Raw genomic sequence first — 57,671 nt, 5'->3', positions numbered from 1 at the left:
CTTCATTGCCTCAGACTCTAATAACTGTGAGGGGCGTGCATATAGTTCCCCACAAGTTAATACTGAGAGATTCTCGATCTCTGTAAGTTTTACTACTTCTATTAAAGATAGAGATTGAGACCTGGCAATTGCATCAGTAATTCCCTGCTGGCAAGCTAAGTTGAACAGCTTGTGTTGCATGGGGCGATGTAAGTCTGCATCTATGATTAATGTCCGCCGAGATAACATCGCTGAGACGGCAGCGAGGTGCGAAACTACTACTGATTTCCCCTCACCGGACTTGGTGCTACTAACCACAATGCTCCGTAACTTCTGAGAACTGCCAAACTCTAATGTCTTCAGCAGCATCCTGTAAGGTTCAACTAAAGCAATATCATCTAAGAAATTTTCTGCTGGCTCCAGGATCAGTGTCTTCGCGCTCAGGGAAGGTAATGCACCCAACAAGGGCAACTTCAGTAATTCCTCAGCTTCTGAAGGATCATGCAGAGTGTTATCCATCATTTCTAGTAGCAGTGCTACGCCAATGGCTGCGATCGCAGCTAAGATAGCCGCTAGTAATAGCACGATTGGAAGTTTGGGAGATGAGGGAGAAGTTGCTGGTTTAGCCTCTTCAATAATTCGGATATTACCAACTAGTTGAGCTTCAGCAATTCTTGCTTCTTCCAGTTTGGTTTGTAGTAACTTTAGGGATGCTGCGGCTTCTTCCCGTTGGCGAGTCAGTACAGTTAGTGGTTGCTGGAGGATTGGGAGTTCGGCAAGACGATTTTGCAGATTAGTTCTCAAAGACTGAATAACTTTGAGTTTATTTTGGATTGCCAAGCGTTGAATTTCATTAGTAATTAGTTCAGAGGAGAGATTCTGGCTGAGAGAATCGGAGGCAATATTGCTGGGGGAGATAGCTGGATTTCCGGGTGAGAGGCGAGCCAGTTCTTGAGTGTACAAAGCACGTATATCTCGCTGCTGCTCAAGCAAATTTATGACAGTCGGATGGTTCTCAGTAAAGCGCAAACGAACATCAATAAGCTGCGTCCCTAAATCTGCCAACTTCGTACGTAAATTTTGGAGTTGTTGGTCTTGACCACCGCGGACAGAGAGATAAGCCTTGTTGAGGGTTGTAGAGTTAGTGATTTGTCGCAAGGATGCATCACGCGATCGCGTTTCTTGGAGTTGAGCTAATAAAGTCCGTTCTTGGTCTTCTAAATTCGCTAAACTATCAACTAAACTTTTGCTTTGGTCGGTAAAAGAGATTAATCCAGTAGCTTGTCTATATCTGTTTTCGGCAATTTCTGCCTGTTGCAGCCGCAAGCGAGCTGTTGGAACCTCTTTAGCTAAGAAATCCGCCACGTTTGCAGCTTCTTTGCGGATTTGTTGGACACTTTCCTCAACCATTGTCTCGGAGACCGCATTAAGAAGCTTGGCTGCGAGAATTGGGTCTTGAGCTTCATAGGTTAAGACCAAGATATTCGTAGCTGGGGCAATTTTCACTCGCAACTTTTTAGCAAATTCCTCCGCTGTAAGTTTGCTGGGAGAATGGGGAAAAACCTTCGCAAGCGATCGCTCTAAAATAGGTTGCGATTTGACTAATTCTGCTTGATCAGCCACTGGGCTGGGGCCACCAGGTATCCCCACAGGTACTTTCGTCAGGTCGCGTCCCAAGTCGGAAACGCTCACTCTTTTGTCATCTAGCATCAATTGTGCTGATGATTGATACAAACGTGGGGTAAAGGCTAGATAAATAACTGCCCCGCCGATCACAGCAGTAAATGTTGCCAACGCTGGCAAACTTCGCCGCTTTAAGACCACTGGTAAGGATGAAATGCTTTTCTCCATTACATATACCTTTGTTTCTTTAGGTGGTTAATAGAGTTATTTGACAGTGGTCAGGTTTTTAACAAATCTCAAACTACATTTCTTTTTTGGTGACAAACCCAGGAACTCTGCTGAAAGTAGGCTCAGACACACTTACTGGCTCAGGCGAATTCAAAACTGTCGTATATAGTTTTAGAGTTTCAGAAGTAATTTGCTCCCAACTATAGTGAAGCTGCACGTATTTTTGTGCATTTTCAGCCATTGCTGCTATTTCAGTTGGGTGATTAATCGCCCAGTCTAGAGAACGAATACAGGAGTCTACATTTCCAGCTTCAAAAAGCATTCCCCGCCTACTATTAATCAATTGTTGGTGGGGTGAGATATCGCTAGCCAGCACCGGTATACCTTCCCGCATCGCCTCTAACATTGCCAGAGGTAGCCCCTCGACATCAGAAGGAAGGACAAACAAGCCTGCTCCTCGTACAATCTCCCACAGACGATTTCCTTGGAGTTCCCCTGCAAATACAATATTTGGATGACTAGCAACTGTTTCTAATAGCTTGCTGCTGAATGCTCTAGTATCACTGACACCTCCGGCTAAGACCAGTTTCCACCCTGCTGGTTTCAGCGCACAGAAGGCTTCTAAAAGCAAATCAGGACGCTTTTCTGGTACAAGTCTGCCTACAAATAGAATGTAGCGCCCCTGTGTTAAACCAAGGGAACTAGCGTACGCAAAGTTAGGGTCAGACCCTGCGTAGCTAGCGGGAGCGTTGGGAATGTAGACTGTATCGCGATTATAGGTTTGGAGAAAGTAAGATTTTAGGTCTTTTGATACTACAATTAGCCCGTGGGCGCAGCGTACTGCCGTCTTCTCCCCCATGTGAATCAGCCGACTAGAAAAATTGCCCCACTTAGCGCGTTGCCAGTCTAATCCCTGACAGGTGACTACAACCTTTGCAGAGGTAGTAATTCTTGGTAAAAAAGTAAATAAAGATGGGCCAAGAGCGTGAAAATGAACTATATCATATTGCTGCCCACAAGCAGCGATCGCTCCTAGTGCTGAGGCAATAAAAGCATCTAGTCCGCGCCAATTTCTACTAGGTAAAGAAACAACTCGTACACCCCAAAAGTCATAATGGTCAAACCAAGAAGAGTTTGTATAAGAAGACCGGGCATATAAATCAACACGATGACCCAGCGCGACCATACGAGGATATACTTCTGCACAATAATGCTCAATTCCTCCTTGTTTAGGAGGCAAACCTTTCGCACCAATCACGGCTATTTTCATGGCAATCAGTTATTTATGAAGATGGTTTATCAAGTCAAGGCGCTTCATGCAAGATTAGGGATTGGGTATAAGTTATTCTCTTAGTACTTCCCCATCTCCCTAGTCCCCAGTCCCCAATACCCAATCCCTAGTCCCCAAACTTCCAACGACTTAGCATTTTGCTGTAGATATCTCTGATAACAGTACAAGCAGCATAGGGGTATGCAGTTCCTATGCAAGACGCACTTGGATAATCTTCAGGATGCAATATGATTTGGCGCAAAGCATTTGCTATTGACTCTGGTGTACGTTGTTCACATACAATTCCACTATCAGCAGCTAATAGCTTTGGAGTTTCACCGCATTTAGTCGTTACTATCGGCGTTCCACTAGCTAGCGCTTCCAGAACTACTAAAGGTAGACCTTCATATGCACTGGATAGAACAAAGACATCGCATATTCGATGTAACTTTGCCAGTTCTTCTATTGCAACTGCTCCTAACATCGTCACTTGACTCGACAATCCTAACCGACCAATTTCCACGCGTATTTCTGTTGCTAACTCCCCATCACCTGCTATCAGTAAATGAGTGTGCGGTTGATTCAAAGCAGCAAACCCACGTACTAATAATATTGGATCTTTTTGTGGATGCAAGCGTCCAGCAAATAGAATAAAACGTGTTTCCTCATCCAGACCTAATTTAATAGCCAGTTCCTGCCGTTGAGCTTGCCGTTGTGCTTGACTTAAAGGGTAAAAAATTTCGTTGTCAAACGAATTTTTGATGTATGCAACCCTGTCTTGCACGTTGGGGTAACGTTGTTTGTAAAATTCTGCGGCATCGGTATTGCATGAAAGAATTTGGCTAAACTGGCGAACTAATAAACTTTCTAAGGCGAAATATGCTCCTGGAAATCTTCGCCACAGAATCGCTTTTTGATCACCAGCGGCTTGCATCTGCGTGTGAATGTCATTATGGATAAATAGAGTTTTCTCACCCTGCCAATTCCAGGCTGCTAAGCTTGGTTCCAGCCGATGAAAGTGCATAAAATCTGAAGCTAAGTAACGTCCTAAAAGAGCAGCCGTATATTTAAATGTGGTAGGTATTAAACTTCTAAAATTATCATTTTTCAAGGAAAATAAAGGTAGAAAACTAATCTCTCTACCTGCAACTTCTGCTGCTTGCCACTTCAACTTATGCTGAAACTTATCATCTCCAGTTCCTACAAGCCGCACCTCAATTTCTTCAGGTGCGTACTTAATAAATGTCTTGATTAGTGTCTGAATTCCTCCAATAGTAGTGTTCCAAGGATTGAATTGGTAAAAAATCGTTAGAACAGGTTTACGCATTAAGACAACCCTACACAACTTGCGTGCAAAAACTCAAATGTATTTCCACCGTCAACAACGTGAGTTTGACGAGCCAAATAGCTCTCAAACTTTTGCAAAATGCTTTTCTTTCGCCTTGGTCTCCAATAGAAGAAAGGCTTGTAGTCAGACATCGCACATTTTTCGACAAAAGGCTAATTTATTGAGAAAATTCTCAGTAAAGTATCTTATGGCACTACATATGCGAGATAAATTTAGGAATTATTTTTAGAGAAGCCTTTCGGCTTTGATTCGTCAAACTTACGTTCAACAAAGACAGAGGTAATCATTGTTTTAGCTACATCAGAATTTAATTACCTCTTCAATTTGTTGTATTTCTAAAGATAGATATCATCTATAAAATTAAATACTGCGTGTACTAAATTTAACTATTTAATAATAAATACATAACTAGCCTGCTACTAAACTAAAAAGCTTAAGCGCTTGCAAATAAAGAGTTTTATGTCTTAAGTAAACCAAAAGTTGGATGTAATGAAAATCCTAAAATGAAACTTTTTTTACTACGTACCAGGAAAAATCTATTGGTAAGTATTGTATTTTACATAAAAGTAAATAGGCAAAAATAAATTAAAGTTTATAATTTGCCCTTTAACGCTTAAGTGCAAACTATAAACAACAAAATATTTTCAGCTTAATTATATTTACTGACTTAAACATAGGATTCTCATTAAATTAATCAGTATGTAACAGTATTTGATTGTAGGATTATATAGCAGTCCTAAATCATTTGTGAAAATTTGAGGTTGTTGCGACCCCCCTGTAGTCCCCCTTTGGTAAGGGGGGACGGCGTTAGCCGGGGGGTGAATTTTTTTACAACTCATTTAGGATTGCTATATTTATAAAATTAATACCAATTCAATTTAATGATTGCAACACATCCTTGGGTGAAGACGCGATTCATCGCGTCTCTACAGATGGTTTATTTGTCACATTCTTTTTTAAGATTAGTATAACTTCTGCTAAACAGTGAATAATAAAAATTATCTTGGAATTTATAAACTTTAATGCACAAGTTATACTTTTAGTATTGACTTTATTATTACTAATACTGATTTAATTAATGATTGCAACAAATTCCCCGGTATAGAAGTTGCGATGCAACGTCTATAATGTTGCATTCTTTTTTCAAAATTGTATAATTTATCAAATAGAAGTCGGCGAAAAGTATAACTTTGGTAACTGATAATTATGATTAAGTTATTACCAATTAGCAAAGTTATATTTTTAATTACGCCTATCTATTTTATAGTTTAGTGCTGCTTAGATTTTGCTTCCAAGTTCTCTAAACGGCTTCTCAATTCCTGGTTTTGTTGTTTGAGTTGGTCAAATTCCTCACGCAATTGACGTAGTGTTTTTTCTGAGCCAATGTTCTTTTGTACTCTAGAAATTTCTTCTTCAGCATAGCGACGTACACGCCCATCTGCTGTTTGATCAGCTAGCGATCGCAAAATTCCTGCGGCTTTGGGAGTTTCCATTTGCCCTAGTGATGCTGCTACCGCCACTTGGTTTAAAAAGAAGGTTTCTTTCGCTAGTTCTGTTAATCTTTCTAGAATCCGTTCCAAATTGAGCGCACTTTGACCGACAGAAATGTTTCCTAAAGCGCGAATTGCAGCTAGACGTAGAGGTTGTGGTACACCGAGTTTGGTATATTCCAGGAGTAGATTTAAAGCTGCTTCCGAAGTTTTTAGTTCAGCTAAACCAGCAACTGCACCACTCCGCACTACTTCATTCCAACCCGCCTTTTCTTCCAAGACGGATTTCAGCAGCTTTAACACTTTGTCTTCCTTGGATTTCTCTTCCAAGTTCGCAGATGCGATCGCCCCAATTACACGGGTTGCTGCTGCTTCCACATAGTAGCTGGGATCGCCTTTCTGTACGACACCTCTGATAGCTTTATAGCTTTCATTGGTTTTAATTTGAGCAAGTGCTTCTACTACAGCCCTTCTTACGTAGGAATTTTTATCTTTCAATCCAGGAATTAACCCATCAAAAGCTTGGTCTAAATTGATTTGGGCTAATTGTTTTGCCACTTCCACACGCACACCCCAAAATGGGTCTTTCTTTAGTGACATAGACAATACTTGCGTTGCTTCTAATCCACCTTTTTTCGCCAGAGCTTCGGCTGCATAGATACGTGAAATAGGATTGGGATCAAATTCTAGCTGTGCTTTTAACTCCGGTAATGGATACTCCAAAGAAACTGTTTTAAGAGAGTTATTCCCTACATCAAAACTGATAAATTTGGGCTTATTTTCGAGTGGGAAATAGAAACTTTGTTCGCGTTCATTCACTCGTACTGTGAAAGTTTTAAGTTTCGTTGGTTCTTCATTTTGCGTATAGCCAAAACCAATGGGTATTTTCAGATCAAATAAATCTTTACTGCCATTGTTAGTTTCTGCTGCTTGGGTTTGGGTTACTGTTACTTTCGCTAAATTAGCATCCCCATCCCAAGAGTAAGCAACTTTAAAATCGGGATGACCACCGCGATAAACGTACTGGTCGAAAAGGAACAATAGATTACGTCCGGTAGCTTTTTCAATTGCCCTGAGTAAGTCTACTGTCTCTACAGTTTTGTGGGCATTATCCTGCACAAATGTTTGGATTGCCTGCCAAAACAGTTCATCTCCCAATTGGGCCCGAATCATGTGATAAACACAAGAGCCTTTTTCGTAGATATGGCGATCGTAAAGTTCAATAGCTTCACGGTAAACGTGTGTCACCATCGGACGGCGGTAGCGACTGCTATCTTCTGCCAAATAACGACGAGCTTCTAGCAAACGATAGTAATCTGCTTCTTGTGAACTATATTCATGTTCTGTCCACATCACCTCAGAGTAAGAAGCCATTCCTTCCTTAATCCAAGCATGAGACCAATGTTTAATGATCACTAAATCACCAAACCACTGGTGCGCTAGTTCGTGAACCACTAAACTTTCGGTATTGCGGTTATCCAAAGCAGCGCGTTCATCCAGCAAACATCTATCTGTTAATAAAGTGGCAGAGGTATTCTCCATTCCCCCAAAGATGAAGTCATCGACACACACTTGGGCGTATTTCGGGAAAGCATAGGGGTAACCATACTTTTCACTCAAAAATTCGATCATGCGGGGAGTTTTGCCCATGCTGCGCTTGGCATCTTCCTCTCGTCCCTTCTCTACGTAGTAGGTGACAGGTTTGCCTTTCCACTCATCCTGAATTTCGGCAAAGTCACCAACTGCCAGAGCCATTAAGTAGCTAGGATGAACTTGCTGCTGCGACCAATGGTAGATTTTGTCATTACCCTCTTCTGTAGTGTCAATCAGTTCACCATTAGAAATGGCAATTAGGGCTTTGGGGACGCGGACACGAATTTCGGAAGTAGATAGTTGTCCTGGATAGTCAAAGCAGGGAAACCAGAAGCGAGAGTCTTCGTCTTCTCCTTGAGTCCAGACTTGGGTGGGCTTGTTTGGGTAGTGTTTGTCTGGTTGAATAAAGTAAATACCGCGCTGTGGTTTTGTTACCGAGTAGGCGATCGCAATTAATAGGCGTTTACCAATTTCGGTTGCTTCAGAAAGCTGGATGGCAAGCTTTTCTCCATCGTAATCAAAATTTTGCGGTACCTCGTCTATTTGCACAGACTTGATATTCAGGTTGACAGCATCCAAAGTCAAACGGTCAATGCCATTACGAATTGGCAAAAGGCGAATGCTACAACTACCTGCATAGCTTTGGTTAGGAATATCCAAGCTAATATCTAGAAAAATATGTTCTACCTGCCCAGGGCGATCGGGATTGTAGTGTGGTCTTGCCCCTGGTAATTCAAAAGATTTGTGTCCGTTATTCTCTGTATCAAAATAAGACTGCGACATTGATCCTTACTGACCTTGTAATCCTGAAAAGTCTGGCTGGATGTTGTTAAAAACTATAGCGGTATCTGGTGTATTTCCCAAATCAACAGGGCGTATAGGGGCGAGTACTGTCCTTTAAGGATGGGGGATTTTAATCAATCTCTCCCAAAGTTCCCAGCAGTAGCTTCCTCTGCTCGGACTTCTCTCCATTTCCCTCATGCATCATCTTGATTTTATGTCAACTGATACTTTGCACTCTTTTGTCATCGAGTCAAGAGTCTCTTGCACCTCGATAGAATTTTATTAAGTACAAATACTCCTAAATATTTATTGATATAACTTAGGATAGCTTGCTGCTGCTAAGTGGGCTATTTTTTTGAGATGAACAACACTCATTTGCGGATTCGCTCCTCATCCCGTTGAAGTATTTTTTAAAGTAATTACACACCGCTAGTTTGTAGGATTACTAATTTTATCAGTAAATACCGATCAATTAGTAGAAATTATTAATAAATCCGAAAACTCTACAATGACGCTTGTATAAATGTCGGTGAGAATTTAAGAAAAAGAGGATAACAACAAATGCCCGAACGTAAATCTAAGCTTTTAATTCCTGCTGTAGGTGCTGCTGTAGTTGTCGCAGGAAGTGTAGCGGCTTATATGTATTTGAAAGGCCCGTCAGGGGATAGCTCAGGCGCTTTGGGAAGTGCTAAGTTAGTGCCTTCCACAGCTTTGATTGCAACTTATATTACCACTGATCCGCAAGCTTGGGCAAAGTTACAGCAGTTTGGCACTCCAGAAGCACAAAAGTTAGTAGCAAAAGGCTTAGAGGATTTTAATAAGGATTTGTTCAAAGAAAGTAACATTTCTTATGAGAAAGACCTTAAACCTTGGGTTGGTGGTGTAATGATTGCTGTACTGCCACCAAATCAAACCAAACCAGCGCAGCAGAAACTGCCTTCAGGTACATCTTCTATACAGCAAGAACCCAACATCTTAATGATCGTGGGAATTAAAGATAAACTTGCTGCCTTGGATTTTGCTAAAAAATTGAAAGAACAAAAAGGAGTCAAAACTCAGGAATCTGACTACAAAGGTCAAAAAATCATAGAAACTACAGAAAAAGGTAAACCGACATATAGTGTAGTTTTAAATAATACTCATGTGGTATTCTCTCCCGAAAAGCAAGCTGTAGAAAAAACTATTGATACGTATAAAGGGCAGCCCTCTTTTGCGAGTAAAGAAGGCGCAAGTAGCATTCTTGCTAAAAGTGTAAATATCAAAAACGCCTTAGCTCAGATTTATGTACCTAATTATGGAGAATTGGTACAGCAACTAGTAGCCGCTAATCCGCAGGCGACGCAGTTACCCCCGCAAACCTTGGCGCAACTAAAACAGGTGAAATCGATGGTGGCGGGTATTGGTGTTGATGATGCAGGAGTGCGCCTAAAAGCGATCGCCAATTTAGATCCGCAACTGAACAAATTCCAATATCAAACAAGTCCTGGAAAAATAGTAGGGCAGTTTCCGCTCGATACATTGGCTCTAGTGAGCGGTAATGATATTAACCGCGGCTGGCAAACAATAGTAGAACAGTCAAAAGATTATCCGGATTTTAAGCAAGCACTTGAACAGGTACGCGGACAGCTCAAATCAGTCAATATTGACTTAGATAAAGAAGTTTTTGGGTGGATGAATGGTGAATTTGGTTTTGCGGCGATTCCATCTAATCAAGGCGTGTTAGCGAGTGTTGGTGTTGGCGGAGCTTTAGTATTTGACACCAGCGATCGCAAAACTGCGGAAGCCACCTTCACAAAATTGGATACCCTCGCCAAAGCCCAACAAATTAATATCGCCAACAGAAATATCGGCGGTAAAGACGTAACTGAATGGCAAATTCCCCAACAAGGAGCTTTATTGGCACATGGTTGGCTGGATCAAGATACCTTATTTGTAGCTGTTGGTGGCCCCATTGGTGACGCGATCGCAGATCGCAAGACTCCATCTCTTGACAATAGCGACAACTTCAAAGCTGTTACTGCCTCTTTGCAAAAGCCCAACGGAGGCTACTTCTATCTGGATATGGACAAAACTGTGTCCCTAGTAAATCGCTTTGCCGGAGTTAGTCAACCCATTCCACCTGAAGCCAACGCCATTCTAAGTTCCATTCGTGGTCTTGGTCTGACTGCTACTAGCCCCGATAAATCCAGCAGTGAATTGGAAATGTTGTTAGCTCTTAAACCAAAAACTGGAAAGTAGGACATTAGGAGTACTGTTAGCGGAAGCGGGGCGTTTAGCCCGTGCTGAGTCAAGAGTAAGTTATTTTCTCCCTGCTCCTCCGGTTACTGAGCGGCTTGCCTTGAGCGTATCGCTAAAGCGAAAGCTTCGCTAACGCCTTGGTCTCGTAGAGAAGCCGAAAGGAGTCGTAAAGCCTGCGGCATAGCTGCGCTTAGGGCGCAGCCTCTCATAGAGAAGTATGCTCCCTCACTCCCTACTCCCTTTTACAAAACTTGATTATTTCGAGATTCCAAGGTATTTGTCAGGTTATCCAATGCACCAATTAGCCTTTCCTGGACTACAAGGCTAGGATCTGATGGGGAGTCATCGGTGGCTTCTTGTCTTTTGAATCTTTGTAAGGCTCGAATTGCCATAAATAAAATCAAGGCAATGATTAAAAAGTCAACTATTGAGCCGAGAAAGTGGCCAATAGCAATTCCTGGGCCAACGGTGATTGTTTTCCAGTCTTTACCAGTCAACCCAACGAGAGGGTTAATCAATGGCATGATCACATCCTCAACAAAGGAGGTGATAATCCTGCCAAAAGCAGTACCAATGATCACAGCGATCGCCAAGTCAACTACATTGCCTTTAAGGGCAAATTCCTGAAAATCTCTTAGAAAGCCGCTTGCTCTTCTTTTTACTCTGATCATACTGGACTATAGAGAAGTTAGTTGTAGTCTTCTTTTAAATGACACTCAAATTTTTGCCATCTCTGTTTAGATAGATGCTGCTTTTAAAGGGATTGAGTACTGGGTACTAGAGATTGGGATTCAGAACTGAGAAGTAGGCAAAATAAATGATGCTTCATGTCCTATGCCCATGCCCTATACCCAATTTAATTTCCTTGTAGACTAGCCTCCAGCAAGTATGTCATAAGTAGAAAAGGCTATTAAATGCAAACTGATTTATGACCGCTGCTGTAAAAACTGCCCCTGACTTAGCTGTCCGTTTGGTAAATGGCTTATTGGCAATCAAGCCTTTAGCTAACATAGCCAAGCATCAAGCTAGACAAATGATGATTAAACGCGCCGAAAAAATTGGTGTGCCTTGGACACAAGCAGTCGAGACACTACAAGCGCGTGATTGGAAAGCTGATTTAGCTCAAGTACAAAATCTTCAGCTTTCCTACCCTGATTACTATCTCACCTCATTCCATGCCTACGAAACTGGAAATCTTAACTGGCAAGCTGCTTTTGAGGTAGAATCTGCCGCTCGTGCTGTCCACGCTAAGATTTGGCAGGGTGCTGAGGTGCAAGGCGATCCAATGCTGCGCCAAAGCTACCACAACATCCTGAAAAGCCAAATCGGCAACGAGCCGCAAGATATCTTAGATGTAGGGTGTAGCGTTGGTTTGAGTACCTTTGCCTTGCAAGAAATTTATCCCGAAGCTAAAATCACAGGCTTAGACTTATCTCCTTATTTCTTAGCCGTTGCTAACTACCGCGCCCAACAACGTCAAGCTAAAATTAACTGGGTTCATGCCCAAGCGGAATCGACTGGACTACCAAATGCCTCATTTGATTTAGTTTCCATTTTTCTGATGTGCCACGAATTACCTCAGTCAGCAACAAGACAGATTTTTGCTGAAATGCGGCGTCTACTACGTCCGGGTGGCAATTTAGCAATCATGGACATGAATCCCCAATCTGAAATATACAAAAAAATGCCAGCCTACATTTTGACACTACTCAAAAGTACTGAACCATATTTTGATGAATATTTCAGCTTGGACATTAAGCAAGCTATTGTTGAGGCAGGTTTCCAAACTCCCACTATCACCAGCAACAGTCCCCGTCACCGCACTGTTATTGCTCAGGTGAGTGGCTGATTTTTCTATACTGCTGTGGGCAGTAATACCCCCGCTATTGGTGTTAACCTACTACTATTATCGGGTTCCTACTGCCCCACCTCTGTTAGCGTTGCTATTTTTGTTTATCGTTGGGGCAATATCCGGTTTCGTTGCCCTTAGCCTAGAATTGGCTTTTGAAAATGTAGCTAACTCTTTTTTAGGCTGGCAAAATACTAAGTACTCGCTCCCTAGTATGGCTTTGCGGCAGCTTTTGGAAGTAGGGCCAATTGAAGAAAGTTGCAAGTTGGCAGCAGTTATCGTACCAACCTGCTATCTGCAACGCAAGTATCAATTACTTCCCTCTACCGTTTTCCTCTTTACCATAGCTGTAGCCCTTGGATTTACTGCCCAAGAGAATTGGATTTATCTGTTTCACGGTACAGCATCAATTATTGACCGCACTATCGGCACGCCAGTCCATGCAATGTTTTCTGCACCCTGGGGTTATGCCCTGGGAATATATATTTCTTCTTCTATTCGGTTACATCGAGACAGGAAATTTATTTTTAGGGCTTGGCTAAATTCTGTAATCTGTCATGCCCTAGTTAATATTTTATCTAGTGCTTGGCGTTACCTGCCACCACTGCGTTTTCTCAGTTATGGTTTATTTCCATTCTTGTTGTGGATGTTTTGGCGACTTGAGCAGTTATTGCGAAAAGTGCAAGGCAAATCCCCTATTCTCTTAGTCTCAGGCTATACACGCCAACATCGATATTTGCAGAGGGGCTTAGTGTTTTTTGCCCTCGTGCTGGGTGGAAATGCTATTTTTGGGCTGTTTCTTTTAGCCAGAATTCTTAGCCCTTTGAGACTGTCACAAATTTTTTATCCTGATGTTTTATCGTTTACACTCAGCCGTTTTTCACTAAATCTCATTTTTGGAGTTTTAGCTTGGCTAATTTATCGTTATTTGCGACGTTCTGCACATCGTCGGTATTTTTAAAATATGATTTAGGAAAACGCTAGGAGGTTTCTATGCAAACAACTCCAGTACGTTAGACAACTGATGATTTAGAACTATTTGCAGGTGATTCTCGTTCCGATACACTTCGTGAACGCAGAAATCGCTGTGAGATTATTGATGGAGAATTATTTGTAACCAGAGCACCTCATTGGGATCATCAGTTAGCCTGCATTAACATTGGTACAGTTCTTAAGATTTGGTCAGATGAAACTGGTCTCGGTAAGGTGGCGATTGCTTCAGGAATTATTTTCTCAGATGCGCTATTTTAAAGCTTGCAGTTACTTTATTTAGTCAAGATGAATTGACAAGTCCTTTGCTACCTGGATTTAACTGCTTAGTAAGTAAATTTTTTTAATTTTAGATTGGGGACTAGGAAACTAGAAAAAAATTTCTAACTCCTGTAGAGACGCGATTAATCGCGTCTCTACTCTCTTCAATTAAACTTTTGCCAAAATAGGCTCACTTCCTGAAGTATTGACTGAGTTTGATTCTGACTCTGTACAGTAGATTTCGCAGGAATTATTCGGGCTTTCAATGAGTTTAACTTTGTGAAGCTTGGCTCCTAATTCTTGGATAGGCGATCGCAGTAAATTACTGATATAAAGTGCGATATTCTCAGCAGTAGGCACAACTTGAACAAAGTAAGGAATATCTTTGTTTAAAAAGGTGTGATCAAATGGCTCGACGACATAATCTTCTATCACCTGATTCAAAGCACCTAAATCAACAATCATGCCAGTACGGGCATCAATTTCCCCTTTGACGGTGACTTCTAAATGGTAGTTGTGTCCATGTCCGTGGGGACGAGCGCACTTACCATAAACAAGCGTGTTTTCTTCGTTACTGAGGTCAGGGTGAGCCAGCCGATGAGCGGCACTAAAATGTGTACTGACAGTAAGATAAGCTTCCATTCCGTTTCCTGTATAATCTGCCCAAAGTTCAGGATGTTCAAATAACTGCACACGGACTAACGGCAAGTGAGGTGATAACCGCTGCCAAATAACCCGTGTAATATTCTCAGTAGTGGGCAGAGTTTGTTGAAATTCTGCCCAGACATCGTTGAGATAGGAAAAGTCTAATTGGCTGGTAACTTCCCGTTTGATTACGTGTTTCACATCGGACAAGTTCAGCACCATCCCATACTTATCCAATTCTCCAGCTAGGGAAATGAATAAGACATAGTTATGCCCATGTCCGGGAAATTTAGAGCAAGCACCAAATTTATCAATATTCTCGGCTTCACTCAATTCTGGCAACCAATAGAGATGACTTGCCGAAAACTGAGCGCGGCGATTAACAATACATTGCATGAGTACACTATGAGCAGAATTTAAAATTTCTTAATCTTTGACTGCTTCTAGGATAAACTAATTTCTTTGTCATTTGTCTCCGAAGTTCTGAGCTAAGGAAGCTTAGCTCAGACTTCTCTCTTTATCATTTGTCCTTTGTGAATAACCAAATTACTAATGACTATTCACAGATACTTGTGCCTCGCAGTGTAATCTTCTAGCTATGCGGAATAGTTCTTGACCCGTATGTAAATAACGCTCATCGTAGTTCAAGGGGAAATAAGCTAGCTCTTCTAGTCCATCTCCTACTTGATCAAGGCTGTAGTAGAGGTGAGCTGCTGTTCTTGCTAAACTAGGAGGATTTGGCAGAGAGCGAAAAGTAATTTGTGCCTGCTTAAACTCCTCCCGACAAGTTTCTAAGTATTCCTGAAATTCTTCTAACAGCTCGTCATCAAAGGGATCGGCTGCTAATTCTTCCATTTGTTCCTCTAAGGAATAGAGAATGTTACAAAGCAAGCGATTAACTGGTTGATAAACTTGCCGCAGCCATTCCTCGACTTGCTCGTCAGCATCCCGTCCTGTTGGTCTTGTTGCCTTGTAGCGCTTTTGAGCCGATGCTGTCTGTTGGCGATCGCTATTTAGTTTTTGAGAGTTATCTCGCAATTTTTGGTCATAATTATGGCGATTTTGTGTATCACCTAAGACCTCGTACGCAGCATTGATGCGGATAATCCGCTCGTTATCCGCTGTTTCCTGATTGCTGTCAGGATGAAATAATTTAACCAAGCGGCGATAAGCCTGCTTAATCTCCGCTTGGCTAGCATGACGGCTAACTTTAAGAGTTTCGTAGTGATTAGAATCGACCATTCGTCTAATTTATCGTTTAGCTGACGCCAGCTGCTACCCTTGCCTCTAGGTCTTGGAACAGCGGCGTACTCAAATATCTTTCTCCAAAACTGGGCTGAATCATTACAATTAAGCGGTCTTTGTTTTCTGGACGTTGGCCTACACGAATTGCAGCACATAAAGCTGCTCCGCTGGAAATACCAGATAGTAGCCCTTCTTCTTTTGCCAACCGCCGACCATAAGCGATCGCCTCTTCATCGGTTACAGTGATTACTTCATCAATCAATTTTATCTGTAGCACTTGGGGAATAAATCCAGCGCCAATTCCTTGGATTTTATGTGGCCCTGGTCGTCCCCCAGATAAAACTGGGCTATTGGCTGGTTCAACTGCGATCGCCTTAAAGCTTGGCTTACGAGCTTTAATAACTTCTGCTACACCAGTGATCGTACCACCTGTGCCGACTCCTGCTACAACTATATCTACCTGTCCATCGGTATCCTGCCAAATTTCTTCGGCTGTAGTCTCTCTATGCACTTTCGCATTCGCAGGATTACGGAACTGTTGCAACATATAAGCGTCTGGCGTGCTGTCAACTATCTCCTGCGCTCGCCGAATTGCCCCACTCATGCCTTCCGCCCCTGGTGTTAATTCCAGTTCAGCGCCATAAGCCCGCAACATTGCCCGTCGCTCCCCACTCATTGTCTCCGGCATTGTTAAGATTAACCGATAACCTTTGGCTGCTGCCGCCATCGCCAGAGCGATTCCCGTATTTCCAGAGGTGGGTTCTACCAATATTGTCTTGTGCGGAGCTATTAGCCCTTCCTCCTCCGCAGTATTAATCATACTTATGCCAATCCGGTCTTTAACTGATGCGGATGGGTTCATGCTTTCCAGTTTCACCAGAATCTGGGCAACACACCCTTCTGCTTCCGGAATACGGTTTAACTGCACCAGAGGCGTACTTCCGATAAGTTCTGTAATGTTACGAGCAATTTTCATAATTAATCCTCAGTTATTAGTCAACAGTCAAGAGTCAATAGTCAAAACTAATTTCTTTAGGTTTTTGAGCTTGACTAAATGTAGTACATAATATCTAAGCGACGTCGAGAATCTCGTTTTTCACAAAGATCCTGAAGTGTGTATTTTTGCAACACTTTGTTAGCAGCCTGGGATGCTTCTTGCCAAATTTCTTCTACAACAGAACTGTCTACTGTTTTGGGATTAATGTTTTCCTTACAAGTTTCTACATCTAAACCTTCCAAACACCCTAAAATCTCAAAAAGCGTGATTTTTCGGGGTTCTCGTGTCAAAAAATAGCCGCCTTTTGATCCGCGTTGACTTTTAACTATACCCCCACGCCTTAAAGTTGCTAATAGCTGTTCTAGATAGCGGTCAGGTATGTTTTGTTGTGCTGCAATTTGTCGAATTTGTAGTGGTTCGCCGCTTTCATAATGAGCAGCCATTTCTAATAAAGCAAGAATTGCGTATTCACATTTACACGATAGTTCCACAGCAGAAATCAGTTAAGAATGAGGAGTTAGGAGTTATACAGTTTAAACTCATAACTGCTAACTATTTCTAGTATACTCCGGTTATCCGCTGGGGTTTGTTTGTTCCCTCTGGCAAAAACAAAAAACCCCGCCTGATGGCGGGGAACAATAAAGTTTAAAACTGGAAACAGTTTTTTAGCACTCTAGAAGTTAAAGGTTGTTCTCAGCGTACCGATAATTGCATCATCGTTATCACTGTTCTGACCAGGAGAGGTCAACCAGATCACACCAGGAGTAATTGAGACATTATCCGAAACACGATACTTGTAGAAGCCTTCAACTTGGTATGGCACGTCTCCGCCACCAAAACCTGGTCGGTTAAGTGCATAAGGTTGCGCTCCCGCAAAAACGCCTAACACGTTACCTTGTTTTCCAAAATCAGCTAGGGCAACCCCAGCACCGTAAGACCAAGCTTCAAAATCATTACCTGCACCAGTACTTGTAATGTCGTGGTAAGATACGAAGCCGCTAACTGACAGTTTATCGCTGGGTCTGAATGCAGCTGATAGACCGTAAGAATTAGTTGAAGATGCTGTACCTAGGGTATTGGCTTGTGCAGTACCTACTACACCAGTAGGTACGATAATGCCACCCACAGTGCTATTGGTATCCAAACCTGAATCGAATAAAGCACTACCTCCTCCCTTGTAACCGTGGACATAGGTAGCTGCTACAGCTATGCGATCACCTAAACTAAAGTTCAATTGACCTAGAGCAGCATAGTCACCGTTGGCAAGTCCTTGACCTTCAGCAGGACTATTTGCTTCCGATGCCAAGTAACCCACAGTAATAGAACTATTTCCTAAGATACCGCCACCTCTACCCAAAGGCAGGTTTAAAGCTGCACCTGCGCCGCCACCAATCCGATAGATGGGATTTTCCGAAGAAAAGGTGGATAAAGCGCCATTACCGCCGTCGGTGTTGTCAAAGAAGTAAGGATTGTTGACAGAAGCATACTGGCTGTGTCTTCCTCCAACTGCCGCGAGGTAAAGTTGAGCTGGCCCTATGGGAACTTCATAGGTCAATCTGTCTACCTCAACACTGTTATCACCTGTACTACCGACTTGGAAGGTTTGCAGCCCTTCAGCACTGGCGATAGCGCCAGTATCACCTTGTATTGTGAAGGCTTGTGCATTACCAGCCGCCAAACGGGTGGTCAAAAGGTCTCTACCAGTGAAGCTGGTTTGCAAGCCTAAACGTACTCTGTCTTGGAAGACGGTATTGTTAGTTTCACCTGTTCTATCGCCAAAGGCATCACTAACAGCAAAAATAGCTTCACCAACCAATTTGGTGGTAGTGGAGAACTGATTTGCTTCTAATTCAGCAGTACGTGCTTCTAAAGAATCTACACGACCGCGTAGGGTTGCGAGTTCTGCGGAAAATTCTTCTTGCAAGCGCTGTAAAGTAGCTAAATCTTGTTTGGTAACCAAGTCAGCTGTTGCTGTGGCAATTAATTCGTTAACTCGATCCAAACAAGCGTTTAAACCAGCAGCAAACTCATAACGAGTTAAAGCACGGTTACCGCGATAAGTACCATTTGGATAACCTGCAATACAACCATAACGCTCAACCAAGGACTGTAATGCTTGGAATGCCCAGTCGGTTGGTTGTACATCAGAAAACTGAGATACCGATGTGACTTGAGACTGGCTGTTATTTTGGTTGCCTTCGTTGCTGTAGCGGTTAACTTGGTCTAAAACTTTGGTATCATTAGCCGTTTGAGCCAAAATTTCTGGCTGTTGGACAAATGTATTTACGCTTGCTTTTTCGGCTGGTAATACTTCAGCGGTAGTAGTTGGAGCTGCAATTGCTGTTCCTGAAACTAACAGAGCTGCTCCTAAAACTGCTGGGCTAACCACTAGGGATTTCCACAATAGATTAGACATATTTCCTTTTCTCCTCACACCTTGTATAAATACTAATCTCTTTTGCACCTAATTCTCAAACTCAAAAATGCGACATCTCGTTGAAACCTGTGGATGAGGCATAGTTGCTACTAATACAATTTTAGTTTTCGCAAAGCTAATAACTGATTAACTTATTGTTAAAAATTGATGTGATTAACTTATGCAAAAACATCTCCTCATAGCATAACATTATAAAACATCAAATTTACATCGCAAGATAGGAGCGATCGCCTTCCAAAGTGTCACACTTAATTCACATAAAAAGGTAAATGGGGATTAGGACATTTAGTGATTACCAGTTCACAAAATTGCCGAAAGTCCAGACACTCAGGAGTTTCTTGAGAGAAATTACTTAGTTTATTTGAGAAATCTCTCTTGCAACATCAAAGTCCTTCTGCGTCAATCCACCTGCGTCATGTGTTGTCAGTGTAATTTTCACCTTGTTGTAAGAAATCTCTATATCTGGATGATGTCCTGCTGACTCAGAAGGTTCCACTAACTTATTGACAAATTCAACTGCTTGAATAAAATCTTTAAATGTCCGGCTGGTCTTTAACTTGCTCTGTTCAACTGTCCACCCTGAGAGACCGCCTGCTTGTTCTTGAATTTCTGCTTCAGTAAGTAGTTGTGCCATATTAAAAAACCTTATCTCTAGCTTTGTTATATCTGAATTTAAAAACAGTGCCGAGGAGTCTTTCCGTTGCTTTGGTTTCCAAAGTTAAAGCAAGGTGGCTTTGCTGAATGCTAATTTAAAAGTAATGAGTAAATAAAGTAGGATTTCCATGCCCCTGTTATGTGATTCATCACATGGGCTTATAGCTCAAAAGTTGAGTGTAGAGAAACCGAAAATTTTATCTTTTGTTATGAACGTTCACTTCACAAAAGTTTTATAGTACTTATTCGGCTAAACCTCTTTCACCTTGGCAATAAATTCGGCTAAACCTCTTTCACCTTGGCAATAAAAAGTATGGAGTAATAGATTGTAGTAAGTTTTTAAAATGAGGCTTTAGATTTAAACCTACAAACTTAGATTAAATTTGCGCCTCTTAATTAAGATTATGTATTTTTGTACGTACTAGCTACAATTTAGGTATACAGACAAGTACAAGCGTTCACATTCTTTCAACCGCCTATATTTAGACTAAGTATTTTTATTTTTCAGTAAAACTTTAACCCAGTTGAAATCTAAACTTTTTTTAGAGTAACCATTGTAAGTTACCTATAAAAAACTATCCGCCCTGATTTAGATCAGGTGATCTAAGTCAGAGCGGTCTAGCGGGTCTTCAGGTTGCAACCAGACTGCCGGAAGGAACTCCGAGCTTTAGCCTAGCTACTTGAGCTAACTTAGTCTCTCAAGGTGACTAAGGCTAACTTTTAGAGAACAGCCCCGGCACACAGCCGGCTAACTGCAACCTGATGACCCATGGGTATACTACTTTCTATCATGGGCATCACCTCCTTATTGCCTAAGCGGCCTTAGTATCAAAAAGGGAGAGCGTTTAGCTCTAGGTTTATAACCTTCACTCAATATAACACATAAATTTAGAGATCCAAGCCATAAATAGAAAAACCCCCGCCAAAAGGCGGAGGATAACTGAAGAATGAGTAATATTGATGATTTTCGGACGTATACCGAAGAACTTTTTTAATGTGGATTTGCCAATCATCGCTAACTACAACCCTTAATTAGGATCATAGTCAGTCCTAACTTGCCTCTCCTTATCTTTAGAGAGCGTTACCACGAGGCAGAACTTCTTCAGGGAATACAAATTGTTCGTGAGGCTGATCTTGAGGAGCCATCCAAGCGCGGATACCCTCGTTCAACAAAATGTTTTTGGTATAGAAAGTTTCAAATTCCGGGTCTTCTGCCGCCCGCAATTCTTGAGAAACGAAGTCGTAAGCCCGCAGGTTGAGTGCCAGACCAACGATACCCACAGCACTCATCCACAAGCCTGTGACTGGCACAAACAACATGAAGAAGTGCAACCAGCGCTTGTTGGAGAAAGCAATCCCGAATATCTGTGACCAGAATCGGTTTGCTGTCACCATTGAGTAGGTTTCTTCTGATTGGGTGGGGTTGAATGCCCGGAAGGTGTTTGCACCTTCACCGTCTTCAAATAGGGTGTTTTCAACTGTCGCACCATGAATCGCGCACAATAGCGCTCCACCTAGTACCCCTGCTACTCCCATCATGTGGAATGGGTTGAGTGTCCAGTTGTGGAACCCTTGCAGGAACAGCAAGAATCGGAAGATTGCTGCTACTCCAAAGCTGGGTGCAAAGAACCAAGACGATTGTCCCAAGGGGTACATCAAGAAGACGCTGACGAATACCGCAATTGGGGCTGAGAATGCTAGCGCGTTGTAGGGACGAATTCCTACTAGCCGTGCGATTTCAAATTGCCGTAACATGAAGCCAATCAAAGCAAAGGCTCCGTGCAGGGCTACGAATGGCCACAATCCACCTAGTTGGAACCAGCGTGTCAGGTCACCTTGGGCTTCTGGCCCCCACAACAGCAGCAAGGAGTGTCCCATGCTGTCTGCTGGTGTTGATACTGCCACTGTCAGGAAGTTACAGCCTTCTAGGTAAGATGAGGCTAATCCGTGGGTGTACCACGATGTGACAAATGTTGTCCCGGTCAGCCAACCGCCTAATGCTAGGTAAGCGCAGGGAAATAATAATATCCCTGACCAACCTACGAATACGAAGCGATCGCGCTTCAACCAGTCGTCTAGTACGTCAAACCACCCTCTACTGGGGGCGCGTCCTACTGCGATGGTCATGAGAGCAAAACTCCAAATGTTATAAGTACAGGTTGTATCTGTATTATAGATGACTATTTTACAGCGCTCTATAAGCAGAAAGTGAACTGATTGTCTATTCAGTTTACAATTTTTTACGAACCTTTAATCATATTAAGTGCAAATCGCTAATTTTTCTAGGGGATTTGTTAGAAAATTTAACTTTTGATACAGATGCGATCACGTTAAAGCAAGAGCAGGGGCAGCAAAAGAAGAATAATAATTCTTTCTCGTCCCCCTCATATTCCTCAATCCCCCAATCTTGGGCTGGAATCATCCAGCTGACGCTAAAATGGGTGCTACAGTCAAATTTAATTAATACTAGCTAAATGTTTACCATCGACTTAAGCATCAGAAACACTGCTTTCCCCATATCAGTACAACGTAAGTCAGCTGAAGATGCTGAGGCGGTCTATCAGCTAATTCTGGCAGCAATACGTTCTGGCAATCCTGATATAGTGGAACTAATATGCGAAGGCAAGACAGAGAAAAAAATTGCTGTTCGTGCTAGCGAGATTTCTGGGGTACAGATTGTTCAGAAAGATGGTGTAACCACTGCTGGTGGTAGACCACCTGGGTTTTTTGCGTTAGCCGCTGAGTAGCTAAGGTATACCAATGGCGCAAGTGGGCATCGAGGTCAAGAATTTAAATTTTAATTGGCCTAATGGCGACACAGCAATCAAATCTTGCTCTCTCGAAGTACCCAAGGGTGAATTTTGGATGCTCTTAGGTACAAATGGCAGTGGCAAATCAACGTTACTTAGGCTGCTGGCGGGGCTATTAGCCCCTGAGTCTGGTGAGATTCGGATTTTGCATCCTGTTGGCTTTGTTTTTCAAAATCCTGATCATCAACTGGTTATGCCAACAGTTGGTGCTGATGTGGCTTTTGGATTGGTGGAAGAAAAATTACCACCTGCTGCTATAAGAGCAAGAGTTGAGGAGGCGCTAGGAGCAGTAAATTTGCTTGCTCTACAACGACGCCCGATTTATGCGCTCTCTGGAGGACAAAAACAGCGAGTAGCGATCGCGGGTGCGATCGCCCGTCGTTGTGAAGTTTTACTATTAGATGAACCCACTGCCTTGTTAGATCCAGATAGCCAGCTAGATTTAGTAGCAGGTGTCCGCCGCCTCGTCAAAAGTCGCGGCATTACAGCCCTGTGGGTGACGCATCGATTAGACGAGTTAAATTACTGCGATGGTGCTTTCTTGCTGGAGAGAGGCTCTTTGATAGATTGGGGTGAAGCCCAACGCCTCAAGCAACGTTTGATGGAGGTAAACAACGAAGCTTCTTCTTGAGTCCTGAGTTGAGTAATTCACAGTGTTGAGTTCCGAGTCCTGAGTGGAAATTCTGGCTCAGCGCTTACCTCCAAATCCCAACCTCGACAACCCATTACTTTATTGCAACGCGCCTTTGAAATCAAGGCGCGTTTTTAATTGCTGCGTCTGTCTTAAGGTTAGTTTTGTCAATCAGCAGCATTTTTTTGTGCTATGTAACATAGTGTTACAGACAATGCATCAATTACTATAAAACTTATGAATGAATTTTGTTAACTCTAGAAAATTGTGATTCAAAACCATGCCCCGTTCCCCACTCCCAGCCGTTTTATTAGTGGACGGCTACAATATAATAGGTGCTTGGCCTTGCCTTAAAAAAACCCGTGATAGCGCTGGGCTAGAAGCAGCACGTGGAGAACTTGTTGAGGCAATGACCGGATACAGCGCGTTTCAAGGTTATGCAACTCAAATAATTTTTGATGCCCAATATCAGAACACTTCTAGCAATAAAGAGACTATTACTGAGCTTTTATCAGTTTATTACACCGATTTTGGGCAGACGGCAGATACCTATATTGAAAGAACCTGTGCGTCTTTTCGCCAGGAACTAGCGTTATCTCTAATTTCTCGTGTGATTGTCGCCACGTCAGATCGCGCACAGCAGTTGATGGTACAGGGGTATGGAGCTGAATGGTTATCAGCACAACAACTCTGTGGCGAAGTAGAAGCTACAGTTTGTCGAATGCGGCAAAAGTATCATACTCGCAAACAATCTAAAAGTAGGTTTTTAGCCAATGCTATTGATGCTAAGGCACGGCAGCGGTTGGCAGAATTACGCATGGGATTACAGTAGACATTAGTATCCAAAACTCTCCGCTTCAGTCACAGAGTGGGTTTTGGCTGCAAAAATTTTATAATGTAAGCATCTAAGAAAAATTTTTGGCGAAAGTACTTGCCAAATCTATTTATTAGCCTTAAGATTATAAATCGTGAGTGGTCCTCAGTAGCTCAGTGGTAGAGCGATCGACTGTTAATCGATTGGTCACTGGTTCGAATCCAGTCTGGGGAGTTAGATAGATGATAATGACGAGGGATGAAGAAAAAAATTTGAAACTTCAGACTTCAGTTTTTCGTGACCTATAGTCAATATGTACGTCTGTGACGTTTGTAAATCATGGGTCTTTTGGTGCTTGTCCTAAAACAGTGCTGACATTTCAATGAAGATTGTGTAGTCACTCATGGTGAGCAACTGGCGAACCCGAAGGGCTGTTGTGATACATTCCAGCTTGAAGAAGAACCCAGCTGTTAGTGCGGATATCGGCGCAGATTTACAATATGCAGGAACTGTATGAGTATTTGAGAATTGCGCTGATGAAATTGCTTTTTAGTTAAAATGAAGATTAATCTGTAATTTTTAAATTTAGAAAACTGGCGATCGCTTCAACGGTTTGTTCTGCACTCTTGGCAGTAAACATTGGGCCAGCAGCCAAATAGATATTTTTGTCAGATACCAAGTTGAAGACAATATTATAACTAGTTGAACTTGTGACTGTTACTGCGTCCATTGCGACTGCATCAATATTCAAACCTGAAATTTCTGAAAGTTTAGCTTGAATAACTTCTTTCCCAAGCCAACCTTTACGTTCGATAGTCGCTTTGTCAAGGGTTTTATCTAAAATACAAATAATTGTGTTATTCATCAGTAGATAAATAATGCAAACAGCACCACTTGCAATTAAGAATAAACCTAGAGGATAAGTCCAAAGACGAGTATCTTCATTAATAGTTAATTTTGGTTCTCGTGAGTTTTTAATAAAGGCATTAATTTGTGCAGCCTTAGATTCCTTCTGAGTGCTGTCTGCATTTACTAAATCAATGGGAACTGAAGCATCACTTGTCAGAATTACCAAGGGATAACTACTCGAAGCATTGGTGGTATTAGTGTCTAGTTTTGCTCCTAGTACTTCTTTGAGTGTCCAGCTTTTAACTTGAGATTTTAAAATACTTTTTGTGATTAACTGGCAACTTTCTTGAGTGGGTTCAAGTCGACTGCAAATAAAAGTAGTTGTCTTTCCTAGTTTGGTCATCAAGAAAACGCCACCCGCTACGAATATTCCTCCAAACAGCCAGTAGAATATCGCTTGTGGCTTGAGGTGCAGTTTCAATAAAGTTGGGGTTTGCTTGACAATTTTTAATTTCATGGTTGGAATTAAAATCTTTACTCAAAAGTGCTACACACTCCAATTCCAGGTTTTGGTTGTAGATTGATGCAATGATTGGGTGTTAAATCTTGTGTTATCAATCTTTGCGCTTTTTGCATGACATAGCAAAAGCACATACCTAAGAACTAGATCACAAAGGCATTGTGGGTATAATGCTATTCTTTTAGGTGATTGCACCTAAATCGCTGAAATTAGGATAAACCCTTTAGATGACCTCTGGAGCATTGCCTGCCAATCCTTTTGTGGCTGCGGGGATGATTGAAGATCCCAGGCTGTTTGTCGGTCGTAAAGATGAATTACACGCGATCGCATCTCGGATGATGGGCGATCAGCCTACAAGTATCAATATAGTCGGTGAGAAGCACATTGGTAAATCTTCGTTGCTGCATTATTTTGTTCTGACTTGGCAGCAGCGAGTATTACACAACAGCAGTAATTATGTGGTAATTTATCTACCGTTACGGGGTGTAGATTGCCAAAGTGAAACGGGTTTCTATGAGGCTGTAGCCGAAGGTTTACTGAGTCACGTTCAGGGATGGCAACAACGCAGTCTGCAAAATCCTTGGAAGACTAAACCACTAAATCGTCAAGCATTTTCAGATGCGGTTAAGCAATGGAAACAGCAAGGAAAGCTACCCGTCCTCTGTTTGGATGATTTTGAAAGCCTTTTGAAATATCCCGATAAATTTGATAATGGATTTTATGACAATTTGCGATCGCTGATGGATAGCAATGCCTTGATGCTAGTGGTGGCTTCGCGTAAACAACTGGATGTTTATGCTAACGAGCATCGGTTTGTCTCTAGTTTTTTCAATATTGGTCATACTATTTCTTTGAAAGAACTAACTACAGATGAGGCTATTGAACTGTCGCGTTTGCCAAGTCGCTCTACTAATGGTGCTGCTTTGAGTGTAGACGAACAGAATCATGCCCAGCAATGGGGCGATCGTCATCCTTACAAGTTGCAATTGGCTGGCTACTATTTGTGGGAAGCACGTCAACAAGGCAAGGATAAAAAGTGGGCGAAACAGCAGTTTGAACAACAGGTTGCACATCCTAAATCCAAAGCACAGGGAAAGTGGTGGCAATTATGGCTGCATTGTTTAGTTTGGGATTTACCACTACGCCTGGGTAGAATAGCCAAGTTCATTGGTGGGGCTGTTGATGATGTGAGCAACTGGATTATCGGGATGGTAATTCTGCTTTTGCTCGTTTTGGTTTTGGTGGGTGTGCTGCACTGGAACGAAGTTTGGGATTTTGTGCGTGACAAGCTGGGGATAAAGTAGCAATGAGTAACACGTCGCCAGCATCAGGCTTTTGGAATTATGTGGCTGAATGTGTGCGCCTTTTGTATTGGAGTTACTTCAAACCTTTTACCTTTGAACGTTGGCTGCGGGATATCCATCCAGAACTGAAGCCGACAGATAACCCCTTTGATAAACGGACTGAGTTCCGTACTAACCCTCGTCTGCGTCGCTATGCTGGGCAAGTTTGGTGGCTAACTACCGTAGTCCCAATGTTTGCTGTATTACTAGTGGCATCAGTTTACACTCTGGTTAGTGGTGAGTCATTTAACTGGTGGTTCCACAGTTGGGGGGGCTGGTTGATATTGGTGGGCTGGTTTATAGGAAGGGTTCTTGACCGTAGCGGTAATAAAAATAGACTAGTTATTTTCCTTGTTGGTGCCCTTAGCATTTTTCTTACAGCTAGATTTTTATCATTTCTTACAACTGGATATTTATCAGGCGTGGAGTTGAGCGTGGCGTTGGGCGTGGCGTTGGGCGTGGCGTTGGGCGTGGCGTTCGGTGTGGCGTTCGGCGTGGCGTTGAGCGTGGCGTTGGGTGTGGCGTTGGGCGTGGCGTTGGGTGTGGCGTTCGGCTCGGGCGTGGCGTCGGGCGTGGCGTTCGGCGTGGCGTTCGGCGTGGCGTTGAGAGACGTGGCGTTCGGCGTGGCGGTGGCGTTAGGCGTGGTGTTGGGGGTGGCGTTGGGGGTGGCGTTGGGGGTGGCGTTGGGGGTGGCGTTCGGCGTGACGTATATTTTCGGTGTGCTGCGGGTTTACTTCTGGTTGCCGGAATTACTATGGATACTCACCTTGTTCTTGTTGTTTCCCAATGGAAAGCGGGTAAATTGTTTAAGATACTTGCCACCCCCGTTTTGATGAATTGATTATTTTGCCATTGCCTTTTATGGCTCAGATGATTGTAGAGGCTTATCGAAACAACCCAATCGCTGCCCGTGAGACTATTAATTATCTAATTACATCCACCAATCAGCAAAAAGTAGCAGCACAGGCAATTTTTGGTATTGCTGTAGATATTCTCAATCGTTGTCAGAGGTTGAGCGATATTGTGGAGATTGCCAACCAACTAGCGTGGATTCCCTCACCAGCACCAAAGGAACTTGGCATTGTACTGCCTCAATTTTTGGAAATTAGCCAGAATGTAACCGCATCACAAGAAGCAACTTCACTTTATCGTCAATATGAGTTACTCAATATTCCCATCAATGCATTACGCCAACTGGGGCAAAGTCTAGCTTTGACTAAAGATGCTCGCGTTGCTGTTTCTTTTGGCAACACTGCACAAAGCTGGCTGACTATACTAGAGACGGCGCAGCGAACTTTAGAGGAACAGGCACAGCAATCAAAAGAAATTCGACAAGTTTATATTGCTGGTAACTCGCTAGACCCGGAAACAGCAAAGAATCGTTTCAAAGGGCGAAAGGACATATTTGAGGAAATCGAATCTTTGACACTTTCTGAGCAACCGCCAGTGTTGTTACTCTATGGTGGGCGCAGGACAGGAAAAACCTCAGCACTGAAATATCTACCTTACAGAATACAAGCAAATATTGTACCTTTGCTGGTAGATTTACAGGGTGCAGCATCAGCCACAACGTTAAAAGGATTGGCTGAAAATTTAGCTCAACAAATTATCGAAGCTGCACGGCGATTACCCCGCAGAGTATACTTGCCTAATCCAGATGCCAATAAACTAGCAGAAGATCCATTTCCAGCGCTGCAAACTTGGTTAACAGAAATAGAACGCAGCAACTCTGATAAGCAATTTCTGCTCTGTTTGGATGAATATGAACGCCTGAGTGAGGTAGTGGCAGCAACAAGTAGCCGTGCGCCACTCAATTTTATTCGTAACCTGCTGCAACACCAACGCAAGTGGATTTTACTTTTTAGTGGTTCACAGGAGTTATCTGAACTTGATGATTACTGGAGTGACTATCTAATTAACACCCGTGCTTTGCGAATGACTTACCTGCAAGAGTCAGAAGCCCGCGATTTGATTCAACAGCCAGTAGAGAATTTCTGCGATATCTATGAACCAACTGCTGTAGACGAAATTATCCAACTTACTCACTGTCAACCTTATCTCGTTCAGTTGGTGTGTTATGAGGTGGTGGAGTTGCTAAACCGCGATATCAGAAGAAATAAGCGAGAAGCAGATACAGCAAAAGCTACTGCACAGGATGTTAAAGAAGTTATACCTGTTGTGCTTGAGCGAGGCGATCAGTATTTTCGGGAATTATGGAAGAGTTTAACAGAGAGCGATGTCTACGACGGGCTACGCCTACGCTCTCTCCTGCGCCGGGTAATCCACGAGGAAACTCCCACGCAGCAAGACAAAGGCATTATCCGCAAACTAACGCGAAAAGAGATTTTGACTACAGAAGGCAATGCTTTTCAAGTGCCTTTGGTGCAAAAATATATAGAACAGTTGCTAGAAGAAGAGTGATATAGGCAATCCTATTTAAGTTGCGAAATTATTCCTGGACGCAGGCAACAGGAAATAGGCAATAGATTTTTTTTTCATGAATGGCTTAGGATTTCTATAGCGGTTCTCGAATGGAAGAAATAGACTTTGACCTCTCTCCAAACCTCTCTCCTAAAAGGAGAGAGGCTTTGAATTTTACTCCCCTTCCCTTGTAGGGAAGGGGCTGGGGGTTAGGTCTGTATTGCGCTCAACTGAGAAGCGCTATATATTTGGAAATCCCTAAGCGAAGAGTTTACCCACTTTTAAAAACATGGGTGTAGGGAGGAAAAAGTTTTCATCGTTATCGTCGCAACCGACATCGCTACAGATATAACCGATATTGCTACAGTTATGACGCAAGTTGCTACAGGCTGCGCGGAACACGGAAACGTGAAGACGGAAGCTGCTACAGGCTGCGCAGAACACGGAAACGTGAAGGCGGAAGCTGCTACAGGCTGCGCGAAACACGGAAACGTGAAGGCAGAAGCTGCTACAGCGAAGGCAGAAGTTGCTACCGTCGCAGTTTTGTCCCGTAATAGCTTTTTAACAAGACTTCCAGATAAAAAATATCTCACTGTTCATAGTCATCAGTCAGCAACTTCAAGCGGTTGTTTTTATTTTTTGGAGTTGCCTAAATTCAAATTAACTATGAAATATCACAGCTACTAGAGGCAATAACGCCAACAGAAAGCCATGCCAAGATTGCGATTGAGCTTCTGGAGTTGGTTCTGGTGGTGCTAATAAAGCTTCTACTCTTTGTTCTAAGCGCTCGCCTACCCCAGAGGAACCTAATGCAGCACAGCAGATTTCTGATGATATAGGGCTAGTACTGACCACTAATAATAATGATTCTGCTAGCAGTAGAGGGTCTACTTGTAATGCAGCATAACCGTCGGCACGTAATTCGCGCAAAACTAATAGTTCTTGCCACAATGGTTCTGTATTTGGCAACCAAACGGTGCAAGAACGTACCCACCCAAGCCAGAAAAACCAGAATGTATCTCGGTAATGGTAATGTCCTTGCTCATGTGCTAAGACACTTTCTAAATGAGCCGGGGAAAGAACTTGCAGTATTCCCTGACTAATTACTAATTCGGGTTGCCAAAAACCGATTTGACCTGCAAACAGTGCTTTTGTGTCGAGTAGCCGGGCTTGTTTATCCCCAAGGCTAACCACGGGACAGCTACGGGCAGATTCCACAGACTGCAATCCTTGAATGGCAAGCTTAATGCATAAAATGGCAAAAAATCCCAGGAAAATTAAAGCCAAAAAATAGCTGACTGAACCTGTATACATCCCGCCCATTTTTCCTTGAGGCCCCATGAACAGCACAGCAATCACTGTCATGAAAATTAGCAAAGGGGGGAACAGAAATAAAAATAGCGATCGCTGCCATCGCAGATTCCAATCGCCTTGGGGTTGATTCCAAGCGGATCTTAACCACCAGGCAACTGCCAAAGCATTCAAAATCATTATCAGATGCATCATTGTTCCTCCCTGGCTTGGCGTGCAGATTGAATACGTTTGGCGATCGCTTCTATTTGTTCGCTGGCTGCTTCATCTAGACTATCTGCGAAGGCAGCAACAACATCAGGATTGCCCACTGCGAGAAAACGCTGCAACTGTTCGTGTGCTTTAATTACATCTGATTGTTGTTTGGTCAGCATTGGTCGCCAGTAGAATGCCCGACCTTTTTTGTTACACGCCAACCAACCTTTATCTGTGAGACGACGCAGAACTGTAGTCACGGAAGTATAAGCTAATTCCCGGTTGGGGTCAGCGAGGATGCGATCGTGTATATCTTTGACTGTAGCGGAACCAAGTTCCCAGACAATATTCAATATTTCCGCTTCCAACGGGCCTACAGATAGTTGTTTGGGGCGGTAGTCGGGTAAAGGTGCCATAGAGGTTGTGGGATTGGGGGCTGAAGACTAAGGACTGGGGATAAAACGTTAAGCACAGCTTGAGATGTCTGTTCTTTTTCAGATTACAAGATACTGCGGCAAGTCTGAAACTTTAACAGAGAGCATCTAACCCCAACGAATGGAATTCATGGCTATACAAACAAAGTCCGCCTTTCCTGCGGAACGCTACGCGAACGCGGACTTACGCCAAGGGTTTGGAACCCGCCTTCGCGGGTTTTGCCTGTGTAGCCGCGACTTCAGTCGCCTGGCGCAAGATATGAGTTGAGCTTTTTTAAGTATTTTTAAATCTAATGATATGTATCAAGTATTTTTATCTTAAAAAATGCCTTGGGATCAACTGTAACTGTAGTTAGTGACACTAACTAGGTAGAATGTAATTTGCGACAATAGTATTAGAGCAGGTGTATCCAGCGCGTGAAGCTATTTGTATACCACACTCCGGAATTGACTCCAACGGATGAAGCACCTGAATGTGCGATCGCTGTTGATGTTTTGCGAGCTACTAGCACAATAGCTACTGTTTTGGCAGCTGGAGGCGAAGCTGTGCAAGTCTTTAGCGATTTAGATCAACTTATTGAAGTTAGCGAAAAATGGCCGCAAGAAAAGCGGTTGCGAGCTGGAGAACGCGGCGGCGGGAAAGTACCTGGCTTTGAGTTAGGCAATTCTCCCCTCGACTGTACACCAGAATTAGTGCAAGGACGGCGCTTGTTTATCAGTACCACGAATGGCACGCGTGCTTTACAACGGGTACAAGATTCTCAAAGTGTAATAGCCGCAGCTTTGATCAACCGAGCAGCAGTGGTGCAGTATATCTTGGAAAAGCAACCAGAGACAATATGGATTGTTGGTTCAGGTTGGGAAGGCTCTTTTTCTCTAGAAGATACAGTTTGTGCAGGTGCGATCGTCCAAAGCCTCCTACAGCAAACCAAATTATCACCAGAGGAAATAGCTGGTAACGATGAAGTAATTAGTGCGAACGCTCTTTACTCTCAGTGGCAAGATAATTTACTGGGATTGTTTTACCAAGCTAGTCACGGCAAACGACTGTTGCGCCTTGAATGTCAAGAAGACCTCAAATATTGTTCCCAGACTGATATTTTAGATGTCTTACCAATACAACAAGAAATAGGAGTTTTAAAAAGTCAAAAGGCAAAATAATTAGGAGTCAAGAGCAGAGACGCGATTAATCGTGTCTGTACAAGAGTTAAGAGTAGAGACGCGATTATACTCTTACGAGAAGCCGCTCTTCGAGCGTCTACGCGTCTGTACAAGAGTCAGATTTGTGAGTAGTTATTCTCTTTCTACTCTCTGCTCCTTCATCCTCCTAATCATTACAGGTAGCGGGATAAAACTTCGACGGTAGCTTTTCCTGTTTTTTCCCAACTGAATTTTTGGGAACGAGTGATACCTTGACTAGAAAGGTGCGATCGCAATGTTAAATCAATGGCAATTGTTTGCATTGCCTCTGTAATTTCGTTGGTGTTGTAAGGATTGATGAGAATCGCTGAGTCACCAGCCACTTCTGGAAGGGAGGAGAGGTTGGAGGTAATAACTGGTGTACCGCAAGCCATTGCTTCGAGGACGGGGAAACCAAATCCTTCCCAGAGACTAGGGAAGACGAGAGCGATCGCTTGATTAATTATCGCTGGCAATTCGCAGTAAGCAATATAATCCAAAAACTTCACCTGATGAGTTACACCCAATTCCTCAACTTGCGCTTGTAAAACTGGCGTATAACGCGGATCAATCGGCCCTGCTAACCACAATTCATAATCACTACTATTTGGTAGTGCAGCAAAGGCGGCTATAAGTCGGTGTAAGTTTTTGTAAGGGTCTTGGCGGCCAATGTAGAGAAAGTAGTTGCGGGTAGGTAGGTTGAGAAAACGAAAGTGATTGCGATCGTGGGCGAGGGGAATAGGCGTAATTTTGCTAGCTGAAATTTGGTAAAAGTCAATAATGTCTTTAGCTGTGGCGTGAGAGTTACAGATAATATGTTGTGCTTGCTTTATAACTTGAGGAACATAGTAGCGATGATAGGGTGTCAGTGGTGAGAAACGTTTAGGAAAGCGCAATGGGATAAAGTCGTGAACCATGACGGCAAAACGACATTTGGTATAGAGAGGCGCTTCTGGAAGTGGAGAAAATAAAAGGCTAGATTTAAGACTTTTATAGATTTGTGGTAGTTGAAATTGCGTCCAAAAAAGGCGGCGTAAATGGCCTTTTGTACCTTGGTCTGGTGTTAAGTTTGCAGGGATTGAGTAGCAGGTATAGTTAGTAATTTGTTGGGAACTCAGTAATGTCGGATTCAAAGATTGAAGGTAAGGAAACAAATTATTAGCGTAGGTTGTTATACCTGTTGGTCTGGTATTGGCTACAGACAGATTTACTATGACTTGATGCATTAAAGTGGTGAAGTTAACACTTAACGGCGAGTCAAGAGACACCGCCTCAGATAAATTAACACATAGGCAAGTTTCCCAAATGCTACTTCAGGTTTGATTACAATCAAAATTAATGCATAGCAAACAAGCCTAATTAATCAGATTAACAACATAAATATATTTATATACTTTTCCAGACTTATTAAATAGCTAAATTCTTGAATAATTTTCAATTATTATACCTCTTGCAAAAGTCCTTAACACCCCACCCCCAACCCCTCCCCTTGGTAAGGGGAGGGGAGCGTTTGCGTCAGCAAATGCGGGGTGGGGTTCTTTATTTTTGATTTATGCAAGAGGTCTATTGAATTACATAGAAGAACTGTATTATCTGTCGATTGGTTATCTGTTATTAAAACATTAATAAGATTTGTAGGATAAATTGGACTTAAAAGGCTTTTAAAAAACTTTTCAATCTAGTATTGGGGTTTTTTAAGATATATCTATCGCCTCTAAAATTTCTACGGGTGGATGATTATAAATTATAGCTATGTTTCTTAATTCCAAATCTCCTTTATCCAGATATACATTAAACCAATTTTAAGGTACAGAGTTTCTGAATACAAATAGTTTATCTTCATCAAAATTACCGCCCTTGTATTTATTTTATGATTTTCTTCTTAGTCTCTTCTGAATTACACAATATTAAGTCACATTTAGAATGAAAGAAAGGAATGTAAGTTATCTATTTTTTACTTATCTACAGAGTTTAAGTATTGATTTACAACCTCATCTGCACTCCCAGTTAATTGAATTTTACCTTTATCTAACCATATTGATTTTTGGCAAGAATCTTGAATAAATTTTAAATCATGAGATACAACTAAAATAGTCACATTGTTATCCCAAAATTTATCAATTCTTTGCTTACATTTATTCTTAAAACTTTCATCTCCTACGGATAATACCTCATCTAGAATTAAAATATCTGGCTGTACATCGGTGGCAATAGAAAATCCCAAACGTGCCACCATCCCAGAAGATAAGCCTTTTACTGGTACTAGTGCATAATCTTGTAATTCTGCAAACTCCAAAATTGATTGCGCCCTCTCTCTCATCTCTGCTCTAGAAAATCCTAGCAGCACACCATACAGTTGAATATTATCCATGACTGAAATTTCTGCATCAAACCCTGCTCCGAGTTCAATCAAGGGTGCAATATGACCACGCACTCTTACACCACCACTTGTCGGCTGTAAAATTCCACAAATCACCTTTAGCAGTGTTGACTTTCCTGAACCATTGGCCCCAACAATTCCTAATTTCTCACCTGAATTTATTACCAAATTGATTTTATCAAGTACCAACTTTTTTGCAGGCTGGCGATATTTACCTTCGAAAATTGACAAAACTGTTTTCTTGAGATCATAAGAAAACTCTTCTTGAGTCCTTCGCCACAGCGAAACTTGATCTAGACGAATTACTTCCATCTATAACAAATCCATAAAATGAGAACGCCACAAATGAAAACAAGTCCATCCTAAAGACAAAATTATCAGACCACTAAGCAAGGCTCCCCAAATTAAATTTAAATCTGGTTGCGCTCCTGATAATGTAATCTGACGCAGACTTTCAATAATTGGTGATAACGGATTTAAGCCTAAAAACTGCTTTACCTGTGGTGGCACAATAGCTGCTGGATAAAATATAGGGCTACTGAGCCAAATTACAGAGACAATTAACTCATAAAAATAAGGTAAGTCTCTAAAAAATATGTATAAAGCACTTACTAAAAACCCAACTCCTGTACAAACTAGGACTAACGCTATAAATGGAAATAGTAATGCTAAAACATTCACTAAGCTTTTAGAATTAATTAAAGCTATGACTGCAAGTAATGGCAGCACCCCGGCTACAAACTGAAATACATTCGCTGCAATCATTGAGACAGGAAAAATGCTAACTGGCAAACGAATTTTATTTAAAAGTGAACCATTAGCAACTACACTACTCAAGGCCTGTGACGTAGTAGCTGAGAAAAAGTTGATTACCACCAGCCCAGTAAATGCTGCCAACACATAGTTCGGAATTGAGTTGCCATAATATGACGCAAAAGTCGTCCCAAAAATTGCCGAGTATAACCCTGTCATGATTAACGGGTTCAACAGCGACCAATAAATCCCTAAGAATGAACCTCGGTAACGCACTTTGAGATTCCGCGCTACTAACACGTGCAGCAATTCCCAATAGCGCCGCACTTCTAACCACTTTAAATTATCTTTAACCGAAAGCTTCATCCTGACACACCGCCACACAGCACAGGCAAGTTATTCGCGCATTGTATCTTACTTGGAACACACTTTGCTGCATTAGCGTATCACAAAACTTTTTTTGATGAACAGTGCTTTGAAATTCAATACAAACCTAATAAATTGCAACGGTTATACTCCATAAAAATTAGAACTATCAAACTACGAAAATTAATTTTTTTATTTATTGCTTACTTGCTATATATTCTTAGCTTCTAAAGCTAATGGTTTGTCTAATAGCTTCTACAACACGTTCAACATTTTTATAATCGAGTTCTGGTCAAACTGGTAAACTTAGTACCTAACTTACAACATATCGCTAACTGGATTTGCCGCATATTTACTTTTGTCAAAGCACATCATTGTAAGCACTCATCCAACCTAATAATTTTTCCCAGGACTACTATAACAATAGTATAAAATGCTACATACAGCGACTAAAGCATCGTCAGTAACAAAGGCATACTCGTTTAAGGTCATACTAAAAACAATAGCCGCATTCGCCCCACTACTACTTCATCGTTTAAGGAACTTTCAAAAAATAAATTATCCAAAATTATTTGTACATTTGTAGGAGCGCAAGCCCTTGCGCCCCTACAATAGGATGTTTTGTAAACTGGAAGTCCCTAACTAAGGTTTTTAAGTAATTATTACTAGTATTACGTGGGAACTCCCAACGGAGTGTTTTAACGTTGGTAAAGACAATACTTGCACCACAAAAAACGTAGTCTTCAAAAATTACCCCTTCGCAAAGGAAGACATTATTTTGACTGTGACAGAAAAGTCACGGATTCAGCTAAACTGAGACTTGGTTTATTGCATTGTAATCAGGCATGGAAATCGGACAGAAGGTTAAAGTCTTTCGTTTACGCGATCGCGTATCTCCCCCAATTGCGAAAAAGCTAGGACAAGTAGGCATTATCCAAGGCTATAAAGTCACCGATGGTGGCGGTATTGGTGTAGTGGTGCTATTTGACGATAATTATTCCACTTGGTTTTTTGAAGATGAAATTAAGGCTGTATAGTAACGAGAAAACAACTCAGAGTTTTTCAGCCTCATGCATTCACTCTAAGGCGTTACTGTAGTTGCCCAGAGGGCGGCTGATCGCAAAGTGAAATTCAAAGCGTAAGCTGAGAGTATTTATTGAATGCTAAGTTGGGATTGAGAAGATCGGCGGTGAAAATAGGAATCAAGTAATGACCCTAATATTGACATTTTTGGGCAAAGGCGGCATTGCTCGTACCAAAATTGCGATCGCCGCCGCCAAATTATTGGCAAGCCAAGGTAAACGCGTACTCCTAGCAGGACATCCGGAACCAACATTTCAAATCCTGTTGGGTACAGCCATTGCTCCCGACCCGAAAGAAATCGCTCCCAACTTGCAAGTTGTGCAGTTTCAGGCATCTGTTCTGCTAGAACGCAACTGGGAAGAAGTGAAAAAACTTGAGGCGCAATATCTCCGCACCCCAATATTTAAAGAGGTTTATGGTCAAGAATTAGTAGTATTGCCAGGAATGGACAGCGCCCTGGCTCTGAATGCTATCCGCGAATATGATGCCAGTGGCAAATATGACGTAATTATCTACGATGGCACGGGTGATGCCTCAACTTTGCGAACTTTCGGACTGCCAGAGTCTCTAAGTTGGTATCTCAGGCGATTCCGACAATTATTTGTCAATTCCGATCTGGGTAAAACAATTACGGAATCCCCCTTAATTCAACCGCTGATTGGTACTTTCTTTAATGTAAATTGGACGGCAGATAACTTTGCCCAACCTACTAATCAAGCAAACAATTTTCTAGAAAAGGGTAAAGCTGCTCTTGCTGACCCCAATCGCATTGCTGCCTTCTTAGTTACTACACAAGACCCGATTGATGTAGCAAATACCCGTTATTTATGGGGTAGCGCTCAACAAGTCGGTCTAAGTATTGGCGGCGTTATCTTGGTATCTTCAGAAGCCAACGCCAACCTATCAGAGGAATTTACTCCTCTACCTGTTAACGTTGTTCCTGACACACCAATAGGTGATTGGCAACAGCTGATAGATGCTCTACCCAACTTTGCAGAGCAAGCTTTACAGGCCCCTAAGCCAATTGAAATTGATATCCAAAGTCGTCAAGTACGGTTATTCTTGCCAGGATTTGACAAGAAGCAGGTAAAACTCACCCAATATGGGCCAGAAGTTACTGTAGAAGCAGGAGACCAGCGACGGAATATTTCCTTACCGCCGTCCTTAAGTGGCAGAGCCATTACGGGAGCAAAGTTTCAAAATGGTTATTTGATAATTTCATTTTAAGTTATGGGTATTGGGGGCTGGGGATTGGTGACTGGTGACTGGGGAGATGAGGGAGGAGGGAGCAGGGGGGCAGGGGAGCATGGGAGAAATAACTTACTCTTGACTTTTGACTCTTGACTCAGAACTCAGCACGGGCTAAACGCCCCGCTTCCGCTCACAGAACTCAGAACTCAGCACGGGCTAAACGCCCCGCTTCCGCTAACAGAACTCAGCACTCAGAACTCAGCACTCAGCACTACTAACGGCCTTTTCATAAGTAAAACTTATGTCAGAATCGACTCCTATTACCCCAAACTCAAACCAAGCTGAGGCATTAGACTCAGAAGCAATTAATCCCGGTGAGGAAGTGACAGCCATAACCGATCGCAGTGCTAAAACTAGGCAACTGCTAGGGATGAAAGGCGCAGCACCTGGAGAAACTTCAGTTTGGAAAATTCGTTTGCAACTGATGAAGCCCATCACCTGGATTCCCCTCATTTGGGGTGTGGTCTGCGGTGCGGCTTCTTCTGGTAACTATACCTGGACATTGGAAAATGTCTTGAAGGTAGCTACCTGTATGCTGCTTGCTGGGCCATTGATGACGGGTTACACCCAAATTCTCAATGATTACTATGATCGCGAAATCGATGCCATCAATGAACCCTATCGCCCTATTCCTTCTGGAGCAATTTCTCTACCACAGGTAATTACTCAAATTTGGGTATTACTTATTGCTGGTATTGCTCTGGCATTTGGGCTAGATGTGTGGGCTGGTCATGAATTTCCCACAATTACATCAATCGCCATTATCGGCTCTTTCATTGCCTATATTTATTCTGCACCTCCCTTAAAACTTAAGCAAAACGGCTGGCTGGGGAGCTATGCTTTGGGCGCAAGCTATATCACCCTGCCTTGGTGTACAGGACACGCTTTGTTTGGTGATTTAAGTTCTACAATTGTGATCCTGACAATGTTCTACAGCCTAGCTGGATTAGGAATTGCCATTGTCAATGACTTTAAGAGTGTAGAAGGTGATCGCCAGTTAGGATTAAAGTCATTACCAGTCATGTTCGGGATCACCACCGCAGCATGGATTTGTGTAGTGACAATTGATTTATTTCAAGGATTGATTGCTGCATATCTCGTTAGTATTCATGAGAATTTGTATGCAGCAATACTAGTACTCTTAATCATTCCACAAATCACTTTGCAGGATATGTATTTTCTGCGTGATCCTGTGAAGAATGACGTTAAGTATCAAGCCAGCGCTCAACCATTCCTTGTTCTAGGAATGCTCGTCGCTGGCTTAGCATTGGGTCATGCTGGCATTTAACAAAATAGTGCTAACTGCTTGAAGATTTTTCTAATTGTTACTTATTCTTGAACAGAAAAGTTTGGAATCTTCAGGCTCATAATTTAGCATTAACCAGACACTACTAAATTTATACTTCTGTAGTGAGAAGTTAAGAGTTAGGAGTTAGGAGTTAATATACTTTTACCTCCTAATTAAATATCAGGATATACCGTGCTGGAATTAATATCTTTCCTTATTCATGGGATTCAACCTTTAATAGTCCCTATTTCCTTTATTGTTGCTTGGACTGTAGTTATTCTCGTTGTTTTGAGTCTATGGACGACGGCGCGAGATACTGTTACCACAGCCAAGCAAATGCATCAAATTCCCTGTACTAACTGCCAATTTTTCACTGACGATTACCGTCTCAAATGTACCGTACACCCCTCCAGTGCAAATACAGAAGAAGCTATCAATTGTATTGACTATCAGCCTAAGACAAATCCTTATTGGTATTAGGTAATGGGGCGCTGGGGATAGGGCGTGGGGCATAGGAAGAAAGGTTTTCATCTTCTGACTCCCGACTCCTGTCAACTGTCAACTGTCAACTATCCCTGACTTCTGACTGCTAACTAATCTCTAATAAAACCTTTAAAACTCCCCGACTTTGAGCTTGTTCAAAAGCTGCAAGACCTTCAATGAGCGAGTAGCTGACATGAATCAAAGGCTGTACGTCTACTTGTCCTGTGGCTAGCAGTTGAAGTGCAGGGGGAAAGGGGCCGCAACGAGAGCCAATGAGAGTAATTTCGTCTACCACCAAGGAGGAAGCATCTAAGCTGAGATTACCAGCATAGGTACTTTTAAGTACTAGCGTGCCACGAGAACGCAAGGCACGGCGGGCGATCGCAAATCCTTCTGGATTGCCAGTACACTCTACTGCTACATCAAAGGCTCTATCTATTACACCATCGGCTAGACTCGTTTTAATACCTCTTGCTTCTAAGTGAGCGAGTTTCTCTGGATGACGCCCTACAGCCAAGATTTCGCAGCCAGTTAAGGCTAATGTCTGCGCTACTAATTGCCCTAATTTGCCATCTCCAATCACAAGCACTTGGTTACCTGGATGCAACGGTACTTGCTGCTGAATTTCTAGAGCTGCTGCTAAAGGTTCGGTAAAAGTTGCTACTTCTGTCGGCACATTATCAGGTACAGGATGCAAGTTTTTGTCTGGTAAACAGAGATACTCCGCAAAGGCTCCGTGGCGGTTGACTATCCCAAGAACAGTGCGATTTTCACAGTGAGTCGGTTGTCCACTGCGACAAAAGCGACAATACCCGCAAACAGCATTAATTTCGCCAACTACACGTTGGTTAATTAGATGTTCTGGCCCTTGTTCGACAACACCCACAAATTCATGACCTAAAATACCAGTATAGGGATAGTAGCCTCTGAGTAGTTCCAAGTCAGTGTTACAGATACCCGCACGTAGGACACGTACCAAGGCTTCTCCCGGTGGTGGTTCTGGAATAGGAATGTCTGTACGTAGTTGTAATTGCTTGTTTTCAAGCCAGAGTCCTTTCATCAAACCCCTCGCAAAAGTCATTTATCTCAGTGTAGGAGACAATCATCAGAAGTTAGGAGCTAGAAATCAGCTATTTCTTCCTCTGCTCCTCTGTATGTCTTCCCATCTCCTTCATGCCCGATTCTCCTTTATTTTGGAGAACTTACCTCAACTTTGCTTAACCAAGTAACTAAATCCTCTGAGCTAAGTGCTATCTCACTTCCTAAAGTTTTTATATAGAGAAGCCCATCACTAATCATTAAATCTCTAATTGGATACCATGAATCCCGTGTCCTGATCAAAAGTTCCAATGGGATTCCTGGGCGTAAAGCATACTTACGATATTTCCACCAAGCTCGCCATAGCATGACAGATTTAGTACACTGCATCTGGTAACCCTTGGGAACTTGACAGTATTGATATTGATAGAAACCACGACTATTTATTTCTCCTTTGAGGAGATAATTGTATTCTGCTAATGTCTGATTTATCAATTCCCAATGGGATGAGGTGGCAAGAATCAAGAATTCGGATTGTGCATTAGATAGTTGGGCTGTGGCAATTATGCCTTCAGTTTTTGCTGACAGTTGATTAGTTTTATATACTGTTTGCGCTGTCAAAGAAGAGTTTGCTAATAGAATTTCTTTTTTCTGGATAGATTTTTGTACAAACTCTCGAATTATATCTAAATTAGCCAACATAAAATTGTTTATACTAAGTTAACCAGTGTTATGCAAGTTACAACACTATGTAAATGAGTAACTACACTGATTTCGCACTCAAATCAGGATGATGCAACTTTTATTTATACTAAACCGCTTGTTATATTGCGGTTTTATTCAGTTTAATGTAGTTTAAACTACTACTCATCAAGCTGGTTGACAAAATAACTGTTTCCCAGCAGCAGAGCAGCAGATTAAATTTTTACATTTTTGAGATAGGGTGTAAAAGTTTGCAGCAATTCTGGGCGACTAACTACAAGGGTGGGAAAAGAGCGATCGCTATAATCTTCTCCTGCTAATAATGGAAACGGGTCTGACTTAAGCGATTTCCAAACGCCGCCAGCAGCTTGGACAATTACCCAAGCCCCTGCTAAGTCCCAAACTTTTGGTGTCGCCTCAATTCCACCTAAAGTAGCTCCAGTAGCAACTGTGAGAAAGTTATAGCTAGCTACACCCAGCATTCGAATTTTGCAGGGAAAGCCGTTTTGAATCACTCCAGTGCTGCGAGAACAGAGGTTAAAAAAGTGATTGTTGCTGGGATTATCAACACTGGCGTGGATGGGATGATGATTGAGAAATGCTCCGGTTGGCACTGTTAACCCAGATGAACCAGCCCAGAAACCATGAAAAGCTTGATCTAGTGTTGGTAAGTAAACATAACCAAAGATGGGTGTGCCTTGATACAGTAAACCTAGAGAAATTGACCAGATGGGAATACCACGGGTAAAGTTGGTTGTACCATCTAATGGGTCAATTACCCAGCACCATTCTGTACCAGGAAAAGACTGATCGCTCTCTTCAGTCAAAATTCCGTAACCAGAAAAATGAGAAGCGATCGCATCCCGAATTTCCTGATCTGCCCATTTATCTGCTTTCGTTACTAAACTGCCATCAGCTTTTTGTAAAGCCTGCACTTGCCCAAAATCCTGCATTAATTGCTTTCCCACTCTGGTAGTGGTAGTTTGGGCAAAATCAAGAATTGTTGTCCAAAAATCACTCATTAATTCTTACATAAAGGCTCCCCTGAGCCAAGATAGGTAGATTCAGGTTTTGGCTGATGAAATTGCCAATTTAGTCTAGATCACTTTCTAAAACAGAAGCGATCGCTTGTTTGGTGCTTGTTTGAAATTCCACTACATTGACTCGATTGAGAAACCAAATCGACAGCACCATCCCCACAGCTTCTAGGGCAAATACTAGTCCATAAGCTAGCACCAGATTGGGTAGTAGCTTACGACCCACATCTAATATAGTTCCGCCTATAACTACTGCCACTCCCCTGGAGATAGACTGCGCTAATCCCCATGCGCCAATAAATGTACCTGCGGCTTCTGCTGCTGTGAGATCCAACATTAAACTAATTGCTGCTGTAGTTAAGAAACCTGCGGCTAAACCGAATAAGACTAAACCTAGTTTCAGGAAGGCTGGATTAGCAGAAAATCCCGATAAAGCTAGCAATCCGGCTGCAAATGCTACCAAAACACAGCCCAAGCGTGCAGTTCTGCGCTTACCCAAACGTGGCACAACGAAAAAGCCAGTCACACCGTAGGCGATTAATATACCTATTCCGTAAAAAGCATTCAATTTAGTGCTTTCAGCCAAGGGCATTTTAAACACTTGACCCGCGTAAGGTTCTAAAATTGGGTCTTGCATAAACAAGCTAACAGTCATCACCAGTAAAAAGGTGAAAAATAAACCCGTTTGCGGACTAGCTGTCAAGATTGCCCAAGCATTGCCCAAAGTGATGCTATCTTCTCGGTTCGCTACTGTGGAACGGGTTAAGTATTGGGAGTACTTTTTTTCTACGCCTATTGTCGCAACGAATGCCAACCCAAATACAATTGCTGGAACAATAATAAATAATCTGTTGACGGAAGCCTGTAAAGTTGCTGCTGTTGCATCTGGTGTTAGCAACTTGGAACTGATAATTGCCCCAACAATAATCCCCACCATCAACATCGACCAAACAACGCCGACGACTTTAGAACGGTTGTCTTCTTCAGATATATCTACTAATAAAGCAGCAAAGGCGGTACTGCTAGCACAAATTCCTAGCCCGTATACAGCGAAAATCAGCGACAGAAGTGCTATCCAGCCAATTGTTTGAGCTGTCCATGCCCAGCCACCAGGATTACTAGCTGCAATATTTAGTTGCCATATCACTTGTACAGCTAAAAATGAGGCGATCGCAAATACTGCTGCTCCCACCCAAACATAAGCTGTGCGGTGGGAACCCCATAGCGGTTTAGCATCGGAAATCTGACCAAACCAGACGCGGGAAGGAGAAACAAATAAAGGTAGTGCTAGGACTACAGATACCAGCGTCGCCGGAATTGCTATTTCCTGAATCATGACTCTGTTGAGTACCCCCAGAGTCAAAATGGACATCATAGCCAAACCCATTTGAAATAAACTCAGCCGAAACATGGTTAGCAGATTGACTTTCGGCACAGATAGGGATTTTGTTTCGGTATCAAATAGTTCACCGCTTGCCATAGCTACTTTTTCGTATGGTTTATTAGGATTTAATCTCTCTCTCTTTAAATAAAGATAAACCCTACCCGCTCCAAATCAGTGAACGAAAAGTGGAAGTTGCGATGCGATCACAGTTATTTGACAAGGAGTTATACACCTTGATTAGCATAAGCTTCAGCCAAGTTAGGATTAATCTTTATGGCTTGGTCGTAATCCGCGATGTCTACGACGGGCTACGCCTACGGATAACGAGAGAATTTTAGGATGAAGTAGTGAAACGAGACTCCATTTACTATCAAATTTTTAAGCGCTTTCCTGGGTTACTCTTTGAACTGGTTGATAATCCTCCTCTGCAAAGGCAAAACTATCGATTTGAATCAGTTGAAGTCAAAGAAACCGCTTTTCGCATGGATGGTGTGTTTTTACCTCCAGAGGATGCAATATCTAAGGTGATCTTTTTTGCTGAAGTTCAATTCCAAAAGGATGAAGCCCTCTACCATCGGTTCTTTACCGAGTCGCTGATGTACCTGAACCGGAATCGTTCTCAGTACGATGACTGGTTCTGTGTGGTAATTTTTTCATCACGCTCTCTAGAACCAAGGGATCAAAAAACTCATCGAATATTTCTCAACAGCGACCAAGTGCAGCGAATCTATTTAGATGAGTTAGGCGCGACTAATCAGCAGCCAATAGGTAAGTAGGTAGGCACCGAAATTTTCTACTATGTAACAAAATCTTAAGTTGATAATCTAGAGCTAAATTTTACACGATGTGTGTTGTGATTGTTTTTTTTTCCTCTAGCTTGAACACCATTGATGACGGCGTAAGCGAGATCTAGCTCATCATCAAATGCTTGCCCGGATAACTCATCTTTCTTGAGATGTTGCCATTCCAATTCAATTGGATTCATTTCTGAGCAATATTTCGGGAGAAAAAAGATGTACAAACCCTGACTTTCCCATTTTTTCCACAATTGTTGAACTTCTTGGCAGCGATGTATTGGCCCGTTATCTTGCACAATCACGCTGATACGTCCAGTTTCTTGGGCTTGTTTGGCTTCTTTCTCCATCATTTCTATATAAGATTTACGGTCAACACCACCGATAACTAAACCGTAAACAAAACTGATTAAAGGTTGGAGAAGCCCGATAATACTTAATCTGCGACCACGGCGTTTAGTCTGTTCTAACCGTTTTTGCTCACCTCTAAAGTAATATGTATAACTAGGTTCGCTCCACATACAGAACCCTGACTCGTCTAGGTATTTCAGGTCTATTTCACCAGTGGCAGCAGCTAATTCCAACATGTCTAGGTCTGCTTGCTTGTTTGCTCGTGCTACTGGGTCTTGTTTTCCTTTATGGCTTTTCCTTGTCCGTTTCCAATCGACCCCCTTTTTTTGAGTACCCGTCTTAATCTGTCGGCACTCATCTCAACGTTGCGTTCTGTTTTCAACTTCAAAGCTAACTGAGAACTATTGTATGTGCGTGGCTCGTTTCTGAGGCATTCTTCTAAAAATATCATGTCATCCTCAAGCCACTTTGGTTTCCCCCCTCGCCCAGGAGATTCCCAAAGCCCTTCTGTGCCCAGTTTTTGCCATTGATGCAAAACTTTTGTGACTGTTTTTTTGTGACAATCAAAGTGATCTGCTATCTTCTCTACATACCAACCATGTGCATTTAGCCTGATTATTTCCGCCCTGTCTTTGACTTTCTGTGGTACATCCTGTTTTCTCAGATTTAGTAAAGTTTGGTCTTGCTCAGGAGTCAGAAATACCCTTAAACGCGCACCCATACACCAACTACCTTGTAGATGCATTATCAGTCTTTACATATCTTAACATAGCTGACTTTTTTGGCACCTACCTACTTATCAACTTGATGCAGTTGACTCTAGCATCGGATGAAGTGATGGCAGAGCAAGCAAAGCAATTGATTGAGCGGGTAAAATTAGAAGAAACGGACACACTGCCGAAAAACGAAATACTGGACATCATAACCACAATCGCCGTTTATAAGTTTTCTTCGTTGAGTAGAGAGGAAGTTGAAGCTATGCTAGGACTGACTTTGGAGCAAACAAGGGTTTATCAGGAAGCGAAAGCCGAAGGTCGGGAAGAAGGTCGAGAAGAACAGAAAGCTGAAATGTTGAAACTTACCGTGCCTTTGTTACTAAAAACAGGGATGAGTGTGGAGCAGATTGCTCAACACCTCAATGTTGATATAGAAGCTGTCCAGATTGCTGCACAGTCAGGCACATAGAATGGACATTTTATATCTATAAAACGGCATCAAAAACAGTTTTTTCTCCCCAAAGTGCTGCATCGGTTTGCTTGGGTAGTACTCGGAGACTTGTTTCGACTAAATCATCACCAATTTCGTAATCTCCTGTTTCAACATTAATTGAGATAATTTTGCCAATCTTTTCTTGTGTCTCAACTTTGCCAATCTTTTCTTGTGTCTCAACTTTGCCACGGGTACTTCTTTTTATTTGTACAATAACGCCTTAAGTTACTCTTGAAGCAGAAAATAGGGCTACGTAACGAGTTTTCAGCAGAGCATTACGCTTAGTAAGCAGTTATTGGCTATGCTTAAGAAGCTGTTTACTGTCAAAATACTCACTTTTTGATATATCAATAAAAGAAACTAGTTTGAGTAGGATATATGAAACACCTTGTTACTCAGTAGAAAACTTCTATACATCAGTTCAATGCTTTTCTGAAATTTTGAGAACTGAATTTAAGCTAACCGAGTCAGATGAAAATTTTCAAAGATGCATTTCTCTTTATACGAAACTACAAGAAGATTTTCATAACGCAGTCGAATTGCTAAATGCATGGATAGCTTGTCAAAAAGAGCAGTCTAGTAGGTTAAACATTTCGAGGCTTAGTGTATTGCGCTTTGTGCATATTGACTTAGATAAAATTATAGTAAAATATACGATTAATGATTTATATGAGATGTTTCCAAATGTACCTATTATTCCTCAAAAGGAACTAGATATTAAAATATTTGAGCTACAATCCAACATTCGACAAAAGAGTTTTAGAGGTAAGTTTGAGATTGAGTTTTTATTTTATTTTCTTCAAAAACTCATGAAAGAAGCTAATAATGGTAATTATCCATATTTCACTCGAAAGGTGAACGTTATACTACATTTATCAAAGAAGACGATAATTTCTGACTTGTCTCAATACGCTGATACATCAAGCTGTCTTTATAGTTATCTTGAGTCTTTTCAAGTTGCCTGTTGAAACGCTAATTGCTCGTGTTACTCTACTACATTCATTTTAAAATCAAGAGAGTAAAGCACATTTGTACGAAGTATAGACGGCATAATCCTTTTGTGTCAGTCAAAAAGTTTGAACAAAGACTTATCAAAATATTGACCAATAACTAGCTAAAAAATAGCGATCGCACTGGGAAGATCCTTCAAAAGACTAGATCAAGTTCCCCACACCTAATTTTGTCTGTAACGATACACTATAAAAGTAAAGAAATGTAAATAAGCTAAATTTTGCAACCGTGGAAAACATCACATTGGGTCAAAATGGCCCAGTTGTTACACCTTTGTGCATTGGCACTTGGGCTTGGGGTGATAAACTTTTTTGGAATTATGGCGATGGCTACGGCCCAGAACAGTTGCAAGAAGCTTTTACAGCAGCGCTACAGGCTGGTGTTACCTTCTTCGACACAGCAGAAATTTATGGAATGGGAAAAAGCGAGGAATTTTTGGGGCAATTCCTGCAAAAGACACAAGAACCTGTACAAATTGCCACCAAATTTGGCCCTCTACCGTGGCGATTTACAGGTCAATCTGTCTCTGATGCTTTAACAGAAAGCCTCAAACGCCTACAATTAGAGCGAATAGCTTTGTATCAAGTGCATTGGCCTTTCGCTTTCTTTTTGAGCCAACAAACGCTAATGAATGCCCTTGCAGATGAAGTGAAGCGGGGCAGAATTGGCGCAGTCGGGGTAAGTAATTACTCAGCAGATCAAATGCGAGAAGCACACCAAATCTTGGCAGCCCGTGGAGTGCCTTTGGCTGTGAACCAAGTACGCTACTCTTTACTTACACGTCAAATAGAAAGCCAAGGAATTCTCGCAACTGCCCGCGAGTTGGGTATAACAATTTTGGCATATAGTCCTTTAGCTCAGGGATTACTCACAGGCAAATACACCACTGCTAACAGCCCAACTCCTAGCGGTGCTAGAAGGATAGACCCGCGATTTAGTCAAGAAGGCTTACAAAAAATTGCCCCAGTCACATCTTTGCTACGCGACCTAGGGGAAAAATACGATCGCACCCCAGCCCAAGTTGCTCTCAACTGGTTAATAGCACAGGGGAACGTCATTCCGATTGCTGGCGTGAAAACAGCCGAACAGGTACGGCAAAATGCTGGCGCTTTGGGTTGGAGATTGAACGACGATGAAATTCAGGAGCTAGAAAAAGCTAGCCGTCCTTGGTTGTAGAGACGTTGCAATGCAACCTCTTTATTCAATTAACCAAAAATTATGAGTCATTTGTCTTTGGTTCTCACTAAAGACAAATGACTCATAACCCTTTGGGTGAGCGCAAAGCCCACCAAGGGAGAAGACCGTGCTGGCTCACCAACACAGTATTCACAACTGACTATGAAGCTGATTCTCTAGCTGTGTGTGAACCCAGCTTTTGATTAGCAGGTGACACCGAAGCATCACGACGACTTGTCCGCAGCTTGGGCTTAGGTGTGCCACGTCTGTCGTCTTCGCTAATAGTAGTATCTGGTTTACTCCAAGAAGAACGAGTACGATCGCCACTAGACTCGCGACGCTTCATCAGCTTGGGTTTAGGAGTAGCAGCTTCTTCTGAGGGAATCTCTACATCTGATTGCAACCAAGCAGGACGGGTTTGATCGTAAGCGATTTGCAATGCCGCCGCTGCGATCGCCTGAGCATCGTATTTTTCAATCAGCTCGCTGACTATCGGCAAGAATGAAGCCAGACGTTCGCCTGTTAAAGCTTCTCCCACTAGTTCTTGCAATTTCAGGATGTGTCGGGCTTCAATCTGTGCGCGTGTCGGAATCGTCAGCAATTGCCAATTTTGGCGATTATGGCGTTCAAATGTCTGCTGCTTACGCCGCTCAAAGGACTGCACTAAAGAGATTGCTGTTCCTTCTTTACCAGCTCGACCAGTACGACCAATGCGGTGGACATAGGTTTCCACGCTATCGGGTAAGTCGTAGTTGATCACATGAGACAATTGATCGACATCTAATCCGCGTGCTGCAATATCAGTTGCTACTACCCAGCGCACCTGACGATTGCGGAATCGGCTCAACAACCGTTCCCGTGCTTGCTGGGACAAATCACCGTGGTATTCATCGACACTGTGACCAGCAGCTTGCAGTTGACTGGTGAGTTCTGCGGCTGTCCGTCTGGTACGGACAAAGATTAAAGCTGTTTCTGGATCTTCCATTTCCAGAATCGGTTGTAAAGCTTTAGCTTTTGTCCAGTGGCGGGGTATCAAGTAAGCCACCTGATTGATTTTATTCGGTGCGGCTTTTGGCTGCTCGACTGTAACTGTCGCAGGCGATCGCAAAAACTTGTTCACCAATTGACGAATTGATGGTGGCATTGTTGCCGAGAATAAAGCAGTTTGGCGGTCTTGTGGTGCTTGGGAAAGAATTTTTATTACATCATCGATAAAGCCCATGCTCAACATTTCATCGGCTTCATCTAACACAAACCACTTCACCTGATCGAGCTTCAAACAGCCTCGATCTAGCAAGTCTATAACTCGTCCTGGCGTACCCACAACCATGTGAACGCCACGTTTGAGTTGTAAAATTTGGCGGTCAATTGATTGACCACCGTAGATTGCTAATACTCGCAATCCTTCGTTGCCGATAAACTGGTCAATAGCATCGTGAACTTGCATTGCTAATTCACGAGTTGGTGTTAAAACCAAGGCTTGTACAGCTTTTTGATTAATATCCAGCCGCTCTAAAATTGGCAGTGAAAATGCTGCTGTTTTACCAGTTCCAGTTTGGGATTGACCCACCACATCACGACCTGCCAACAGTTGGGGAATTGCTTGGACTTGGATATTAGTTGGTGTGGTAAAGCCAATTTTTTCTAATTGCTCGACGCGTTCTTGTGAAATTCCTAATTCTTGAAACGAAAGATTCATCAAATCTCCTGGATTTTATGTAAGGATTTTGGATTAGTCATTAGTTATTGGTCATTAGTCATTAGTTGATAGTTACTAATTTTAAACAAAAGACAAATGACAAAGGACAAATGACGATTCAGTTATTGACAACTTGACCATAGAGGTCATATGCATCAGCGTGGTGGATCGCTACTGAGGCGATCGCGCCTAATCTTGCTTCGCCTTTGACATATACTTGACCATCTACCTCTGGGGAAAATCTCCCTGAGCGACCGATTAATTCACCACTTTCAGGATTTTCTTGCTCAATCAGGACATCAACAATTTTGCCCACTTCTTGTTGATTTTTCTTTTGGGAAATCGGTTGCTGGAGTTCCATCAGTTGGTATCGGCGATCATCCATCACTTCTTGGGGCAACTGATTCGGTAGCTTGTAAGCAGGGGTTCCTTCCTCAGCTGAAAAAGTAAAGACACCAACATGATCAAACTCATGCCGCCTAACAAACTGTAGTAGATGCTCGAAATGCTCGCTTGTTTCTCCTGGAAAGCCAACAATAAATGTTGTCCGGAGTACCGCTGATGGTATGGCTTTTTTTATGCCTTCTATAATTCCATCATTTACACGTCCTTGCCAGGGACGGTTCATGGCGCGAAGAATTTCTGGATGAGAATGTTGCAAGGGCAAATCCAGATAAGGCAAGACGTTTGGTGTTTCTTGGATTGCTGCTATCACATCTGGGGTTAACCCAGTGGGATAAGCGTAGTGCATTCTGATCCAACGTACATCTACTTTTCCCAAAGCGCGAAGTAATTCGGCTAATTTTGGCTTCCCGTAAATATCTAAACCGTAATTAGTCGTGATTTGAGAAATCAGAATTATTTCTTGTACGCCTTGACTAACTAACTGCTCGGCTTCGGCAACAATCGATGCAATAGTACGCGATCGCTGATTGCCTCGCAGATGCGGAATAATACAAAACGCACAACGATAATCACAGCCTTCGGCTACTCGTAGGTAAGCTACGCCTTCGGTTGTAGTGCGATAGCGCGGTGTAGTCTCATCAGCTATATAGGTTGGTTCGATACTAACCTGTTTAACCCGTTCACCTTGTTCAGCCCGCTCAATTACATTTACAATTTTGTGATAATCGCCTGTACCTACTACTGCTACTGCCTCTGGCAACTCTTCCAACAATTGTGATTGGAAGTGTTGTGCCATACAGCCAGTGATTACGATTTTTTTGTTTGCCTCTGCCAATTCCACCAAAGTTTTGACAGATTCAACTCTTGCTGCTTCGATAAAACTACAAGTATTAACAATAACGTAATCTGCTAACTCTTCATTTGTATCTACACCGTAGCCTGCTTCTACCAGCAGCCCTAGCATATGTTCTGTATCGATTCGATTTTTCTCGCAGCCAAGGTGAGAAATTGCAATTGTTGGCTTATCACCCATATTTTGAAAAAATCTTCGCTTTTTTTCTGGTTGTCAAACATTTAAGCACTAGCTTTGCCATGATTGCTTTTAGCATCCTCATGAGAACAGTGCAGTGGCAGATTCCCACTGTCAGCAACTGTTCGTGGACTAATGACCCTATTAATTAGTAAAAATAGAGGTCATGTTATGATATTTTTATCAATCTGTTCCCCAGGGTGAATTGAAGTGTCTTTGGGTACATTTGACACTGGTAAAGTTTTTTAACAATTCGCCTGTTGGTATTTTACATTACCGCAGCGTGTGCGTTGTTAATCTACCCATCGGGAAGCCGCCCAAAGGGCTTGTTGTGAGAAGTCGCTACCCTCAGGGAAATCGCGCTTGCGACTACGCCTATAAAGCAGTAAAGATACCCTGGCAATCAGGCTGGCCCTACGACTTTAATGCGTGGGCAAGACGCCTAAACCACGGAAAGCTGCCTTGCGTCTTGTGAGTGGCAAACTCCTCTTGTAGCCAGATTTTATCTTAACATATCTTATGAGAGGTTTGATGCTAATTTCCATCCTAAGATGGAGGCAGTAAACCGAACATCATAAAACACATTTGACTAGTTAATTAAAAGTCAAGGGTCAAGGGGAGCCACTGCGGTGAACCAGCGCTGTGGGAGGGTTTCCCTCCGCAGGCAACTGGTTTTAGCGTCAGCGTTAGCGACGCAGGAGCGTCACCCGAAGGATCTTCTCCCAAAGGGAGAGGCTAGCGCCAGGGGGTTTCCCCAAGTGGAGGAGCCAGCCGTGTGGGCGGTGAGTCCAGTGCTGCGGGAGGGTTTCCCTCCGGAGCCACTGCGGTCTTCTCCCAAAGGGAGAGGCTAGCGCCTGCCGTAGGATGCCCGTTCGCTTTTAGCGTCTCCTTTAGGAGAAGGGCTGTAGGGGTCTCCCCAAGTGGAGCAACTGGCGTTAGCGAGCTTGCGTATCGCTAAAGCGAAAGCTCCGCTAACGCCTCCGGTTTCGCAGAGAGCGTCACCCGAAGAGGTCTCCCCACTTGAGCGGACTGGCGTCAAGTGGCGTTCAATGGTCAAAGAAATCATGCACTGTGGACTTTTGACTGTTGACTTTTGATTATGGACTCCGCCAAGCGGATTAAAGACGTGGACTTATATCAATTATTTAAAACTCACTCACCGATTATTGGCGTGGTTCACCTGCTACCGCTGCCTACCTCGCCCCGATGGGGAGGTAGCCTAAAAGCGGTGATTGACCGCGCCGAACAAGAAGCCACAGCCCTAGCAAGTGGAGGGGTTGACGGCATGATTGTGGAGAATTTTTTCGACGCGCCGTTTACCAAAAACCAAGTTGATCCAGCGGTAGTCAGTGCCATGACCATAGTGGTGCAGCGGATACAGAATTTGGTGACTTTGCCTGTGGGCTTAAATGTTTTGCGAAACGACGCCAAAAGTGCATTGGCGATCGCTAGTTGCGTGCGCGCGCAATTCATCCGCGTCAATGTCCTCACGGGAGTGATGGCAACTGACCAAGGATTAATTGAGGGAGAAGCCCATCAATTACTCCGTTATCGTCGCGAGTTGGGGACTGATGTCAAAATTCTAGCCGATGTTTTAGTAAAGCACGCCCGTCCCTTAAGTTCCCCAAATCTCACAGTTGCTGTGAAAGACACAATTGAAAGAGGTTTGGCAGATGGGGTGATTTTGTCCGGCTGGGCTACTGGTAGTCCACCTAACTTAGAAGACTTGGAATTAGCTTGTGGTGCAGCAGGTGACACGCCAGTGTTTATTGGTAGTGGAGCCAATTGGGAAAATATTGATACACTGATGCAGGCAGCGGATGGTGTAATTGTTTCCAGTTCCCTGAAACGTCATGGTCGAATTGAGCAACCAATTGACCCAATTCGCGTCAGTCAATTTGTCGAAGCCGCACGCCGCAGTTGGAACTCCAAAGGTGAAAGCAAATCTATTCCCTCAGTGAAGCTACATTCTTAAATGGGGACTGGCGACTGGGGACTGGCGACTAGGAAAAAGTTTATTAATCCCAGTACCCAATCCCCAATCCCCAGTACCTAATCCCCAATCCTCAATCCCCAGTACCCATTACCCAGTAACCAATCCCCGATAGCAGTTTATGATTCGCCGCCGTTCTACTCCTTGGATTCATAGATGGTCTCGTCCATTAATTGCCGCGATCGCGGGATGTGGTGCGTTGACCACAGGTTATCTCACTATAGAAAAGTTAACAGGAGGCAGTGCCGCTTGTGTAGCACAGGCTGGGGTCAAAGGCTGTAATGATGTCTTGTCAAGTCCTTGGGCAACGGTTTTTGGTCAGCCATTAGCTTTGTTTGGCTTTTTGGCATATACCAGTATGGTGATATTTGCTTTAGCACCCTTGGTATTGAGATCAGGGGACAACAATAGTCGTCAACAACTAGAAAACTGGACATGGTTGCTGCTGTTAGCAGGAGCGATCGCCATGTCTGTTTTCAGCGGCTATCTAATGTACTTGCTAGCATTCCAAATCAAAGCCCTTTGTCCTTACTGTATTGGCTCAGCTTTGTTCTCACTTAGTCTTTTGGTACTGACAATTATCGGTCGTACTTGGGAGGACATTGGGCAAATCTTATTTACTGCGATTATTGTTGGCATGGTAACGCTAATTGGCACTTTAGGCGTTTATGCTAGCGTCAATCAATCAGGTGTTACACCAGGAGCAACGCCTGGACAACCTGTAAAAGTTTTCTTTAATCCCACAGTCCCACCTAACCCAGCATTCGGTTGGGAAATCACCACCACTTCTGGTGAGGCAGAAATAGCCCTAGCACGCCATCTGACAAAGATAGGCGCTAAAGAATATGTTGCTTATTGGTGTCCCCATTGCCACGAACAAAAATTGCTCTTTGGCAAAGAAGCTTATCAGGAAATCACCAACAATAATGTTAAGGTAGAGTGCGCTCCTGATGGGCTGAAAGCTCAACCAGAACAGTGTAAAGCAGCGAAAATTGAAGGTTTCCCCACTTGGATTATCAATGGTAAAAGCTATAGCGGAGTGCAAAGCTTAGAAGAACTTGCACAAGCATCTGGTTACACAGGTTCTCGTAACTTCAAGTATTTTAAATAATTACCCTGAGAAAGTCTCTTTCTGGAAACTAGGCTTTTAGGCTCAAGAGTCAACTAGATGAATACAGCTCGTCTGTTTCTGGTTGGCTTTTTTGTTTTTGGTAATAGGTAATAGATAATGGATGTTGTCTAATCACCAAATTTATACTGAACTTGTGCTGCTCTGCATAAAAGTTACAGTTGCCGTTTGTTCAAATTATTCTGCTAATGAATAGTAAAACATCAAAACTACTCAGGATTGTCTTGAGCAGCCTTACTGGGTGTAAAAAGATTCTGTAAATTTATGATAGCTTCTGCGTGAGCTATATTCATCAAATAGTTGATAGCTAGAAGCAAAAAAGAATATTGCTCCCCAATAGGTAATGGGAATGAATAAGCAGCTAGGCAAGCGTTTTGTAAAGTTAAGGTTAAAACTGAAACAACCGCTTAGTCGAGGATACAGGGAATTCTTAACTGCCTTCAGCGTTGCAGTCTGCATACTACTTTTGCGCTCTATTGGATTATTACAATCTTTAGAGTTGGCAGCTTTGGATCAATTTTTTCGCTTTCGTCCGAATGAACCGCCAGAAGAGCGCATTACCGTTGTAGTGATTGATGAAGCCTCTTTACGCCAAGTGGGTTCTTGGCCGATTCCAGATCAGGTCATAGCCCAGTTATTGCAAAAATTAAACGTTTATCAACCCCGTGCGATCGGCTTAGATATTTACCGGAATTTCCCAGTAGAGCCTGGTAATCAGGAACTGGTTAATGCTTATAAGTCGATGCCCAACTTGATTGGTATTGAACTACTAGGGAATGATAAAAACAAAAATGCTGGTGTTTTACCTCCACCAGTGTTGAGTCAGCGTAAGCAAGTGGGTTTTAACAATGTGCTGTATGATCCTGATGGCAAAATACGTCGGAGCTTATTATATTGGCACGTTAATAATCAAGCACACGAAAGTTTTGCCTTGAAGGTGGCTTTATTGTATTTAAAGTCAAAAGGAATTACTCCCACGAAAGCAGCTAGCAATCCTGAGTATTTACAGTTAGGGAAGGCAGTTTTTCCGCCTTTTCAAGCTAATGATGGTGCTTATGTAGGGATTGATGCTGCTGGATACCAAATTTTGTCCAACTTTCCCAAACCCAGATGTCAAAGTTCATCTGTAAAATTCTGTAGTTATCGTCAGGCATCCATGAGCGATATTCTGAATAACCGAGTTCCAGAAAACTGGCTCAGAAATCGCATTGTACTCATTGGTTCCACCGCACCTAGCCTTCAAGATTTTGTATTCATTCCCTACTCTAGCCGTCTCATGGGTACGGCACAGCCTATATCTGGCATTGAATTGCAGGCTTATTTTATCAATGAGTTAATCTCAGCTGCCATTGAAGGGCGACCGTTACTTAAAGTTTGGCATGACCTAGTGGAAAACTTGTGGATTTTTGTCTGGTCTTATATAGGAGCCGTTACTACATGGCGAATACGGCACCCTACGAGGAGTCTCCTTTGTATCCTAGTTTCTTGCTTTGTGTTGAACTTGGCTGCCTACTTTGCTTTCTTGTCTGGTTGGTGGATACCAATCATTCCTCCACTGTTGACTTTCGGCATCTCAGCTATTTGGATGACCAGTCATATCGCCCATATGCAGGAAGAGTGGAAACGCTCAAAAGAGTTTTTGCATCATGTGATCAATACTATCCCTGACCCCATTTTTGTGAAAAATGAACGACATCAGTGGATTGTATTAAATGAGGCGTATTGTCGATTCATCGGTTATCCTAACCCAGTACTAATTGAAAAGTCAGACTATGACTTTTTTCCAAAACATGAAGCTGATGTATTTAGACAACAGGATGAGCTAGTTTTTCGGACTCAGCAACCCCAGGAACATGAAGAAGAATTTACCGATGCTAATGGTCAGACTCATCAAATAGCCACTAAGCGATCGCTCCACAAAGATGCCGCTGGCAATTTGTTTTTAGTTGGCGTTATCCGCGATATTACTGAACGTAAGCTAATGGAGGAAAAGCTCAAGCGTACAGCCGCCGAGTTATTCCGCTCCAATAATGAATTAAAACTCAAAGAAGACCACTTGCGTTATTTGGCATATCACGATCACCTCACTGGTCTCTCTAATCGAAAATTCTTTGTAGAACAGCTGCGCGAGTCTCTACATTGGGCGCAAAACAACAACTTGTTATTGGCACTACTGTTTATTGATTTAGATGGGTTTAAGCAAGTTAATGACACCCTCGGACACGAAATGGGCGATCGCCTATTGGTGGCGATCGCCCAACGGCTCAGCAACTCCTTACGCGCTAGTGATACAGTTTCACGTTTGGGTGGCGATGAATTTACTGTAATTTTACGTGCAATTCCGAATGTTCAAGTAGCAGCTACAGTTGCCGACAAAATTTTAGGCAGCATCGCTGAGGTAATTATTTTAGACGGATATCACACAAGAGTCTCTGCCAGTATTGGCATTAGTGTCTATCCATACAACAGTCAAGACAGCGAAACTTTGGTTAGACAAGCAGATAGTGCCATGTACAGGGCTAAGCATTTAGGTAAAAATCGTTACGAGTTTGCCTGATTAGCCAAGAGTAAAAGCTTCAAACTCGTCTGGCTTTAGTAAATATTTTTACGTTAATTTTAGGGTTTGTGGCTTGTTCAGCAGAATTTACATATATCTCTTTAGGTAGGTAAATAGATAGACTCCTTACTCAACAAGGCTTTTTGTCTTTTTTAAAAAACTAAAGCCAAGATCAGAAGTCGGAAAGTAATGAAAATTAAAGACAATTAGCAAAATATATTATTTTTAGTAAAGTAAATTACTTAAAATTTGATACTTGTACTTAATCGGTATTTACGGCTAGGCTTTAGCTAAGACAACTTGAAGCCTTTTTAGAATAGGAATTTTGCTATATTCGGTTTAAATAATTTTTATTGTTATAAATATACTGTATAAACAAAAAACTAAATATACTTAGTGATTTTTGCTATGTAGC

General features: G+C 42.5%; 46 protein-coding genes, 1 tRNA gene and 3 pseudogenes (1 of these 50 cut by a window edge). 24 read left to right on the top strand and 26 right to left on the bottom strand.

Annotated features, from left to right (window positions below; genetic code table 11):
• From WKK05_RS27400 to WKK05_RS27385, 4 genes are all read right to left on the bottom strand, one after another.
• Positions 1-1,830 carry the 5' portion of a polysaccharide biosynthesis tyrosine autokinase gene (locus tag WKK05_RS27400; RefSeq protein ID WP_341526181.1) on the bottom strand. The gene continues 321 nt to the left of window position 1, outside the view, so 1,830 of the gene's 2,151 nt are visible here — the first part of the coding sequence; the start codon lies at positions 1,828-1,830; its stop codon lies off the left edge, out of view.
• 73 nt (positions 1,831-1,903) lie between these two features.
• Complete coding sequence (locus tag WKK05_RS27395; protein ID WP_341526180.1) at positions 1,904-3,100, bottom strand: glycosyltransferase family 4 protein; 1,197 nt, start codon at positions 3,098-3,100, stop codon at positions 1,904-1,906.
• 127 nt (positions 3,101-3,227) lie between these two features.
• Positions 3,228-4,427, bottom strand: a complete 1,200-nt coding sequence (locus WKK05_RS27390; protein ID WP_341526179.1) for a glycosyltransferase — start codon at positions 4,425-4,427, stop codon at positions 3,228-3,230.
• A 1,289-nt stretch (positions 4,428-5,716) separates the two neighbouring features.
• Positions 5,717-8,314: a M1 family metallopeptidase gene (locus WKK05_RS27385; RefSeq protein ID WP_341526178.1), complete on the bottom strand. Its 2,598-nt coding sequence runs from the start codon at positions 8,312-8,314 to the stop codon at positions 5,717-5,719.
• 561 nt (positions 8,315-8,875) lie between these two features.
• Here WKK05_RS27385 and WKK05_RS27380 point away from each other — a divergent pair.
• Complete coding sequence (locus tag WKK05_RS27380; protein ID WP_341526177.1) at positions 8,876-10,552, top strand: DUF3352 domain-containing protein; 1,677 nt, start codon at positions 8,876-8,878, stop codon at positions 10,550-10,552.
• Between the two features lie 242 nt (positions 10,553-10,794).
• Here WKK05_RS27380 and mscL read toward each other — a convergent pair whose 3' ends face one another.
• On the bottom strand, positions 10,795-11,223 hold the full coding sequence (mscL, locus tag WKK05_RS27375) for a large conductance mechanosensitive channel protein MscL (protein ID WP_341526176.1): 429 nt from the start codon (positions 11,221-11,223) through the stop codon (positions 10,795-10,797).
• A 257-nt stretch (positions 11,224-11,480) separates the two neighbouring features.
• On the opposite strand from mscL, the gene WKK05_RS27370 reads away from it, so the two are divergent.
• The 3 genes and pseudogenes from WKK05_RS27370 (at position 11,481) to WKK05_RS27360 (ending at position 13,738) form a co-directional block, all read left to right on the top strand.
• Positions 11,481-12,401 (top strand): class I SAM-dependent methyltransferase, encoded by a 921-nt coding sequence (locus tag WKK05_RS27370; RefSeq protein WP_341526175.1) that lies wholly within the window; start codon positions 11,481-11,483, stop codon positions 12,399-12,401.
• Positions 12,394-13,362: a PrsW family glutamic-type intramembrane protease gene (locus WKK05_RS27365; protein WP_341526174.1), complete on the top strand. Its 969-nt coding sequence runs from the start codon at positions 12,394-12,396 to the stop codon at positions 13,360-13,362. Before WKK05_RS27370 ends, WKK05_RS27365 begins: the two co-directional genes overlap by 8 nt.
• Positions 13,363-13,394: 32 nt before the next feature.
• A pseudogene (locus WKK05_RS27360) lies at positions 13,395-13,738 on the top strand (hypothetical protein).
• An 82-nt stretch (positions 13,739-13,820) separates the two neighbouring features.
• Here WKK05_RS27360 and WKK05_RS27355 read toward each other — a convergent pair.
• The 7 genes from WKK05_RS27355 to psbD form a co-directional block, all read right to left on the bottom strand.
• Positions 13,821-14,693: a 6-carboxytetrahydropterin synthase gene (locus WKK05_RS27355; RefSeq protein WP_341526173.1), complete on the bottom strand. Its 873-nt coding sequence runs from the start codon at positions 14,691-14,693 to the stop codon at positions 13,821-13,823.
• 153 nt (positions 14,694-14,846) lie between these two features.
• The gene (locus tag WKK05_RS27350) at positions 14,847-15,539 is read right to left on the bottom strand and encodes a DnaJ domain-containing protein (protein ID WP_341526172.1); all 693 of its coding nucleotides are present in this window, start codon (positions 15,537-15,539) and stop codon (positions 14,847-14,849) included.
• A gap of 16 nt (positions 15,540-15,555) precedes the next feature.
• Positions 15,556-16,518: a cysteine synthase A gene (cysK, locus tag WKK05_RS27345; protein ID WP_341526171.1), complete on the bottom strand. Its 963-nt coding sequence runs from the start codon at positions 16,516-16,518 to the stop codon at positions 15,556-15,558.
• Between the two features lie 74 nt (positions 16,519-16,592).
• Complete coding sequence (locus WKK05_RS27340) at positions 16,593-17,030, bottom strand: Rrf2 family transcriptional regulator (RefSeq protein ID WP_341526170.1); 438 nt, start codon at positions 17,028-17,030, stop codon at positions 16,593-16,595.
• A gap of 182 nt (positions 17,031-17,212) precedes the next feature.
• Complete coding sequence (locus WKK05_RS27335; RefSeq protein ID WP_341526169.1) at positions 17,213-18,955, bottom strand: iron uptake porin; 1,743 nt, start codon at positions 18,953-18,955, stop codon at positions 17,213-17,215.
• Between the two features lie 373 nt (positions 18,956-19,328).
• Positions 19,329-19,610, bottom strand: a complete 282-nt coding sequence (locus tag WKK05_RS27330; RefSeq protein ID WP_341526168.1) for a 4a-hydroxytetrahydrobiopterin dehydratase — start codon at positions 19,608-19,610, stop codon at positions 19,329-19,331.
• Positions 19,611-20,701: 1,091 nt separating this feature from the next.
• Positions 20,702-21,757, bottom strand: coding sequence for a photosystem II D2 protein (photosystem q(a) protein) (psbD, locus tag WKK05_RS27325; protein ID WP_341526167.1), 1,056 nt, complete (start codon positions 21,755-21,757; stop codon positions 20,702-20,704).
• Positions 21,758-22,104: 347 nt separating this feature from the next.
• Here psbD and WKK05_RS27320 point away from each other — a divergent pair, with 347 nt between their 5' ends.
• From WKK05_RS27320 to WKK05_RS27305, 4 genes are all read left to right on the top strand, one after another.
• On the top strand, positions 22,105-22,377 hold the full coding sequence (locus WKK05_RS27320; RefSeq protein WP_341526166.1) for a hypothetical protein: 273 nt from the start codon (positions 22,105-22,107) through the stop codon (positions 22,375-22,377).
• Positions 22,378-22,390: 13 nt separating this feature from the next.
• Positions 22,391-23,071 (top strand): ABC transporter ATP-binding protein, encoded by a 681-nt coding sequence (locus tag WKK05_RS27315; RefSeq protein WP_341526165.1) that lies wholly within the window; start codon positions 22,391-22,393, stop codon positions 23,069-23,071.
• Positions 23,072-23,351: 280 nt separating this feature from the next.
• Positions 23,352-23,903, top strand: coding sequence for an NYN domain-containing protein (locus WKK05_RS27310; protein ID WP_341526164.1), 552 nt, complete (start codon positions 23,352-23,354; stop codon positions 23,901-23,903).
• A gap of 144 nt (positions 23,904-24,047) precedes the next feature.
• Positions 24,048-24,119, top strand: a tRNA-Asn gene (locus WKK05_RS27305).
• Positions 24,120-24,450: 331 nt separating this feature from the next.
• Here the strand turns inward: WKK05_RS27305 and WKK05_RS27300 are convergent.
• Positions 24,451-25,251, bottom strand: coding sequence for a hypothetical protein (locus WKK05_RS27300; protein WP_341526163.1), 801 nt, complete (start codon positions 25,249-25,251; stop codon positions 24,451-24,453).
• 230 nt (positions 25,252-25,481) lie between these two features.
• Here WKK05_RS27300 and WKK05_RS27295 point away from each other — a divergent pair, with 230 nt between their 5' ends.
• The 4 genes from WKK05_RS27295 to WKK05_RS27280 all read left to right on the top strand — a co-directional run bounded on the left by WKK05_RS27295 (position 25,482) and on the right by WKK05_RS27280 (position 29,705).
• Positions 25,482-26,558 carry an AAA-like domain-containing protein gene (locus WKK05_RS27295; protein ID WP_341526162.1) on the top strand — a complete coding sequence of 359 codons (1,077 nt, stop codon included), beginning with the start codon at positions 25,482-25,484 and terminating at the stop codon, positions 26,556-26,558.
• A gap of 2 nt (positions 26,559-26,560) precedes the next feature.
• Positions 26,561-27,430, top strand: a complete 870-nt coding sequence (locus WKK05_RS27290) for a hypothetical protein (RefSeq protein WP_341526161.1) — start codon at positions 26,561-26,563, stop codon at positions 27,428-27,430.
• Between the two features lie 13 nt (positions 27,431-27,443).
• Complete coding sequence (locus WKK05_RS27285) at positions 27,444-29,018, top strand: ATP-binding protein (RefSeq protein ID WP_341526160.1); 1,575 nt, start codon at positions 27,444-27,446, stop codon at positions 29,016-29,018.
• 369 nt (positions 29,019-29,387) lie between these two features.
• Positions 29,388-29,705, top strand: a complete 318-nt coding sequence (locus tag WKK05_RS27280; protein ID WP_341526159.1) for a hypothetical protein — start codon at positions 29,388-29,390, stop codon at positions 29,703-29,705.
• Here the strand turns inward: WKK05_RS27280 and WKK05_RS27275 are convergent.
• Together WKK05_RS27275 and WKK05_RS27270 are read right to left on the bottom strand one after the other, a co-directional pair.
• Positions 29,679-30,521 (bottom strand): M56 family metallopeptidase, encoded by an 843-nt coding sequence (locus WKK05_RS27275; RefSeq protein ID WP_341531211.1) that lies wholly within the window; start codon positions 30,519-30,521, stop codon positions 29,679-29,681. The two genes, WKK05_RS27280 and WKK05_RS27275, sit on opposite strands and share 27 nt — an antisense overlap.
• Positions 30,521-30,940 (bottom strand): BlaI/MecI/CopY family transcriptional regulator, encoded by a 420-nt coding sequence (locus tag WKK05_RS27270; RefSeq protein ID WP_341526158.1) that lies wholly within the window; start codon positions 30,938-30,940, stop codon positions 30,521-30,523. Before WKK05_RS27270 ends, WKK05_RS27275 begins: the two co-directional genes overlap by 1 nt.
• A gap of 435 nt (positions 30,941-31,375) precedes the next feature.
• On the opposite strand from WKK05_RS27270, the gene WKK05_RS27265 reads away from it, so the two are divergent.
• Positions 31,376-32,119 carry a 2-phosphosulfolactate phosphatase family protein gene (locus tag WKK05_RS27265; protein WP_341526157.1) on the top strand — a complete coding sequence of 248 codons (744 nt, stop codon included), beginning with the start codon at positions 31,376-31,378 and terminating at the stop codon, positions 32,117-32,119.
• A 173-nt stretch (positions 32,120-32,292) separates the two neighbouring features.
• Here the strand turns inward: WKK05_RS27265 and WKK05_RS27260 are convergent, their stop codons facing one another.
• The 3 genes from WKK05_RS27260 to WKK05_RS27250 form a co-directional block, all read right to left on the bottom strand.
• Positions 32,293-33,363: a glycosyltransferase family 1 protein gene (locus WKK05_RS27260; protein ID WP_341531210.1), complete on the bottom strand. Its 1,071-nt coding sequence runs from the start codon at positions 33,361-33,363 to the stop codon at positions 32,293-32,295.
• Positions 33,364-34,091: 728 nt separating this feature from the next.
• Positions 34,092-34,829 carry an ABC transporter ATP-binding protein gene (locus WKK05_RS27255; RefSeq protein ID WP_341526156.1) on the bottom strand — a complete coding sequence of 246 codons (738 nt, stop codon included), beginning with the start codon at positions 34,827-34,829 and terminating at the stop codon, positions 34,092-34,094.
• Complete coding sequence (locus tag WKK05_RS27250) at positions 34,830-35,636, bottom strand: ABC transporter permease (protein ID WP_341526155.1); 807 nt, start codon at positions 35,634-35,636, stop codon at positions 34,830-34,832.
• Between the two features lie 845 nt (positions 35,637-36,481).
• On the opposite strand from WKK05_RS27250, the gene WKK05_RS27245 reads away from it, so the two are divergent.
• The 4 genes from WKK05_RS27245 to WKK05_RS27230 all read left to right on the top strand — a co-directional run bounded on the left by WKK05_RS27245 (position 36,482) and on the right by WKK05_RS27230 (position 39,738).
• Positions 36,482-36,673: a DUF2862 domain-containing protein gene (locus WKK05_RS27245; protein ID WP_341526154.1), complete on the top strand. Its 192-nt coding sequence runs from the start codon at positions 36,482-36,484 to the stop codon at positions 36,671-36,673.
• Between the two features lie 172 nt (positions 36,674-36,845).
• Positions 36,846-37,946, top strand: coding sequence for an ArsA family ATPase (locus WKK05_RS27240; RefSeq protein ID WP_341526153.1), 1,101 nt, complete (start codon positions 36,846-36,848; stop codon positions 37,944-37,946).
• Positions 37,947-38,211: 265 nt separating this feature from the next.
• The gene (gene chlG / locus WKK05_RS27235; RefSeq protein WP_341526152.1) at positions 38,212-39,258 is read left to right on the top strand and encodes a chlorophyll synthase ChlG; all 1,047 of its coding nucleotides are present in this window, start codon (positions 38,212-38,214) and stop codon (positions 39,256-39,258) included.
• Between the two features lie 192 nt (positions 39,259-39,450).
• Positions 39,451-39,738 (top strand): hypothetical protein, encoded by a 288-nt coding sequence (locus WKK05_RS27230; RefSeq protein WP_341526151.1) that lies wholly within the window; start codon positions 39,451-39,453, stop codon positions 39,736-39,738.
• A 109-nt stretch (positions 39,739-39,847) separates the two neighbouring features.
• Here the strand turns inward: WKK05_RS27230 and WKK05_RS27225 are convergent, their stop codons facing one another.
• The 4 genes from WKK05_RS27225 to WKK05_RS27210 form a co-directional block, all read right to left on the bottom strand.
• Complete coding sequence (locus WKK05_RS27225) at positions 39,848-40,801, bottom strand: alcohol dehydrogenase catalytic domain-containing protein (protein ID WP_341526150.1); 954 nt, start codon at positions 40,799-40,801, stop codon at positions 39,848-39,850.
• A 128-nt stretch (positions 40,802-40,929) separates the two neighbouring features.
• Positions 40,930-41,481 (bottom strand): hypothetical protein, encoded by a 552-nt coding sequence (locus tag WKK05_RS27220; protein ID WP_341526149.1) that lies wholly within the window; start codon positions 41,479-41,481, stop codon positions 40,930-40,932.
• 215 nt (positions 41,482-41,696) lie between these two features.
• Positions 41,697-42,503, bottom strand: a complete 807-nt coding sequence (locus tag WKK05_RS27215) for an inositol monophosphatase family protein (protein ID WP_341526148.1) — start codon at positions 42,501-42,503, stop codon at positions 41,697-41,699.
• Between the two features lie 70 nt (positions 42,504-42,573).
• Entirely contained in the window at positions 42,574-43,998 is a 1,425-nt protein-coding gene (locus WKK05_RS27210) for a BCD family MFS transporter (RefSeq protein ID WP_341526147.1), read from the bottom strand.
• 251 nt (positions 43,999-44,249) lie between these two features.
• On the opposite strand from WKK05_RS27210, the pseudogene WKK05_RS27205 reads away from it, so the two are divergent.
• Positions 44,250-44,672: pseudogene (locus WKK05_RS27205) on the top strand (Rpn family recombination-promoting nuclease/putative transposase); the annotation flags it as partial.
• A 41-nt stretch (positions 44,673-44,713) separates the two neighbouring features.
• On the opposite strand, the gene WKK05_RS27200 reads toward WKK05_RS27205, so the two are convergent.
• A protein-coding gene (locus tag WKK05_RS27200) for an IS630 family transposase (RefSeq protein WP_341525019.1) occupies positions 44,714-45,768 on the bottom strand; the annotation gives its coding sequence in 2 pieces (ribosomal slippage) (positions 44,714-45,373 and positions 45,376-45,768; 1,053 coding nt in all).
• Between the two features lie 77 nt (positions 45,769-45,845).
• Here WKK05_RS27200 and WKK05_RS27195 point away from each other — a divergent pair.
• The 3 genes and pseudogenes from WKK05_RS27195 to WKK05_RS27185 form a co-directional block, all read left to right on the top strand.
• Positions 45,846-46,232 (top strand): annotated as a pseudogene (locus tag WKK05_RS27195) (DUF2887 domain-containing protein); the annotation flags it as partial.
• 344 nt (positions 46,233-46,576) lie between these two features.
• Positions 46,577-47,224, top strand: coding sequence for a DUF4435 domain-containing protein (locus tag WKK05_RS27190; protein WP_341531209.1), 648 nt, complete (start codon positions 46,577-46,579; stop codon positions 47,222-47,224).
• 271 nt (positions 47,225-47,495) lie between these two features.
• Positions 47,496-48,443 carry an aldo/keto reductase gene (locus tag WKK05_RS27185; protein ID WP_341526146.1) on the top strand — a complete coding sequence of 316 codons (948 nt, stop codon included), beginning with the start codon at positions 47,496-47,498 and terminating at the stop codon, positions 48,441-48,443.
• A gap of 160 nt (positions 48,444-48,603) precedes the next feature.
• Here the strand turns inward: WKK05_RS27185 and WKK05_RS27180 are convergent, their stop codons facing one another.
• From WKK05_RS27180 to WKK05_RS27170, 3 genes are all read right to left on the bottom strand, one after another.
• Positions 48,604-50,142 (bottom strand): DEAD/DEAH box helicase, encoded by a 1,539-nt coding sequence (locus WKK05_RS27180; protein WP_341526145.1) that lies wholly within the window; start codon positions 50,140-50,142, stop codon positions 48,604-48,606.
• Between the two features lie 118 nt (positions 50,143-50,260).
• Entirely contained in the window at positions 50,261-51,580 is a 1,320-nt protein-coding gene (gene rimO, locus WKK05_RS27175) for a 30S ribosomal protein S12 methylthiotransferase RimO (RefSeq protein WP_341526144.1), read from the bottom strand.
• An 844-nt stretch (positions 51,581-52,424) separates the two neighbouring features.
• A complete protein-coding gene (locus WKK05_RS27170; RefSeq protein WP_341526143.1) occupies positions 52,425-52,643 on the bottom strand; it encodes a hypothetical protein in 219 nt (72 codons plus the stop codon).
• Between the two features lie 60 nt (positions 52,644-52,703).
• Between WKK05_RS27170 and WKK05_RS27165 the strand changes: the two genes are divergently transcribed.
• From WKK05_RS27165 to WKK05_RS27155, 3 genes are all read left to right on the top strand, one after another.
• Entirely contained in the window at positions 52,704-53,552 is an 849-nt protein-coding gene (locus WKK05_RS27165) for a photosystem I biogenesis protein BtpA (RefSeq protein WP_341531208.1), read from the top strand.
• Between the two features lie 139 nt (positions 53,553-53,691).
• The gene (locus WKK05_RS27160; RefSeq protein ID WP_341526142.1) at positions 53,692-54,681 is read left to right on the top strand and encodes a vitamin K epoxide reductase family protein; all 990 of its coding nucleotides are present in this window, start codon (positions 53,692-53,694) and stop codon (positions 54,679-54,681) included.
• A gap of 367 nt (positions 54,682-55,048) precedes the next feature.
• Positions 55,049-57,256, top strand: a complete 2,208-nt coding sequence (locus tag WKK05_RS27155) for a CHASE2 domain-containing protein (protein WP_341526141.1) — start codon at positions 55,049-55,051, stop codon at positions 57,254-57,256.
• The last annotated feature ends 415 nt before the right edge of the window (positions 57,257-57,671 follow it).

The sequence above is a fragment of the Nostoc sp. UHCC 0302 genome (assembly GCF_038096175.1).
Lineage (GTDB): Bacteria > Cyanobacteriota > Cyanobacteriia > Cyanobacteriales > Nostocaceae > UHCC-0302.
The sequence above is the reverse complement of the archived record's forward strand: the minus strand, read 5'-3'. Positions and strand labels throughout refer to the sequence as shown.

Bases quoted from the DNA above. Each gene is read 5' to 3' on its own strand.
- WKK05_RS27350 (WP_341526172.1), bottom strand. From the start codon at position 15,539: ATGGTCGATTCTAATCACTACGAAACTCTTAAAGTTAGCCGTCATGCT.
- WKK05_RS27240 (WP_341526153.1), top strand. From the start codon at position 36,846: ATGACCCTAATATTGACATTTTTGGGCAAAGGCGGCATTGCTCGTACC.
- mscL (WP_341526176.1), bottom strand. From the start codon at position 11,223: ATGATCAGAGTAAAAAGAAGAGCAAGCGGCTTTCTAAGAGATTTTCAG.
- WKK05_RS27320 (WP_341526166.1), top strand. From the start codon at position 22,105: ATGTTTACCATCGACTTAAGCATCAGAAACACTGCTTTCCCCATATCA.
- WKK05_RS27330 (WP_341526168.1), bottom strand. From the start codon at position 19,610: ATGGCACAACTACTTACTGAAGCAGAAATTCAAGAACAAGCAGGCGGT.
- WKK05_RS27385 (WP_341526178.1), bottom strand. From the start codon at position 8,314: ATGTCGCAGTCTTATTTTGATACAGAGAATAACGGACACAAATCTTTT.
- WKK05_RS27245 (WP_341526154.1), top strand. From the start codon at position 36,482: ATGGAAATCGGACAGAAGGTTAAAGTCTTTCGTTTACGCGATCGCGTA.
- WKK05_RS27255 (WP_341526156.1), bottom strand. From the start codon at position 34,829: ATGGAAGTAATTCGTCTAGATCAAGTTTCGCTGTGGCGAAGGACTCAA.
- WKK05_RS27310 (WP_341526164.1), top strand. From the start codon at position 23,352: ATGCCCCGTTCCCCACTCCCAGCCGTTTTATTAGTGGACGGCTACAAT.
- psbD (WP_341526167.1), bottom strand. From the start codon at position 21,757: ATGACCATCGCAGTAGGACGCGCCCCCAGTAGAGGGTGGTTTGACGTA.
- WKK05_RS27300 (WP_341526163.1), bottom strand. From the start codon at position 25,251: ATGAAATTAAAAATTGTCAAGCAAACCCCAACTTTATTGAAACTGCAC.
- cysK (WP_341526171.1), bottom strand. From the start codon at position 16,518: ATGAAAATTGCTCGTAACATTACAGAACTTATCGGAAGTACGCCTCTG.
- WKK05_RS27290 (WP_341526161.1), top strand. From the start codon at position 26,561: ATGAGTAACACGTCGCCAGCATCAGGCTTTTGGAATTATGTGGCTGAA.
- WKK05_RS27170 (WP_341526143.1), bottom strand. From the start codon at position 52,643: ATGATTTCTTTGACCATTGAACGCCACTTGACGCCAGTCCGCTCAAGT.
- WKK05_RS27270 (WP_341526158.1), bottom strand. From the start codon at position 30,940: ATGGCACCTTTACCCGACTACCGCCCCAAACAACTATCTGTAGGCCCG.
- chlG (WP_341526152.1), top strand. From the start codon at position 38,212: ATGTCAGAATCGACTCCTATTACCCCAAACTCAAACCAAGCTGAGGCA.
- WKK05_RS27315 (WP_341526165.1), top strand. From the start codon at position 22,391: ATGGCGCAAGTGGGCATCGAGGTCAAGAATTTAAATTTTAATTGGCCT.
- WKK05_RS27220 (WP_341526149.1), bottom strand. From the start codon at position 41,481: ATGTTGGCTAATTTAGATATAATTCGAGAGTTTGTACAAAAATCTATC.
- WKK05_RS27155 (WP_341526141.1), top strand. From the start codon at position 55,049: ATGAATAAGCAGCTAGGCAAGCGTTTTGTAAAGTTAAGGTTAAAACTG.
- WKK05_RS27370 (WP_341526175.1), top strand. From the start codon at position 11,481: ATGACCGCTGCTGTAAAAACTGCCCCTGACTTAGCTGTCCGTTTGGTA.
- WKK05_RS27160 (WP_341526142.1), top strand. From the start codon at position 53,692: ATGATTCGCCGCCGTTCTACTCCTTGGATTCATAGATGGTCTCGTCCA.
- WKK05_RS27210 (WP_341526147.1), bottom strand. From the start codon at position 43,998: ATGGCAAGCGGTGAACTATTTGATACCGAAACAAAATCCCTATCTGTG.
- WKK05_RS27225 (WP_341526150.1), bottom strand. From the start codon at position 40,801: ATGAAAGGACTCTGGCTTGAAAACAAGCAATTACAACTACGTACAGAC.
- WKK05_RS27395 (WP_341526180.1), bottom strand. From the start codon at position 3,100: ATGAAAATAGCCGTGATTGGTGCGAAAGGTTTGCCTCCTAAACAAGGA.
- WKK05_RS27280 (WP_341526159.1), top strand. From the start codon at position 29,388: ATGACGCAAGTTGCTACAGGCTGCGCGGAACACGGAAACGTGAAGACG.
- WKK05_RS27295 (WP_341526162.1), top strand. From the start codon at position 25,482: ATGACCTCTGGAGCATTGCCTGCCAATCCTTTTGTGGCTGCGGGGATG.
- WKK05_RS27335 (WP_341526169.1), bottom strand. From the start codon at position 18,955: ATGTCTAATCTATTGTGGAAATCCCTAGTGGTTAGCCCAGCAGTTTTA.
- WKK05_RS27390 (WP_341526179.1), bottom strand. From the start codon at position 4,427: ATGCGTAAACCTGTTCTAACGATTTTTTACCAATTCAATCCTTGGAAC.
- WKK05_RS27275 (WP_341531211.1), bottom strand. From the start codon at position 30,521: ATGCATCTGATAATGATTTTGAATGCTTTGGCAGTTGCCTGGTGGTTA.
- WKK05_RS27260 (WP_341531210.1), bottom strand. From the start codon at position 33,363: ATGCATCAAGTCATAGTAAATCTGTCTGTAGCCAATACCAGACCAACA.
- WKK05_RS27380 (WP_341526177.1), top strand. From the start codon at position 8,876: ATGCCCGAACGTAAATCTAAGCTTTTAATTCCTGCTGTAGGTGCTGCT.
- WKK05_RS27355 (WP_341526173.1), bottom strand. From the start codon at position 14,693: ATGCAATGTATTGTTAATCGCCGCGCTCAGTTTTCGGCAAGTCATCTC.
- WKK05_RS27215 (WP_341526148.1), bottom strand. From the start codon at position 42,503: ATGAGTGATTTTTGGACAACAATTCTTGATTTTGCCCAAACTACCACT.
- rimO (WP_341526144.1), bottom strand. From the start codon at position 51,580: ATGGGTGATAAGCCAACAATTGCAATTTCTCACCTTGGCTGCGAGAAA.
- WKK05_RS27250 (WP_341526155.1), bottom strand. From the start codon at position 35,636: ATGAAGCTTTCGGTTAAAGATAATTTAAAGTGGTTAGAAGTGCGGCGC.
- WKK05_RS27180 (WP_341526145.1), bottom strand. From the start codon at position 50,142: ATGAATCTTTCGTTTCAAGAATTAGGAATTTCACAAGAACGCGTCGAG.